We start from the raw sequence: 41,645 nt of genomic DNA, 5'->3' as shown, positions 1-41,645 counted from the left end.
ATTAGTTATTAAGACATTACCGTAGGTATAAGTGCCAGATTCCCAGGTAGTATTAGTAGAAATAGTAATATCTTGGGCAAAGACGGTCCCGAAAGAGGCAACACATAATACTAAAGGAATAAAATAGATAATTAGTTTTTTTATCATAATTTAAATGTATTATGAGAGGATTCTAGAGTGTGATTTCATTTGAAAAGCGTCCAAAGTATAACATATAAAAGCACTTATGTCAAGGTAGCGCTACCTTTTTAGTTGCTTTTCATAACTCCTTACATTGCAATATGATATGTCGCCAGACCCTTGTTTCTGATCTAAAAGTATGACCCCCTTGGTAAAACCCCTTTTAACCTCTTCAATTCTGACAGGCAAAACCTGGTTTATATGCTTAAAATCACCCAAAAAATCAACCTTGATATAATTGCCGCTATAACCTGAGAGCTGGCCATTTTTGAAATCCTCTGCCAAAACATATAGCTTCTTATTTAAGAATGAGTTACGAAACTCATATGAAAGCTCCTCAGCTAATAGATTAAGCTGATTCATCCTTTGGGATAATTCAAACTGGTTAAAACCATCATTTTTCGATCTAGCTGCAGCTGTTCGATCTCTCTTACTATAAATAAAGCCATGAATCCGTAAGGGCCTAACCTGTCTTAATGTCTTGAGTGTATTTGCAAAATTCTCATCTTCCTCACCTGGAAAACCCAACAACACATCAGTAGTCAGACTCACCTGAGGAATCTTTTTCTTAATCTCCTCAGCCAACGATACATAATCCTCTCTCGTATAATTCCTATTCATTAGCTTTAAGATTTTATTATCGCCACTCTGCATTGGTATATGTATATGCGGACAAAGCTTGCCAGATACTGAAAAGATATCAATCAGTTCCTTACTGACAAAATTGGGCTCAATTGAACTAAGCCTTAGACGTCTGAGTTCAGATAACTTAAGAAGTTCCTCAATAAGCATAGCAAGGGTCATTCTGGGTTTTAAATCAAGGCCGTAACTGCCGATACACACACCTGTTAAAACAATCTCCTTAAATCCACAAAGCGCCAGCCTTCTAACTTCCTCTGTTATTTCTTTCAAGGGGCGAGAGCGAGATTTTCCCCTGACAAGAGAAACCTTACAATAACTGCAATGATTATCACAACCGTCTTGAACCTTTACAAACGCCCGCGCATGATGGGAAAAATAAGATATACCTCCTGAGAAAAAAGACTTAGGAATAATATAATCGATATTTCCTATATTAACCAGCATCTGTTTATCGAATTTTACCAAACATCCTGTAACTACAATCTTGGCCTTCTTGTTATTCCTATGAGCCCCTCTTATAGCATTACGAGATTTTCTGTCGGCGCTTGCTGTTACTGTACAGGTATTAACAACACAGATATCAGCTGCACCATTAGCCTCACTTAAACCTTGAGCCTGTAAGCGTTCGCGTATTACCTGGCTTTCATATTGATTAACCTTACAACCCAGTGTTTTTATTGAAAAGGTCTTCATAATTTCCTAAATATCAGTAAGACATAAAGACAGTAAACCTGTGCAGACAATCGCTGCAGTCTCAACTCTTAGTACCTGTCTACCCAAGGTAATCATTAATGCCTTATTTTCTATTGCCTTCTCTAATTCATCCGGGGTAAAATCCCCTTCAGGGCCAATTAAGAGTAGAATTCGTTTCTTCCCTTTAATCATATTTAATGCCTCTGGGAATATCATTCTCTCTTTGCAGGAAAGATTAGGGACAAATATGCAATCAAAATCCGAAAATTTCTTAGCTAATGCGCTAAAATCTAAAGGCGACTCAATAACCGGTAGATTCAAGCTATGACTTTGTTTTGCTGCTTCAATTACAATCCTGCGCCAACGTTGGAGTTTCTTATCTATATCTTTATCCTTAAGCCTAACTATGCTGCGCTTGGTTATCAGCGGAATTATACTATCAACACCTAATTCAGTTGTCTTCTCTACAATATAGTCAAATTTAAATTTTTTAGGAATTGCACAGGCTAAGGTTATATGGACTTTCTTTCCTCCAGGGGTAGCAATATTCATCTTTACTATTTGGGCAATTATCTTATTTTTCTCAATTGACTTTATTCTGCACTCATAGACGTTATTATCTTCATCAAAAACCTCAATCAAATCCTCCATCCTTTTTCGCAAGACATCCTTAATATGATGGACTTGCCTCGCATCATTAATAATAATCTCTTTTTTGGAAATATTTTCTTTAGGAGTGAAAAATCTTTGCATTTTTAGAATTCAAACAAATTTTACGCAGTATAATTTTGGTGGAGCGAAGCGGATTCGAACCGCTGACCTCCTCGTTGCGAACGAGGCGTTCTCCCAACTGAACTACCGCCCCAATTATCTGTAACATCTTTATTTTCAAGATTTGCGTCGGTTGCCTTTCTTGCCCCCCATTTAGAGATTGCCTATAAATTAAATAATCCCAAGCCCATTATCATGCCTTTATGATGGTTAAACATAATGAGGATACAATTGTAGCTCTATTTATTTATTTTGGCAAGAAAATTAGGTAGGATTAAGATTTAACCTTTCTTTTGAATATTCCTGTTCCTAGTAAACCAAGACCTAAGAGGATAAGCGAGGATGATTCAGGAATAACCTCATACTCACTTGTCGGGGGAGTAAAATCTGAAGTCCAACGAGCTATGCCTTTAGAGATACGAAACTCATCTAGCCAACCATTAAGAGCATATTCGGGATAGGTTGCTCCCCAAGAGCCTATTTGCAAATTAGCAGCATAGTTTTCCCAAACAAAAGTATTGTAGGTAGGAGCGATATCTTGCATCCCGTCTATGAATATTTTGTACCAATCGTCGTTTCTAGTCAAAGCAATATGATACCAAGTATCAACAGAATAGGATTCATAGTCGCTATTCACAACAAAATATGATGTGTTATTTTTGACTACATATAATCTAAAACGATGAATACCAGGACCTTCGTGAAAATAAAGTTCCCATTGATGTCCTGGTATACCAGTAAGTTGCGAGCCTATAACATATGAACTCGCTCCTGTTGGTAATGCATTAAATTTCGTCCAAAAGTCTATCGTAAAATCTTCATTAAAATACCAATCATCTGAATCGGAAACAGTAAGATAATCTGCATATCCATCAAATAAACCCGATGCTCCTCCGAATTTACTTTCAGCAGTATCAATCTGAGCATTGCCATGGGCTGTTACTGTATGGTTACTAAAAGAGCTATCCATAAAATCTGTTGAGCCATCATCGCCATCAAAATGAAGCATCAATACTGTATATGCATCAATTCCCACCACTGCAAATGCGTTTGTCCCCATCAAAAACACGCCTATTATCGCCAATAATATTGTCTTTTTCATCTCTCACCTTCCACTACGCATACTACTTCATTATAATAACAGCATAAATCGTGCCAAGTGTGTAATAAAATTACACATATTTATAAGTGTTTCAATGTGTTAGAGTTATAGATTTAGGAAAAAATGGGACTTTTCTATAAATAGGCAAAATGTTGCTTTTCATAGACAAGAGGCAGAAAAAAGGAAGCAGCCACAAACAAAAACCCCAGCTCATCACTGGGGCTAAAGTTAAAATTTAGTCTAATTTTTATTTGTGCGAGATGTGTAAAGCTACTAATCAACTTGGTGGGCTGTCAAAAATATCGCTTTTCCTAAAGCGTTAAAGAAATCTTGGTAAGGCTCTGGATCCTCTATAGCCTTGATGCCGTATTGAGCATTGGCTCTTACTAATAGTTGCTTATCTCCACGAGGCCTTACAGTTATGCTCATCTTCACCACAGCATTACCAGTAAACTTAGATCCAGTCACAGAGCCTAATACCTGGTCTGCTCTATCAATTACAAAATCCAAGTCTTGCAGAGTGCTAATAATAGTACGTAGCATCTTTTTCTTATCTGTCGTATCAAAGGCTCTTGTCTGCATACTTCTCAACTGAACTTGACTTTCGCTAGCTTCAAGTAGTTGACTGGATGTACTAGCACATCCAGAGAATACAACGTTTGTTAATATAAATAAAGAAGTACCAATGAAGCGAGTTAATTTCTTCATATTTTGTGAGCCTCCAAAAATACAGACTTAGATAAGCGTTCAAAAAATCCTTGATATAACTTGGGGTCATTCAAAGTTTCCATTCTTGATATATCCCCCCTTTTATTCCATATAACTCGCTGAAAAGTAACCCTAACAAGTATTTTATTGCCATTTAAAGCTGGCTTAGTTACCACTGAGGCTCTAATTTTTTGAACATCATCAATCATTTCAAATGCGTTCGAAGATCCTCCTCCTAGGGCTGCTAAAAAAGTTGAAAGCGTGGCTAGTGCGACTTGTCCAGCGTCAGTTGCGTCTCTGTCTTTTGATCCAACAACCAATCCGAGTTCTGTCTCGCTATCATCCAATGTAAAACCTAAATCTTGTAATACACCAACACACGCAATAATAATTGCTTCCTCATCATTGGTATCATATTGCCTTGTCTGAAGTTGTCGATATTCTAAACTATGAGAAGACAATTTTAAAAAGTCCATCGGGATAGTAGCGCATCCAACCAAAGATAGAAATAAAAGAATACAAATTGCAACCTTGGAAATGCTATTTCTCATATACATTCTCTAATATTAGAATCGAGAGGTGTGATAAGCAAAATCACGCACTTTACCATCACGATCAAATTTTATTATAATTGTCAGAGTTCTCTGAGAAGTCGACCTAGCACCTGAAGATCCTATTCCACCCACTATCAATATAGATGCCCCTGCTTCGCTGGTAGAATATGAAACATCTGTCGATATTTTATCGTAAATCCAAACCTCTCTCCTTTCCTCATCACTAGAAACAACGTTAGGAGAACCTAACACTTCAGCTACTTCTGCAGAAGACATACCGATTTTAATTTCGCGTTGGACCTTGCCCACTGTTAATCTATCACCCGCTTCATCTCGGGTATGTCGCCTGTGATCGCCAGCGGATGCACAGCCACTTAATAACAATACGCTTAATAATAATAAATGTATTAGTTTCATTTGTCACCCCTTCTATTTATATGTTAAAGGCTAATTACACAATAACATCTTGATTATAGTCCTCTTTTCTTATCCTAGCAAGATAAATCTATAGCCCAAAATTTGGTGCTCGCACTAGAGACAGCCAGTATAGATATATATAAATCTAAAAGCGGTGGCGTACACCCCCTGGTGACCAAATAGTGTCCATCTGGATGAGGAAAATAGGTAAATTTAGAAAAAAGCAAAGACTAAAAATTTTAGAACTGGTTGGAAATGAATATAGTTACTTGAATTTCAATGAGTTATGAAAAATTTACTTTTGGCTTTGGGGCGGATGGAATTATTTTTAAGAATGGTCTCTTCTGCGGTGAAATAACGGCTTATTTCTTTGGCCAGGTTTTCGGCTTCCTCCCTGGCGTTTATCAAAGCGGTAAAATGGTTTTTCTCTTTGCTCAGAGCCTCTGCTTTCTTCATCATGTTGCTTATCAAGGCGATCAGCAGAAAAACCTCTTTCTCTGGAACGATCCCTGTACCTTGCCTTTCCCTGACGCTGAGAACGACCAAAGGAGTGGGAAGGCCTGGAAAAGCTCCTGGTTTCATTAGTCCTTTGCACAGACCTGCTAAGTAAAATATCTACTTTCTTCTCCAAAAAAATAATCTGCTGCTGCAATCTCTTGATTAAAGCTAATACCTGCTGTTCTTCTTGTAGTGGAACTGAAGAATCCTCTTTTTTAAAATCTTCGTTCATCTTTCTCCTTTTTTTCTAACCAATATCATGGGCGATCTTCACAGTTGCCCTCATTATCAACGTTTGCGGAATCTATTATATCTACTTCTAGCATATCTTTTCTTGGGACCGCCATAGAAGCCAGTCTTATGCGAACCCTTGGAAAACTGAACAAATCTTTCTTTGGGCAATTCAGGATGCTCTGATATGGGCAGGGCTGTCTTAATCAGCTTCTCGATATTGCGTACATCTGAGCCCTGTTCAGGTGTCGCAAAAGATATAGCACGGCCTTCGTGTCCGGCGCGGCCTGTGCGGCCAATACGATGCACATAATTCTCAGTGTCATCCGGGAGATCGTAGTTTATAACAAGCTCTATGCCTGTAACATCAATACCCCTAGCAGCAATATCAGTGGCAACAAGTATCTTATACTTTCCTGATTTAAAACCATTCAGGGCCTCTTTTCTCTGTGCAAGTGAACGGTCTGAGTGGATCTCAGCAGCTCTGCGGTTCATTCGCTGTAATTCGCGTGCAATCTTTCTAGCGCCTATTTTTGTCCGGGAGAAGATAAGTACTGGACCGTGATAGGCATCAAGCAGCTTTATTAAAAGCTGATGCTTTGAGCTTTTCTTAACAATAAAAACTTCCTGTGTAATGTGCTCCGCAGTAGTTCCTGAGGGAGCGACTTCAATATGTATAGGCAGCTTCATGTGCGCGGCTGCCATTCTCACGATTTCTCCTGGTATAGTTGCGGAAAAAAGCATGGTCTGTCTGTTTCGTGGAACAAATTTAATAATTCTTTCAATCTGCGGCAGAAATCCCATGTCAAGCATACGATCCGCCTCATCCAAAACCAGGACATTTACATCAGCCAAAAGAACTGTGCGTCGCTCCATGTGATCGACAAGACGTCCGGGAGTAGCAACTATAACACGCGGGTTTCTTCTGAGTGCTTTTAGCTGCAGGCCCATGGATGCACCGCCTATAATAACAGCTGTATTTATGCCAAATGACGTAGCAATCTTCTGAAATACATCATGAACCTGAATAGCAAGTTCCCTAGTGGGTGTAAGAATCAGCGCGCGGCCCTTTCTCTGGGAAAGGCGCTGAATAATAGGAACGGCAAAGGCAAGTGTTTTGCCAGTTCCGGTCTGCGCAACTCCTATAATATCTTTGTCTTCTATGGCAATAGGTATGACTTTATGTTGAATCGGCGTAGGAACTGTAAACTTCATTCGATCCAGTATATCCAGTATTCTCGGGGCAATCCCAAGGCCGTAAAAAGAGCTCTTTGTCTGGCGTGGTGTTTGTGTCATGATAATCCATAATAACACTATTGGATGACATTGTATACAACTATTATTTTCTTATATGGTCCTCAAATAGGCACAAGAAGTGTTTTAAATTTATATATGTTTGTAACTATCTGCAAGATAATCAGTTAGGAAGATTAAAATTATTGTAGACTCAAGGATAGGATAAACTTGGTGATCAAATAATGACTACATTGCGGCAAAAAGTGTTAAAATCTATTAAGCCAATAAATCTTTCTAAGCTGTTAGGAGTTAATATATTTACTTTAATTTCAACGAGTTATGAAAAATTTACTCTTGACTTTGCGAACGAGACATTCTCCCAACTGAACTATCGCCCCATAAATGAGAGCATCGCTTATGCCTGACTTCCAATTAGCATTACTTTTATCATAATAAAGTTGAATTTTAAATAGGTTGCTTACTTTCTGAGATTTTTCAACGGGAGGCTACTGCTTGAATGTGCATTGTTGAAACTAAGGTTACTTCTGGATTTGTTACTGATTGAGCTTGCGTTGGATCCTGACGGCAGGTTATCTCAACTCGGATAACATTATCATTTAAGGCATCTCCGTTATTATCTGTATCAATAGCCTGAAAAATATCATTTATAACTACAACATTTTCTACTAATGTTTCCCAACTGCCAACACCGCCAAAAAGATCATCATGAACTTCAATTGTTCTATTAGCATTATTAAAACGATAGCCTGTCCACTGATCGTTAGCACCTGTGCCTAGTGGCGCTATATCTTTTTTACGTAATTGCAATTCATTACCGCTAATAACACCAGGATCGAGGATTCGAAAGGCAGGATTCGCAGGTAAGGTAGCGGGCGGATTACCAAAAGAAAGCTTAATATCTCTAGCAATGCGTTCTAAGGCTAGGGCTACCTCATTAGTAAGCCTAACCTGGGTATTTTCAGCATTTAAAAATCTATCAGCACTGAGGTTAATAGTTACAGCAGATAAAACAACAAGGCCTAAAAAACTAATAGAAATAATAAGTTCAATAAGCGTAAGCCCAGCCTTATATTTCATTCTTTTATGGCTCATCCCACTCTATCCTCACAGTAACCGCTCGATACCCGGTTGCAGACTCACTCACAACCATATAATCACATCGTGCATTAAACGCTGCTAAAGTAGCAAGGTTTATTTGTAAAGGAGGATTAATGGGGCCAGCAATACAATCAGTCCAACCTTTGATATCCAGCTTATCATTACCCGCACTGGCCCAATACTGGGCATTTACTCCATCTCTTAACTGCTCTAGTACTTCCCGGGCATAATTTGCAGCCTGAAGTCGACGCTGGGATCTGGATATAAAACGCTGCGAGCTGATAAAAGAAGACATTATCCCGCCAACTGCTAACGCCAGAATAACTAAGGCAACTAAGATTTCAACTAAAGTAAACCCCGTTAGCCTCTTATCGGCTAACGGGGGCAATCTCTTAACTCCAATTTTCATTTATTGTATCAAATTTAAAAATGGCCAGGTCCCCACTAAGGGAGGACCATTTTCAGTAATTGTAATTTCTGTACCTGCGTTGGTACCAGATGTACGTGTAGCTGTAGCAAGAAAAGTCGGATTAGGAGGAGCTGTTACAGTAACGTCGTAGAGCCAGTTATTAAATCTTAGATCTAAATTAAGTTCAACGTTACAATCATTTGGAGGATTACAAGGCAAATATGCTCCTGATTGCAACTCAATGATCTTTTCAGCAGCAAGGATTAGCTCTAAATCTACCCTGGCCTCTCTTCCAATTGTCACTTCCATAGTGCGGATAAAGCGTGGATAAGCAATAGCAGCCATAATCGTTAAGATAATTATGACTACTACTGCCTCTACTAATGTAAAACCCTTGGGTCTCTGCATTCTTGCTTAGCTAATTCTACCTAAACCAGACTCTATTTTCATTAAGATAACTTAAATACCAGCAAATAAGCCAGCTCCAGTAACAACTCCGGTCTCGATTATTGTAATGGTATCAGTGCTAGCACAAACTCCTGTAGGAGTAGCAGTAATAGTAAATGTGCCTGCGGCGAGATTTGTAAGGGTATAATCAAAATTCCGAGGAGTAGTAGTCATGGGACAACCTACATCAAGATTATAGCCAGCATCACAAGCACATGAGCCATCATCCAGAACTGCACCAACATAAGTATCGCCTCTTAGGAAATGGCGCTCCATCGAGCCACGCAACACAGACAACATCTGAAGTGCCTCTGCAGCCCTTGCCCGCTGAGTAGTTCTGGTAAACCTAGGTATTGCCAAAGAAGCCAAAATTCCAAGAATAATTATAACGATAATTAATTCTAAAAGCGTAAAACCTTTCTTCATTTTAAACTACCTCCTTTTAAGGTCCATACTAGACCTTGATTGTAAATATCTATAATAAATTACAACGATTATTTTCTCAGAGAATTTAAAACATCACCTCCTTCAATGAGCATATAATCTAGCTTTAAAAACTTCCTCCAGTTGACATCTGAAATATTGGCAGATACATTGCTATTACCATTACTCCGACTATAATCCCCATAAATACAATCATTAATGGCTCTAACATTGCTGTAAATCGCGTAACAAAAGTCTTAATATAGTTCTGATAATAAATGGCGATCTGCTTGCACATCTTGGGTAGTTCTCCGATCTCCTCGCCAATTGCAATCAACTGACTAACCATAGGCGAAAACAATCCTGATTCTTCCATTGGGGTATGAAGTGGTTGACCCGCGCGCACTGAATCCTTTATTTCTCCTACGGCCTCTTCCATAAGTGAATTCTCCATGCTCTGCTGAGTAATCTCTAAACCATAGAGAATAGGAACGCCGCTTTCTAAAAGCATGGATATTTCCGAAGCAAAGCCTTCAACCTGAACAGATTGTATAAATTCGCCAAGAAGCGGCATTTGCAATTTAAACCTATCGTAAATCCTTTTACCGTCTTTGGTTTTAATAAAATTTTTAAAGAGCGCTATTAGTACCGTAACGCCAAGTATCAGAAAAATTATACCATGTCTTAAAAAATTACTCAAGCCAATTAGCACCTTAGTAATCAAGGGAAGTTCTATATCAAAGGTTTGAAATATAGACGTAAATTTAGGAATGATTATAATTGTAAAAACTAAAATTGCCGCGGTTGCAACTACAAGCAGAATTAAAGGATAAATCATAGCAGTGGTAATCTTGGACTTAAACTCAGCGCGTGCCTCGATATAATCTGCCAGACGCTCTAATACAGTGTTTAGATTTCCGCTTGCCTCGCCTGCCTGAATGAGATTAACCCAGAGCTTAGAGAAAACATCAGGATATTCTGCCAGAGAATCAGAAAAATTCCTTCCGGATTCAACGTCTTTTTTTACTTTCGCCATCGTCCTTATTAATTTTTGGCTTTGAAGCTGGACAGATATAACCTCCAAGGATCTAAGCAGCGTTACTCCAGCGCTAAGCATAGTCGCTAATTGACGTGCGAATAAAACTAAATCAGTTAACCTTACTCTTCTATGAGTTTTTACTGGCTTGGCCCTAAACTTTACAGCTTCTGACTTTGCCTCTTCAGGTTTAGTCACCCTGGTCCCTTCTTGATAAGGAACAATGCTTATTACAGTAAGCCCTTGAGACTGGAGTTTCTCCAGCAGGGCCTCTTCGCTTTTAGCCTCAGTTATGGCCTTGTTTTTCTTGCTGGCCTTTGAAATTGTTGTGTAAATAAACTTAGCCATTTGTTTATCCTTCAACTACCACTGCCATTATCTCTTCCAGACTTGTAATGCCTTTTTCAACTTTTTTCAGGCCATTTTCCCATAACGTATTCATGCCGTTAGCTATTGATGCCTCCCTAATCTTTGCAGTTTCTACTCCTTCCAAGGCAAAATGAGAAATCTCTTCGTTAATACTCATAACTTCATAGACGCCAACCCTGCCACGATAGCCAATCTGATTACATTTCTCGCAGCCCTTAGCCCTATAGATAAGATCAGCATTGAGTTTAGTATTTCCCAGCTTCTCCCCGGACGGCTCATATGCCTCTTTGCAGTCAGGGCATAATTTGCGCACTAACCTCTGGGCCACAACTAATAACAAGGCTGGCATTAAAAGATAGGGTTCTACGCCGATATCAACCAATCTCGTAATTGCTGAAGGGGCATCGTTTGTATGCAGGGTGCTTAGGACAAGATGGCCTGTCAATGCCGAACGCACACAGATACGTCCAGTCTCCAAATCCCTTACTTCTCCCACCATCATTATATCAGGATCCTGACGTAAAAATGAACGTAGGGCAGTAGCAAATGTGAGACCGATTTCGGGCTTTATCTGGACTTGACTTATACCGTCAAGACGGTATTCAACCGGATCCTCAACAGTAATAATATTTTTATGAGGGCTATTTATCTCACTTAGGGCAGCATATAAAGTCGTTGTTTTTCCGCTACCTGTAGGACCAGTCAGGAAAATCATTCCATGAGGCGAACTTATAGCCTGGCGAAATATTTCTAATTGTTTTTGCTCAAGGCCCAGCTGTGTCAGCTCCAAGGGAAGCTGACTGCGATCAAGTAGCCTAATAACCACCTTCTCGCCATAAACTGTAGGTATAGTAGAAATCCTTAAATCAATGGCGCGCTTTTCAGAGCGTACCATGAAAGCCCCGTCCTGTGGCAGGCGTTTCTCTGCAATGTCCATCTTAGCCAAAATTTTTATCCTGGAAATAATAGGAAGGTGCAGATGTTTAGCTGGAGGCGGAATGTCATAAAGCGCTCCATCTATTCTATATCTTAAACTTATCCTCTCTTTGTAGGGTTCAATATGAATGTCTGAGGCGCGTTCATCGATTGCCTGACGGATTATCAAATCAACTAACTTTACTACAGGGGCCTCTTCTGCCTTGGCAATCAATGTGTCCAGACTCAACTCATCTTCATTCAAATCAGCATCTGCCTCATCAATCTGACCTGTATCTATATAGGATTCCTTTACTGCCTCTTTAAGTAGATCTACCTTTCCATAAAACTCCTCGATTGCTTTTAGTATATCTGGCTTTGTAGCAATAACTGAATTTATTTCACACCCCGTAATCTTACGCAGGTTATCTAATAAAACTAAATCTAATGGATCGAAAATTGCGCAGGTCAAGGAATTAAGATTTTTAGATAGAGGCAGCACTACATTCTTAATGGCAAAATCCTTGGAAATCAATCTTTCCAGTCCCTGGTTAATTGCCGGCCGCAACAAGCCAGTACCGGAAGTAACATAGGAAATCCCCAGCTGTTTGCCCAGCGTAGCAATCAAGTCCTGCTCACTAACCATGCCCAACTGCACTAAAACCTCGCCAATTCTTGAGCCGCCGTACTTTCGCTGCTCATCCACTGCTTTCATTAACTGCTCTTTAGTAATGATTCCTTCCTTTACAAGCAGTTCACCTAATCTTAATCTGGGCTTGGCCATTTACTCACACCTCAAATTACATCATAGATCATTACGTTCTTCAAACTCTGTAAGAGCCTTATCAACCTCATCAGAGGAAGAACCCAATGGCCCTTGTTCACGCTCATTGTTAATAAACCGTCCGGCAGATTGTATTAATGGAACGCCGCCGCTTTTGACAACGCGTGGCGTAATAAAGATAATCAGCTCGCGATTCTTTGTATCACCTTCTCGATGACGAAAAAGTGCTCCCAGAAAAGGAATATCCCCCAAAAAAGGAACCCTCTTCTTTGTCTGGGAATCAGTAGTACGAATCAATCCGCCGATTACAACAGTCTCTCCATCGTTAACCATTACTATGGACTTAGTGCCACGAACCTCCGGGTCCTTTAATATATTTCCGCCAAGGGTTATTGACCCTGTTTTTGCCTCAATAACCTTTGTCTCTAAAAGCATTATAATTTCGCCACTTGTAATATTTACCTGTGGCGTAACACGCAATGAAATACCGGTTTCTGCTCTTTCGGCAGTCTCGGTTATTGAACCTGTAGTACCACCCGCTGCCGCTGTCTCAGTAGTAACGCCAATAGCCTCATCAGCGGTTATCTTTATCTCAGATGTCTCATTGGAAAGTGTTAACAGGCGAGGCCTAGCCAGAAATTTAGTATCAGTGCGTGTCTTTAATAATTCTAGAGTAAGGATTAAACGCTCTGCGCTCAAGATGCCAAAATGCGTTTCTTGACTAGTTGGGGCATTAGCGCGATTTTTATTAAAGAGAAAGTCAGTCTCCGCAGAAGGTCCTGTAAAGCTCAAAAGATCAGCATTGGCAAATTTAACACCTAATTCATCTAAAACATTCTGATTAATATCCAGCATCTCAACTTCAATCGCTACCTGAGGAATTGAAATGTCAAGTTTTGCAATAGTGTTTTCAATCACTGCAAATCTTGAATGAATATCTGTAACAATCAGACTGTTTGTCCGCGCATCCTCAACAATATTGCCGTGAAGAGAAAGCAGTCTTCTTATTGCCTCAACGATATTGAACTCATTGCTTGCCGATGTTCCTCCTGAGGCATCCTCTGTATCTGAAGCAGCACTTTCAATCTCTCGGCTCAAGCGGGAACTTGGAACTCGAGCATATTTTAAATAAAATACGCGGGTTTCAGTCTCTATTGCAGACTCGCCTTTGTCCCTTACTATAAAAATATCAGAATAGCTATCCCTCTCGTAACCTAAATTATTAGCTCTAAGAAGCTTATCCAATGCCTCATCTACAGGAACATTGTTTAAATATAATGTGATTTTACGATCTTCTATAGCAGAACTTGCAATAAAATTAAGCTCTGCCTGCTGAGAGAATATCTTCAATACATCTTTGAGATTTGCCTCCTTGAAATCCATTGAAATCTTTTGTGTTTCATCTTCAAAGATAATATTCTGCCAGGCAGGCAAATCGTCCGAATAAATCTTCGGAACAAATAAAAACAATGACAAATAAACAACTATGCCAATGGATAGCATCTTTATCCTGTAATTTCCCTTAAGGTTTTTCATTTATTCCCCCTTATTTTTTTACTTAGGCTCAAATCAAGGATTTAAACTAAATATCTTTCCCTTAAATAAGACCACTACCTCTCGTGGTTTAATTTCTAGAACCGTAATCGATTCTGGCTTCCCTAGGACATCTCCTTCTCTTGTTACCTCATCGTTGATAATTGCCTGGGGAAATAATCCCCCCCAGACTATTCCATTTATCTTGACTTTTGGAGAAGAAACAGGTATCTCTCTTTCAGGTGCCTTAATTACTTCTTTTGCTTCTTCTGCCTTTTTTTCCGGTAATAGAGACCTAAATGGACTGCGTAAGCCAGAAGGTTTAAAAGCAACCTTCTTGGAAGAAACAACATCTGCCTGACCTAGGCTGTACAACGACAGAAGAAAAATAGTTATGAATAAGACAATTAAAGAAGTATTTTTCATTTTTAGTACAATCCTAGTATCTTGAAAACGCTTCAGATACATCTAATTCCTTCAGGGCGACTGCATACAAGGAAAGATTGATATTTAACTTTTGCGATTGCATAGATTGCCAAATCCTCCCCCCCTCTGCAGAAACCTTAAGATTTCTAATTTCAATGAAACCTTCGTAATCCTCAATTCTACTTAAGAATAGTCCTAATCCGTAATAATCAGCCTTTGCTACAAGATCAACGGGAACGTAGTAAAATCGTTCATCACCTTTTACGAACTGGGGCGTTAAGGATATTATCTCTACCCCAGAGGCACTCGCCCACTCATTAATAGCATTAACCACCTGACGGCTGTCTTTATCGAATAGTATTTTTTTCTGATAATAATTATAATCTTTAGCGCTATCGTTAATCTCTGTCAGTAGATTACTCATATTCTCCTCTGTTTTAATCTTCTGCTGCAAGAGCTTATAAGCATTCGCATTCTTCTTAATAATATTTACTGAGATAATTAAGCCGATTAAAACTATAGCGATAATAAAAAGATTATCGGTTTTTTTTAGGATATCCTCAATTTTTATCTCTTTTAGATTCATCTTATTTTTGACTAACGGCATTTAATCTGAAATAACCGGATCACAAAATCATCCCTGGCTGATTGCCTCACCGAACTAAGTACAATATCCTTAAAACCTTTGTTGAATTTCGTATCATTGCGTAATTTACTTAAGAATTGATCGATTACGACTAATGCATTTTCACCTGAAGGCAGATATGCAACTCCCTCAAGTACCATTTCTAAGCTGCCTCTGTCCTTACGAAAGTCTAGACCTTCAAGCCAGACGCCATCAGGCAACAAGGCTTGAAGGCGCTCAATCTTTTCAGTTAGATAAACCCTTGATGCAATTGTTGCCTCGACTTGATCCAGCTGGTCTTGAACCAACTTCTTTATTGCAACAAGCTCCTTCTGACTAAAATCAATAGCCTTTGGTAAAAATGCAAGCTGTTCTTTAGGGGCTCGAGTTAGATTTAATTGCTTTTCCAATTTTTTTATTTTAAAATTTCCAAGGACATATATAGCAATTATTAAAGCTATGAATATTCCGCCAGAAATAAGACATTTTTTAAATAGTGGTTTAAAAACAAATAACTTTGAAATCTGAGCAAATTGTGATTCTTTTCTTATCAACTTCTCTTCTTTCTTCTTTAGGAGATTTAACTCAACTGGAAAATTACATAAACCACGAAACGATGCCCCTGCTGCCTTAAGCAAATCGCAGTGGGCTGAATCAATCCCTAAGGTCTCGGCCGCTAAAAATGCAGTGGTTGATATACCTAACTCCTGAGCAATCGCCTGCGCCCAAGAATTTGTTTCAGAGACGTCTGTAAATAATAAAATCTCTGAAATATTATCTTGCAATGCAAGCTGCTGGTGGCGGAAATAATCAATAGAAATTCTTATTTCATTTATTAGTTTATTTAATTTGCTTTCGAGATTGTCCTGCTCTGGGGCCTCGCCTGCGGTAGATAATTTTAAATCGCGAATAAAACAAGGCATATTGGAATCTAAAATCAGGATATCTCCTTCTGAAAGGCGAGAATCAATATTTATAATTAGTACTATTTTTTTTAAATTGATTCTGGTCTTAACAAAGGCTGCACGCAGAAAACTCAAGCTTGCCGGTTCCAATGAAACGATATTAAATCCCACCTGATTAAGTACCTTAACATACCTCTCAACGGCTTTCTTTTTAATTGCAGCAAATATTACATTAAAGCCTTTACTCCTTTTATTGCGTCGCGTGAGAAAATCAAATATTAATTCCTCTATTCGAAACGGTAGATATTTTCTTGCTTCATAATTAATGGTCGAGTCTATTTCCCTTTTTGATACAAGTGGAATTTGAAAAGATCTTACAATAATATCGTGCGCAGGCAAACCAACGTAAACGTCGCGGCCTGTAAATTCATTCTCCCTTAAAATCTTTTGTAAAATTGCAGAAAATTTTATCTCATCCTCGGAAAGTTCCATCAGGTTAACGCTAAATTCTGATAGTTCCTGCCTGCAGTATTTAACAATCTTTCTAGCGCTGGATTCAACAAGTGTAATCGCGTCCGCGCTTAAATTAATGCCTAATTGTGTCTTGTTAAAACCTCTCATCTTTATCCTAATCTGCCTTTTGTTCGTGAGACCTCAGCCATTTATCGACACTTCTTCTATCGAAACGCCAAACGCCTCCCACCTTAATGCCTGAAATCTTCTTCTGATTCAGCCAGTTATAAATAGTCTGCCTTTTAAGTCGTAAGTAATCCGCTAATTCTTGAATATCCATTAATCTGGACATACCTTGCACCTCAATATGTTATCAGCAAAAAGTATAACATAATTATATTCTACATCTTACTTAAACTAATATATTCTTAATTAAAACATATTATACTTACTTTGTCAATAAAAAATTATTATTAATTTACTTAGACTTACCGGGATTTACTTGACGTTTAGGTAATTTCTCTTTGTGACTTAAAGAGCGGGGTCTTTTTAAAGAGGGTCTTTATGGGAAATAGATGATGTTAGTTTCTAATCTTTCTGTGGCGGGATAATAAGCAATATCTACTTTTTGGTTATTTATTGGATCTAAATCTAAAACGTTTAAGGTACGATCTTTAAAAATATCTTCTCTTGCCTGTACAGCGGCTGCCTGAGTAGAATAAAAGGCAGTTATTCTGCGAATTTGCTTCTCTATCTGCCTAGCTTGGTTTGTCATTAAATACACTGAGGTTATTGCAACCATAGAAACTAACAAAACGAAGATCAATACTGTAACTAAAGCTACTCCTTTCTTCTTATTAATCTTGCCTCTGGTATTGCTGGTATTCATAAGAGCTATCCAACTTCCGCTTTTCTCAATATCAATAAATAACTTTCACCATCATTATTCAGCACAACATGACCTTCTCTGGCTAACCAACCGATGCTCATTAATAAGATATCGCGTGGTTTATCAATATTAGATAAGACATCTTCTAATTTTGCTTGGCCATGACTATCCAGAAAATGCCAGACCTCGCCTGCTGCTATGCCTATCCTTGTAATCATAACTGCCTCCTCCAATGAGCAGACAATTTATGTCCGCTTAAACTTAAGCTAAGCTATAACTTTCTTTATTATAATCCACTTAGCTGATTTTTTCCAGAGAAAAATTAGAATTCGAGGTTGAAGACTCTACCCTTCTATTGAAACTACCACAGCGTGGACATTTAGAAATTGCTGTCTTCTTATCAAAAATTAAATAAGTATACGTACAAACGTTACAATGCCAGGCATCCTTTTCAGACTCCAATATATTAAAAAAACGTTGTCTCTTTAAAGGTATCACCCACATGACAAATAAAAATAAAAGCGGGCAGGAAACAAATAGAAAAATCAACCAGCTAAAATTAATTGGTATCATTTTTAAGATCTAACTCGAGTTCGTGCCAGTTAGCCCTACCGAATGCGCAAGTATCAAAAACCAATCTTCTTAGCGCCCTTTGAATAAACATATCTGCATCAAAACTACCAGAAGAAATTGTCTTCTCCGAGAGCCTAACCCTGCCTCTTTCCGAAATATATAATTTAAATTTAACTGGCCGCGGAATCCCTTCTTTAAAATAAATATTCATAGCAGGTAATCTTTTGGAATCAAAAAATTCCAAATCTTTTTTGGGCAGACCAGAATACAAAAGAATCTCACTTGGCAAGGTATCTAGCTGGGATCTATAATAGACCTCTTCTCTCTGGCTCTTTTGAGCAAGGAAATATTTTTCTGGCTTTTCAAGAAATATCTCTAATTTTGGGTAACCCTCCAGATCTTGCCCTAATGCATTCTTTACTGCAGTATCAAAATATATATTTTTGTGAATGTTTTTATCTTCTGAAGGAAAAAAATCATAATCAGCAAGATAAGAGCCCAGGAACATAACTTCTTTATTTACAGCAGGCACTTTTATATCTGGGAAGGTTATGTCTACAACACTAAAAAGGCAGATATGCCAACAGAAAGAAATAACGCAAGAAATTTTTAAGGCGCGCCTATTGCGATTATTCCTTGGAATACCTTCATTCAACCTGTTGGTTAGTAGCGACATTTATTTGTTCCAGTCCAATTTCACGACATAAATCCCAAATTTCAACAACGCGTCCCAAGTAAGCCTTGGAATCAGCTTTAATCAGAACAGAACCCGAAACGCGTTTAACGGCCTTCAATCTCGCTTTTAATTCATCTAGAGTTACTACGGAACCTCCTAGATACAAAACATTTTCAGCGCTAACAGTTATAATAACATTCTTATCTTTGACTACTTCGCTTGTAACTGCCTGGGGTAAATTTACACGTATCCCAGATCGTAATACAAAACTTGAAGTTAACATAAAAAATATCAATAGCTGAAAGATGACATCAATTAAAGGCGCGATGTCGAGTTGACCTAGGCCATGCTCTAACTGCATATGTCTTTTGAATTTCATGATTCAGAAAACGTCCTTTCGGTTAAGAAATTAAGCAACTCTGTAGCTGAGCGTTCCATTTCTAGAATAAAACTATTTACACGATTAACAAGATAGTTGTAAGCTACGTATGTGGGAATGGCTATTGAGAGACCTGCCACCGTAGTAATTAATGCCTCCCATATTCCACCCGCAAGATCTCCCGGACTCACTGGCTGAAATCCTACTGACTTCAATTGTATAACCTGAAAACATCTCACCAGGCCCATTACCGTACCTAATAACCCCAAAAGAGGACAGATATGCGCTAATGTAGCCAGAAGGCCTAAATTCTTCTCCATTCTCGGCACCTCATATAAAGAAGCATCTTCCATTGCTTCTTTTATATCCTCTCGAGAACGATCAGACTTTACAATCCCTGCCTTTAAAATTAATCCGATTGGATGTGGTGACTTATCGCAAGACTCAATAGCCTCTTTAACCCTTTGCCTTTTTAAGGTATCAACTATTTTCTCCAGGAATTTACTGGCGTCTAAGCGCATTCTATGAAGCAACCAAAACCGCTCCATGACAATTGCCAAAGCAAAGATTGAACAGACAATGAGTAAAATCATTACCGGTCCACCCTTATTAATAATGCCGACTTTCAAATAGAGAAGAAAGGCGACTACAATACTTAAAAGCAACAAACCAATCTTTTGAATTATTTCAGACATTAATTCACCTCTCTAGTTAATTATTTCTGTCTTTGATATTAATTGACGCAAAACTATTTTCCTTGAGCCTTATCAATATTTTTCTCAATCCAATTCAAGCGATCATAGGCATATTTAGCCTCATCAAAATCTGTATCTTTCAATTTATTGTATATCTTCTTCGCCTCTTTCCAATTGCGCTGCGTTTCGCAGATCCTGGCAGCCCTAAGAAGTGCTCGCTTGGCGAGATCTTGTTCAAATCCAGGTAGATAACTTATCTTAAGATAATTTTCAAGTGCCAATTTTAGATTACCCCTCTCTTCTTCAACCTCCGCAATCTTAAATAAAATCTCCGGATTATATTCACGCGAAGAGGCCTTAAGTGCATCTCTATAGTTAGAGAGGCTCTCTGAGTAATCTCTTATTGATCTTAAAGAATCCGCCTTTTTGGTTAAGATCAACGTTTTGTAAGCTGAAAATCGTTGTTCTTGCAAAAGTTTATCATAAATTGCTAAGGCGCTTCGATGGTCTTTGTTTGCCAAATAAATTTCCGCCATTGAAATATTAGCATTCAAACTCAACTCAATATTTTTAGAATCCCTAACTTGCGAAAATGCCTTTAATGCCGCCTTGAAACGTTCTGATTCACTATAGCTTACTGCTATATTGAAAAAAGCAGCGTCAGAAAGCTCATGTTCGGGAAAATCGCTTAATAGTCGACGAAAGTATCTACGTGCGATTTCAAAATTGTCGATTGCCATATAATATTCACCCAACCAATAAAAAACATCAGCACATATTTTTGATTCTGGATGCTTTTTTAAAAAGACCTTTAGTCTTTGCAGGGCCTCTTTTTCCTTTCCTAACTGGAAAAGGCAATTTGCAATTTCATACTCGGCAGCCTGGCTGATTTTTTCATCCCGTTTTATATTTTCTTTGAAGATTCTTTCAAAAGCAGAAAGAGATTTTTTATATTCACCTAGGTTGTAAAAGGAAGATGCCAATAGATACATAGCGTCAGACGCCAAATTAGTTTCGCGGAATTCAGTTAAAAATTTATTAAGCTGGTCTATAGCGCCTTTGTAATTTCCCTGCTGAAAATAAACCAATCCCAAATAATATTGCGCCCTATTTTTAAGCTTCGTCTTAGGGAAATTATCGAGCAATGCCCGGAAACTTAATATAGCCGCATCGAGTTGCTCTGATTTGTAAAGACTGGCTGCGACCTGGAACTGGACATAATCGCTATAAAGCGAATCCGGGTAACTTTTTAGAATTTCATCATAAGTTTCTAGGGCCTTATCTAATTGGCCTGTCTCTTGATAAGTATCACCCATTTGGCATAAGGCGCTAATCTTTACAATCTCATCATTGGATGTCTTGGCAATCTTATCGAATTCATTTATTGCCTCCTGGAACTGTCCTATCTTAAGATAAGACCAGGCAAGCCCGTAATAAATCTTACTCTCAAAATCTTTAAACTTTTCAAGATTAGAGAATCTATCGATCATTTCTCTATATAGAACTACGGCAATATCAAATGAGTCACGATTATATAGGGCCTCTGCCTTGCCTAAGAAGGCCTCCAGCAGATAATCACTTTCTGGAAACTGCCTAATCAGTCTATTGTAAATTTCAATTGCTACTCCTAAATCATCCTCCATGAATTCAACTGCCGCCTTTGCCAAAAGAATTGCATCCGTTACTTCAGCAGCGAGGAGCACCTTCTTTGCCTCTTTTATTTTTTTCTCATTTATATAACACCAGGCAATACCGACAATGGCTAAATTCTTCAGCTTATCAGAATCTGCAACCTTTATATTGGTTTTAAGCATTTCCAATGTTCTCTGATAGAAATCTACTGCATTTTTATAATCTGCTTGATAATAAAAGATTTCCGCCAAAAAGAAAAAGGCCTCAGGCAAACGATTGCTTTTTGGAAAATCTTTAATGAATTCATTAAATGTACTTTTGGCCTGTTGGCGCTGCCCAGAGAGATAATGGCTTTGTGCCATCTTAAAGCTTGAAGGCTCTACTAAAGGGTGCTTGGGAAATTTAGATATCAATTGACTAAAAGAATCGACTGCCTTCGCATAATCTTTAAGTTCAAACATACATAAAGCAACAGAATAATAAGCTGGGGTAAGAAATTCCGAATCAGGATAATCTTCAATGACCTTATAGTAAAAGCTGGCGGCCTTCTTGTAATCCTTCCCTTTAAAATGGACTTCAGCAATCCAAAAATTAAGGCCGTCCTGGATTTGGCTCGTTTTAGGATTTTTTAGTAAAGATTCGAATTGTGAAAGGCTCTCAATAAATTGGCCTTTAAAAAATAGGCATCTTCCAATATAAAATTGCGTCTCATAAAGATAAGAACTATCCGGGTAACGCTTAATAAAACGCTTGAAACTTTCTAAGGAGAGATCGTAAAAACCGTCTTGGAATGCCTTGGCTGCCACATAAAAATCCTCCGCCTCATTACTTTCAATGCAGTATACCCGATTAGGGAGTAATAGACTCTGGGCTATCCAAAAAAACAAAAAAACACTAGTTAAAAGAAAGCATTTTTTCTTCATCAAGTACTAACTATAACAGAATTTCAAAGCTTGCTCAATACCTTTTTTTGAACACTTTTAAGAGGTCAAAAATACGTAATTTAGCGCCGCAGTGCCTTCTTAAGGTAAATACCGGTATAACTCTTAAGGCTGGCAATAATTTCCTCTGGTGAACCGCAAGCGACTACTTCACCTCCGGCATCGCCGCCTTCAGGACCCAGATCAATTATATAATCACAGGACTTTAAGACATCTAGATTATGTTCAATAACTAAAACAGTATTACCTGCATCAACCAATCTATGTAAGACATCAAGCAACTTATCAACATCAGCAAAATGAAGTCCTGTTGTAGGCTCATCCAAAAGATAAAGCGTCCTGCCGCTTGAGCGTTTACTCAATTGCTCTGAGAGCTTTATCCTCTGGGCCTCGCCTCCTGAAAGTGTTGTTGCGAACTGCCCTAACTGAATATAGCCTAAACCAACATCACTAAGAGTATCTAATATACGTTTTATCTTGGGAATATTTGCAAAAAGCTCACGCGCCTCACTCACACACAAATTAAGGCAATCACTTATTGAATTACCTTTAAATCTAACCTCTAGAGTCTGTTGATTAAACCGCGTGCCTTTACATACTTCACAGTGGACGTAAACATCAGGCAAAAAATGCATTTCGATTTTTTTAATGCCATCACCCAAACAGGCCTCACACCTGCCTCCTTTTACGTTAAAGCTGAATCTTCCAGGCTTATATCCGCGTGCCCGCGATAATGGAAGTCTGGAAAAAACTTCCCTAATGTGTGCAAAGACGCCTGTATATGTAGCCGGATTGGAACGTGGCGTCCTGCCTATAGGAGCCTGATCAACGATAATTACCTTATCAATAAATTCTAAACCTGAAATCTTGGAGTGTTTACCCGCCTTCTCTTTAGAATTATAAAAGTGAGAGGCTAATGCCTTATAGAGAATATCATAAATCAATGTCGACTTGCCTGATCCGGATAAGCCGCTTACGCAATTAAACACTCCTAAAGGTATATTAACATCAATTTTTTTGAGATTGTGTTCGCAGGCGCCTTCAATTCTTAAGGCCTTGCTAAAATCAGCGATCCTTCTTTCTCCTGGCGCCTGAATCCTAAGTTCCCCATTTAAAAATTTTGCGGTTAGAGATTTTTTGGACTTAAGCAGACCAGGAAGGCCTCCGGAATAAATCAAATAACCACCGCCAGCTCCTGCTTGCGGGCCTAAATCAACTATAAAATCGCTGCTTCTTATTGTGGTCTCATCATGCTCTACTACTATCACTGTATTGCCTAAGTCTCTCAATGACAAGAGGCTCTTAATCAGCTTACGGTTATCGCGCTGGTGCAGGCCAATGCTAGGCTCATCAAGAATATATATAACACCAACTAATCCTGAGCCAATCTGTGTTGCAAGTCGAATCCTCTGAGCCTCTCCACCGGAAAGCGTCGAGCTCTTTCGCTCCAATGTTAAATAATCAAGTCCAACATTAATGCAAAAATTGAGCTTATTTCTTATCTCTTTCAAGGCCTCCATCCCAATCACTGCTTCTTTACTAGACAACTTCAAATTATCAAAGAATTTCTTAGCTTCCTTAATTGAGAATTGACATACATCCCATATAGAAAGACCTGCGATTTTTACTGACAAACTCTCCTTTTTCAATCGTGCGCCAAAACACTCAGGACAAGCTAATACACTCATAAATCTGGATATTTCACCTTTGAGAAAATCACTTTTTGTCTGACTGAATAATCTCGTAAGATGAGGAATAATGCCTTCAAACGGCTTGCCCCAAATATGTATATCAACCCCATAAAGGATTGCCTTACGTATAGATTGTGGCAATTTCCTAAAGGGTACATTTAAGCTGAAGTCTAATTCTCTGGCTAACTCACGCAAAAGGGCGCGATAATACATAAGATAGCTCCTGCCACCTTTTTTCCAAGGAGCAACAGCCCCTTCTGCGATCGACTTACTTTTATCAGGGATAATCAAATCTGGATCAAATTCCAACTTGGTGCCTAAACCGTTACACGCAGGACAAGCGCCATAGGGAGAATTAAAAGAAAAAAACCGCGGTTGGATCTCACCCAGGCTTTCACCGCAGTGTACGCATGCATACTGCTCGCTAAATATGCTCTCATGCCTAGCATTTTCTTTAAGGATAATAACTGTTCCGCCTCCGATCTTAAGGGCCATCTCTATCGAATCCGCAAGGCGATCCTTAGACTTTGCCTGGACTTTTAATCTGTCGATAAAAATCTCTATTGTGTGTATCTTGTATCTATCTAAGGCGACGTCCTCTCCTAAGGCATGTTCTTTCTTGTCGATCCTAACCCTGCTAAATCCGTCTTTACGAATCTGTTCAAGCAGACTTCGATAATGGCCTTTTTTACCTCTTATGACAGGAGCAAAGATACTAATTATTGAATTAGGCATGGAAGTAATAACCTGCTCTATAATCTCTTCTGAGCTCTGACTCTTGATTTCTCGAGCGCATTTATGACAAAAAGGGCGTCCAATACGTGCAAATAAAAGACGCAGATAATCATAGATTTCAGTCTGTGTCGCTACAATAGAACGCGGATTGCTAGATGCGCTGCGCTGTTCTATTGCAATTGTCGCCGAGATTCCTTCGATGGATTCAATGTTCGGCTTTTGAAGTTGCTGCAAGAATTGGCGGGCGTATGCAGAAAGACTTTCGATATAACGGCGCTGGCCTTCAGCATATATAGTATCAAAGGCCAAAGAAGATTTCCCGGAACCACTTAAACCCGTGATTACCGTCAGGCTATTGCGAGGAATCACAACCTTTATATTTTTAAGATTGTGTTCTTTAGCACCGTTAATAACAATAGAATCTTTCACGATATTGCTCTTAATTCCTTTAGACAGCTGCCTATCCATGCTATCGGGGGTATATTTATACGTAGGCTTGATTAGATTAACTTTAGCAAAGGGAAATTTAAAATTTTGGAATAATATTTTTTGCCATTAAAAGCCAATAACTGACAGGATCATAGATTTTCTTATAATAAAATATGTCCATGAAATTAAAATAGTTCAGGAAGAATATTAATACTGAGCTTGCAAAAACTAAATAGAGCTGATAGAGCTTGGTCTTCTGTCTGAATAATTCATATAGCATCACTACCGAAAATAAGTATACGACCATTTCTAAATTTAGAATATGGCGTGCGACTCTAGCATACTTTAAATTAGATACAATTATAAAATAGACTAAAAAATAATTAAAGAAATAAGTAGTCCTCCAGACAAATTTTCTTGATAGTAGCGTATAACAAAAATAGCCGATAAACAGGAGCGTTGTTATCGGACTAAGCAGGAGATAATGAATTATGTGGGTATACCAAGGCCCGTCATTAAAAAGTATTGCGTAGCTGCTAGGTACAGTACCAGTAAGGTAATGACCTGACCATGCTTTTACTAATAACAAAAAATCCTGAAAGTTGCCAAATAATACTAGATAGAAAACAGGTAATAATAGAACTGGTATAAAAATTGTGCCAACAAGACATAGGTTGGATATCTTATTTTTGTAAACATATTTATACAGTAAAAAGGAAAGTATAAAAAATGGCAAAAGGAGTAAACTTGGCAATTTAATAGAAATGGCAAAGCAAAAAAACAAAAGAAATAAACAATAGTTGATCTTGTTCTGTTGCTTTAAAAATACAAAAAAAAGCCAAACAGCTATACAACAAAATAAATTCGCGTTGCTATCTGATAGGGCCCTTCTTGCCATTGCCATAAGTAACGGCGAGGAAGACAGCAATAAAACATAGAAATGAGCTAAATCTCTATCGAAATATTTTTTACAAAAATAAAATGAGACCAGTAAAAACAGGATAAAGCAAAACCAGGAAAATCTTGCAAGAGAGACAAAGCTGATACCAAATAACCTAAACCATAAAGAGGTCGCCAGAATGTGGCCTGCCCTTAAAGGTGATGGAAAAAGATGTTCATTCTTATCCTGGACATATTGCTTTGCTAATTTTCTAAATTCCCCTAAGCCTCCAGTCGCAACTGCACTTGCATATTTAAAATATCGGCCTTCATCTGCAGAGGTGTAGAAATCACTTTCTTTTGGAATTGTAAAATATATATTTGTGATTGAAAATAAAACTAAAATCCAAATAATCACATAAAATAATCTATTCATCGAGACCCTCGGGTATGCTAAGCCCTGAATACGTCCTAAATAACTAAAAATAACATGGCTGAGAGGTTGTGGCCAAAATACCACCTACCCAGAAAGTTTTAAATACTGAAAAAAGTAGAATAAGAATAAATATAATCTCATAAGTTATTCTTACCTTAACGGCATCAATCTTGGTAATCCTATTATATAAATCATGACAAAGTTTTGATGCCAAAATTAGTAAGGGTGGTATGGATAATATAATATAACGACTCTGATAATTGCCCCAGAGAATGTGAAAGGCCAATATAACAACTGCCCAAAGAATTAATAAAAAATCTTCCTCACCCTTCTTAAAATAATAATAGATTATCGCAATATAGGAAAATAAATAGAGGGGTGAAAATTCGATTAATCTTTTTAAATAAAAATAGGGTGGCTCTCCTCTAAATATGCCCTGATACCAGCCCGATTTAGGGATAGTGAATGAGAAGACGATAGGCAAAATATATCGAACTAAAAATAAAACTGCCAAAGAGCAGGAAAAAACAACTATCAATTTTTTTAATCTGCCTAAATTATAAGTCTGGTGCCCCTTATCTTTTAGGCTTAATAATGCCTTTCTCAAGATTAAGGCTATAGCCAGAACAGAGGAAAAGATAATAACTACTAAACTGAATGCCTCAAACGGCCGAGTTATATTGGCAATCACAAAACCTCTTAAAGTCTGAAATTTATCAATCAAGGCATTCCAAATTATCCATGGTAGGAAAAGAAGACCTATGCTCGCTAAGAAAAATAAAAAATCTTTTTGTAATAACAGCTTTCTTTTTCTAAGTAGCATGAATCCGATAATAACAAAGAGGGTCAAAATTGCCTGATACTTACTGAGCAATGCTATACCCAAACTAATACCGGCAAAAACAAAGTATTTCCTGCTCCTTTTAGTGTTAATAAAAAACAATATTGCCAAAGAGGAAAAAAAAGTATAAGCGGTCTCAATCCAAACCTTTTGAGAACAAAGCCAATTAATAGGCTCGATGCTCACAAACAAAGCCGAAAGAATAGCTATATTTTTGTTATAAAGGTTCTTTGCAATAAAGAAGGTAACAATGATTGTCCCTAAACCGAAGAATAACGGCACAAGCATGGCTGATTCAGTAGCCACGCCCCAGAGAAAATACATTAGGGCAATCAGATAACAGAAAACTGGCGGATAAACAAAAAGCGGACGATTAATAAAATCTGGCAGCCTTCGACCTTCAGCTGTAAATTTATCATGAAAATTACGGGAAGAATAATTCAGAGGATTTTCATATACCCCTTGCGCAATCTTCATATACATATAACCATCAGTGGTAAGAGCAGGTAACTTAGAAATTCCGTAAATCCTAAGAACAAAGGCAAAGATTATAATGAAAAAAAGTAATAAAGGCCCTGCTTTTTTATTTAATTTAAGCATTGTAATATTTCTTGTTATTTTTATATAACGAGTCTAATCAAAAAAGACCTCTGTAATACCTGTCTTAAATTTTAATTTATATTAAAAATTTCAACAGGAAAACTATCATTACAGAGGCCTTCTTTTGATTCAAACAAACTATTATCTTTTCTTCCTTTTCTTCCTTCTGCCGCCCCGAACCATCTTGGCCATGGAGACGTCACCTTTCTTATCGATGAAGTAAAGGTATCCCTTCTTTCTCGTGATACCACATTTGGCTACCTTTTTGGGCGAGCCTCCTTTTTTCTTGCCTCTTGCCATCTTGGCCATGGAGACGTCACCTTTCTTATCTACATAATAAAGATAACCTTTCTGTCTCTTTATCCCTACCTTCATTACTTTCTGTGCCATAATTCACCTCCTTTTATAAGACCACAATTTACATAGTGAAAAAAGCGTAAATTGTCAGGTCGAGTTAATCCGCTTAAAAGCAAAACGCCAAAACCTAGGTGGATAAATCAGCCCCCAATCTTTAAGGGACTTAATATATTCTTAATAGTTGCAAATGCAGATAACATCGCTAAATAGCTCGTCTTAGGATTATCGCGCGATGGTCTATTCTCAACTCTAGTAAAAATTCTGCCACAGTCTGCATTCACTTCTATTTCATGAATATTCCTACTTATCCTTGAACTTGCTAATATTTTGACCTTAGTTTTTTTGGGGCCAAGCGAAGATAGTGAAATTATCGCTGCAACATTTATATTTTTTGGAAAATTCGATATAGCAGAAGAAGCGTTTCCGCTAAACAATTCTACCTCTCCTTTCAGCTTAGCCATATCTAATCTTTTCTTTTTTAGATAAGGTACATCGAGTAAGGTTCTGGCCGGCTTTCTTGTTGTAAGCTGGATCTTGTTTATCTTACCAAATCCTGCTGCCCTAATAGCATCTACACCAGCTATGGCGCCACTTGGAATATAAATCCTAGCTCCTTTTCTTTTTGCCAATTTAGCAATATTTTTTTTGAGTAATAAGGCGCCTGCGCTCATGACCAAAATGTCTTTACCAGAAGATATGACATCATCTAACAATAATAGACAACTTTTAACACTTGCGGCCTCTATAACAAGATCTGATTTTTTAATAAGGTGAGAAATATTACAAATAGTGGGTTTCTGACGCAGGCTGTCTCTTAGACGATTTGCAGATAGTGGATTGATATCGCAGATGGCAGTAAGAGCAATCTCCTTGCTTAATTCCCTATCGATTCTTTTGGCTAAATATGTTCCGATTGCCCCGCATCCGACGAGGCCAACCGCTAATTTCTTCATATTTTAATTATTATGTTATCGATTAATCTCACGCCGCCAATTTTTACCGCGAGCAAAATTGCAATCTCACCACGCAGCCGGCTCATGCAACTTGAATCATCTACGTCGACAATTACAATATAATCAATTCTAGCAGATCTTACCGTCGAAATCAAGTTTTTTATCGTCGATATTATAGCCTTGGAAGATCTACAACCACCTCCTATCTTGCGCCTGGCTTCAATAAGAGAACGGTAAAGAACCCTAGCATCTGATCTGCCTCTTGTGGAAAGATATCTATTTCTTGAACTCATGGCCAGGCCGTCCTCATCTCTTATAATTGGCAACATCTTTATTTTAACCGGATGGTTCAAATCCTTAACCATATTTTGGATAATCCGCGCTTGCTGAAAATCCTTCTGACCAAAATATGCCACATCAGCCAAGGTTATATTGAGCAATTTAAGGACTACGGTCGTAACGCCTTTAAAATGACCCGGGCGTGAAATGCCGCATAAAATCTCACCCATCTTCCCTGCATTAACTTCACTTGAAAAATTGTGAGAATACATATCAGCCTGGGAAGGAAAGAATATAAAATCTACGCCAACATCTTTAGCGAGTTTTCTATCTCGATTGAAATCCCGCGGATATCTCTTAAAATCTTCACGCGGACCAAATTGCAAAGGATTAACAAAAATGCTTATAATACAAATGTCATTTTCTGCCTTTGCCTGGCGCATAAGACTAAGATGGCCTTCGTGCAGATACCCCATTGTAGGAACAAAGCCCAATCTCTTGCCTTGCGCTTTAAGGCGTCTGCATATAGCCTGCATCCTATCGGGATACTTGACTACTTTCATTTTTTATTCTTAATTCTTAAGTGGGACAACTTGGTAAGGGAACTCAAGGGTTTTAATACAAAATCACGCTTATGCATGCGCGGATGAGGAATCGTTAGTTCTTTACTTTTTAATTTAAGATTTCCGTAGATAAGAATGTCTAAATCGATAATACGTGGGCCAAATCTAACACTGGATTTTCTACCCATCTCCTTTTCTATTCTTTTTACCTTTCTTAAAAGTTTAATGGGAGAAAGCTCAGTAGACAAACACGCTACAGCATTTAGGAATTTTCGCTGCTGCCTTAAACCAACTGGCTCTGTTTCGATAAGCTTGGATACCTCTCTTATCTTTAGGCCATCCTTATTTAACAAACTTAAGGCCCTCTTGATATTCTCTCGCCTATTGCCGATGTTGCTTCCCAGGCCTAAATAAACTAATGTCATACCTCTTTTCTAAAGGACCTTTTTTATCCTTCTGACTGCTTCCTGCAGGCGCTCCTTACTTACTGTCAAAGCAAACCTTACATAGCCCTCGCCGTATTTTCCAAAGCCAACCCCGGGCGTAGAGACAATATCAGCATCTTCAAGGAGCCTCTTTGCGAATTCAACTGAGATCTCTTTTGTCGGAACATGGGCCCATACATAAAAAGTAGCAAGGGGTTTTTTTGTCTTCCAGCCAATTTCATTTAAACCCTCAACAAAAATATCTCTTCTCTCTTGATAGAGATCTCTCATCTTTTTGCAAAAATCGCTCCTGTCTTTAAGTGCCACTGTTGCTGCAAACTGAATCGCCTGAAATATCCCAGAATCAATATTGCTCTTTACGCGTGCTAAATAACTGATTATCTTTTTATTGCCACATACCCAACCAATCCGCCAGCCCGTCATATTATATGTCTTGCTTAAAGAGTGAAATTCAATTCCAACCTCTTTTGCCCCTTCAACCTGAAGAAAACTCATTGGTGGTACATCGTCATAATAAATTTGAGAATATGCAAGATCGCTGGCTACAACCATATTACACCTTGCAGCTAGCAAGGTTAGCTTCTTATAAAATGATTCCTCAGCAACCGCTGCCGTAGGATTATTAGGATAATTTACATAGGCTAACTTTGCCTTTGGGATTCTGTCTAAATCCGGCAGATAGCCATTTTTCTCAAGAAGAGGCATAGCAATGACATTGGCTCCGGCAAATATCGCTGCTGAACGATAGGCTGGATAGGCTGGTTCAGGAACCAATACCTTATCTTCCGGATTTATCAGACCCAAAGGTAAATGTGCAAGGCCTTCTTTAGAGCCGATTAATGGATAGACCTCGGTTTCAGGGTCTAGTTTTACATTAAACCGCTCTAAATACCATTTTGCTATCTGCTCTCTTAAGCTAAATAGTCCTGCATCCAAGGCATAATGATGGTTTGTGCCATCCTCTGCAGCCTTTTTGAGTGCTTCAATGATAAATTCAGGCGTAGGCTGATCAGGATCTCCAATGCCTAAATCAATGATATCCCTGCCTGCTTCTTGTGCAAGTCTCTTTGCCTTATCAATCTCTACGAATAGATAGGGCGGAAGACTCTCTAGTCTTTTTGATGGATCCAAATTAAAATCTGCCATTTTTCTCTACCTTTGCTGATGAAAATTTTTAATATTTTACTTCTAGTTCAATAAATTCAGTCTCTTGCGGATATGTTACATCTATTGTGAATGTCTTTATCGCGCCGGCTACAATAACATCATTGGTCATCGTCAATAAATCGATTCTGTCCTTTTCTAGAATCTCTCTAGCATCATCAAGATAAATAATATCTAGAAACAGACTGCTCAGAAGCATATCTCCTTGATTACTAACGCTCAAATTGATTTGAGCTGAAGAATCCTCATAATTTCTTAGAATATCGTAATCTTCTAATTTTACAAATTTTTCTATGTAATTTGACTCTGTCAGTTTTAAAGATTGGCGTTTCAAGAAAGGTAAAATAATTACAAGGCATACTATTAATACAAGCGCAACTTTAACAACAGTAATAATTTTATTCTTCATTGGCTGATAGGCAATCGGCCATCGTATAAAGACCACACTCTTTTGAAACTACCCATTTTGCAGCAATTAAAGCACCCTGTGCAAAGATATCACGACTTTTTGCGCTATGTTTTAGAGAAACTCTATCAAATTGCCCATCGAAAATTATCTCATGATCACCGACAATTTCATCTTCTCTAATTGATTGTATATCCTCAGCCGCTTTACCTCTAGCCTCTTTAATAATCTGGGCAATTTTTTTTGCTGTTCCGCTGGGTGCATCTTTTTTATGAATATGGTGCGCTTCAATAATCTTTATCTCATAATCAGATAAGACATTCGCCAATTCTTTTACAACCTTAAATACAAGGTTTACTCCAACTGACATATTGACAGATAATACGATCGGAATAGTCCCTGCCGCTTTATTTATAACTGCTATTGACTCTTGCTTCAGGCCTGTAGTGCCTATTACCATGGGACGTTTATATTTTAGGCAAGTCTCTAAATTTTTAAGAGTTGCCTCTGGCTCAGTAAATTCAATAACGCAATCAACGCCAGATACAAGAGAGTAATCATCAGTTATTGACATACCTTCAATCTGACTAGCCAGTTTCGCATGTCCTTTGCGTTCAAGGCAAACAGCAACAGAAAGCTCCTTATCATTCTTAGCCAAGGCAATAATTCTAGAGCCCATTCTGCCACAGGCACCACTAACTGCTAATTTAAGCATTTTAACTAAACCTCATTTAGTAAGACCGTGTTCCTTTAACGCTTGTTTTAAAACCTCTAAATTTTTAAGGTCCATAGAACACATTGGAAGTCTTAAACTTGGCTCGCACATACCTAAAATTCCCATAGCTGTCTTAACTGGTATGGGATTGGTTTCAATAAATAATGCCTTGATTAAAGGCAGTAGCCTATAATGCAACTTCCGTGCCTCTTCTATATCCCCCTTAGAAAAACTCTCGCAGAGATTCTTGACTTCAGTCGGAACAATATTGGCAGCTACTGATATCACACCAACGCCACCAATGGAGAGAAGCGGCAAGGTCAGACTATCATCGCCGGAAATAAGTAAAAAATCTTTAGGGCAAATCGCCTTAGTGCGCTCCATCTGTTCTAGGGAACCAGAGGCCTCCTTGACTCCAATAATATTTGAACAAGTCTCACAAAGCCTGGCAATTGTCTCTGGTTCAATGTTTCTTGCAGTGCGTCCAACAATATTATAAAGAATAATCGGAATATCAACTGAATCAGCAACTGCCTTAAAATGCTGATACAATCCTTCCTGGGTTGGCTTGTTATAATAAGGCGTTACTTGCAAAGAGGCATTTGCGCCTGCCTTTTGAGCTTTTTGTGTTAGCGTGATTGCCTCTTTTGTCGAGTTTGAGCCAGTCCCTGCAATTACCGGTATCTTTCCTCTAGCAGCAGAGATCACAATCTCAATAACCCTTTCATGTTCTTGAAAGGAAAGCGTAGGAGACTCACCAGTTGTGCCGCAAGGAACAATACCATCTGTTCCTTGTTCAATATGCCAGTTTACAAGCTCAGTTAACTTCTTTTCATCAATAGTATCAGCCTGAGCAGAAAATGGAGTCACCATGGCTACCATAGACCCTTTAATATTAACTGCTTTCATGTCCTCTCCTTCAATGAAACCGTCAAGATTATTGACGGATAAAAGATAAAATTAGGAGACTTCTATTTTCTTTCCCGTTAGTTTCTGCACCCTACCTTCTAACCATATATCGCTAAAATTTCCCTTCTCGTATTCAAATTCAACTGTTAAGAGTTCTTGCGAAGTAGGCTTAACATTAATCTTTCTACTGCGAATAAAAGAAAGACGATAACTTATAAGGACGCTGGCTACAATACCAGTACCGCAAGCAAGCGTTTCAGATTCAACGCCACGTTCATACGTACGTACTGCTAAAGAATCAAAGCTCCTAATCTCAACAAAATCAACATTTGTGCCGCGGGGAGCAAATCTCTCATGATTTCTTATCATTGCCCCGATACAAGCAACATCTATTCTGGAGAGGGCATTGACAAAAACAACTACGTGCGGCACACCTGTATCTATAGAACTAACGTGAATCATGCGGGCATTGACCTCTAACGGCATATTAAGCTTAATATCAGATGGGTCAGTCAGCTTGATTCTTACATGCCCGGAGCTTACTTCTGCCTGAATTATACCAACCATTGTCTCGATTCTTAGATCTTTCCTATCTAGGCGACTCAAATAAAATGCTACACATCTTGCGCCGTTACCGCACATCTCAGCCTCAGAGCCATCTGGATTAAAAATGCGCATTTTAATGTCGCAATTTTTGGAATGCTCTATGATGAGTAAGCCATCTACATCAACCTTTCCTGACTTTAAGCATACGTTCCTAGCAAGTTCTGAAGGCTTATAGTCGAATGAATATTTGGAAGTATCAAGTAAATAAAATGTGTTTCCACTTGCGGAAAATTTTTTCAGCTCAATTTTCATTGAAAGACTCTATTCCAAAAACTTAACGATATGCTCACCCTTAATTAAATCTTTGAAATTCTGCCGTTCTCTTATAAGATAGCTATTCTTACCCTTAACCAATACCTCTGCTGGTTGAAGGCGCGAATTATAATTACTCGCCATAGAGAAGCCATAGGCACCTGTACTCATCACTGCCAATAGCTCACCTTCAGAGACCTTCTGTATTTTTCTATTCTTGGCCAAAAAGTCAGCGCTCTCACAAATAGGACCTACTACATCTACACTAACCTTACCTCTATTATTTCGTCTCGCTAAAGGCAGTATATCGTGGTATGCCCCATACAAGGCTGGCCTCATTAAATCATTCATTCCAGCATCCACTATAACGAATATTTTTTTATGGTTTTTCTTTACGTAGATTACCTTGGTAACCAAAATACCGGCGTTTCCAACAATAAATCTACCTGGCTCCAAAATTATTTTCAAGTTAGCCCTTCTTAAGAGACCACTGATATTCTTTGAAAATTGATGTGCAGTCTGTGGTTTTTCGTTCTTATAAATAATACCCAGACCACCGCCAATATTCAAATATTCTATTTTGATCCCCAATGAAAGCAACTCTAGGACAAAATCAAGGACTCGCCTGATTGCTCCAATAAAAGGACGACTACTAATAATCTGAGACCCAATATGCATATGAACAGCATTAAACTTAATATTAGGAAAGCTACCTCTATTTATGAATATCCTTCGCGCCAGATCAAGGCTGACTCCGAATTTATTAGTTAGTTTACCAGTAGTAATATACTCATGGGTCTGCGGTTCGATATCTGGATTAATACGAATCGCTACCTGTACAATTTTGCCTAGTTGGCCTGCTATGCGATTGATAACCCTTAACTCTGAATCTGATTCGACATTAAAAAATAAGATTCCCACCTGAATTGCCCTAGTAATCTCTTCTTCTGTCTTTCCAACAGATGCATAGACTATTCTACGTGGACTAGCGCCGATCTTTAGGGCCTTATATAGTTCACCACCAGAGACAATGTCAAGCCCTGCCCCCTGTTTAAGGAGCACCCTGGCTATACTAAGATTAGAGTTTGCCTTCAGGGAATAACAGATTAAAGGCTTAAAATCTGAAAATGCACTATATAATTTATGAAAATGTTCAATTATCGTCTTGTAGCTATAAATATACAAAGGTGTCTTGAATTCCTTGGCGATTTTCATTACGGGAACACCTTCACAAAAAAGCCTATCCTTTATAAATTTAAAATCATGCATGACTATTTTCCTAGAGCAATCCTCTTCTCCATATCTTTTAGGGCATTAACTACGTTCTTCTTTGCTGTACCGCCATATGTCTTTTTGCGATTTACAGAAACTTCTGCATTAAGCAAGTTATATACCTTGTTGTCGAAAAGCTTGGAGAATTTCTTTAATTCTTTTAATGTAAGGGAGCTTATCTTTTTATTCTTATCCAGTGTATTCTTAACCAATCTACCCACTGTATCATGGGCATCTCGATAAGAGAGTCCTTTGCTGATGAGATATTCCATGATGTCTACACAGTAGAGCGACTCATCAAGCAATTTCTCTCTTAATTTATGTGTATTAACCTTCATCGCCTTAAATATCTCTTTGAAGATTTCCAATATCACATCGATTCTTTCTACAGCATCAAAGAGAGGTTCTTTGTCTAGCTGCATATCTCTGTTATAGGAAAGCGGCAGGCCTTTTAGCATAATCAATACTGCGCTTAAGTCTGACTGGATTTTACCAGCGCTACCGCGAACAAGCTCTAAGCAATCCGGATTCTTCTTATGCGGCATAATACTAGAGCCTGTACAAAGTGACCAGTCAATATCAACAAACGAGAATTCTTTAGTCGACCAAATAATCAAATCCTCCGAGATTCTAGAGAAATGTATAGAAAGTATTACCACAGCAGAAAGTAGATCAAGGATAAAATCTCTATCGCTTACAGTGTCAATGCTATTTTTGGTAACCTTGCTAAAACCTAGCTCTTTAGCGACAAAAAAACGATCGATAGCCAAACCTGTCCCAGCTAAGGCACAGCTCCCCAGAGGCATAATATCACATGATTCTTTTGCAGATTCCAATCTTGCCTTATCTCTTTCAAACATCTCAAGATATGCCGCAAGATAATGTGCTAAAAGTACAGGCTGGGCAGGCTGCAGATGCGTATAGAAAGGCAAGATGCAATCAATATTTTCCTTGGCAAACTTCAAAATCTGCTTCTCCAGGAGGACCAATTCATACACCAAATCATCGATTATATCCTTACAATACATCTTAATATCCAACACTACCTGATCGTTTCGAGAACGCGCAGTATGCAACTTATCAGCGACTTTACCTATTTTTTTCTTTAGGGCATTTTGGATATTGCTATGAATATCCTCGCATGCAAAATCAAATTTGAACTTACCCAGCTGTAATTGTGATAATAGGCTCCTGAGCCCGCTTACAATCTTTTTGGTTTCTGCCTTTGTTAGAATCTTACAAGCCGCCAGCATTTTCACATGGGCAATGCTTCCTTCAATGTCATAAACGGCTAATCTTTTGTCAAAGGCTATGCTGGATGTGAATTTATCCGCAATTTTACTTGTAGATTTCTTGAATCTTGAACCCCATAATTTCTTAGCCATGTTTACTTCATCCTTTTTTCTTGCCTTTATAGGGAAGGCTCCAGATTTTAATAAATCCTTCTGCTGCTGTATGGTCAAACTTATCATCCTTAGAATATGTTGCCATTTCCTTACTGTAAAGGGCGTGTGGCGATTTTCTCCCAACGCAGACACAATTTCCTTTTGTAAGCTTTAATTTGATAACACCGCTTACATTTTTTTGAGTATGAGTCATAAAGGCATCTAGCGATTCCTTTAAAGACGAAAACCATAAACCATCATAGACTAATTGCGCATATTTAGCAGCCAAGAGCATTTTTAGATTTATGGTGTCCTTATCAAGGGTTAGACTCTCAAGTTCTTTGTGTGCAGTATATAGAATCCAACCCGCCGGCGCCTCATAAATCTCGCGAGATTTTATGCCTACAAGCCGATCTTCAATCAAATCCGTTCTTCCGATTCCAAAACTTGCACCAATCTCATTTAATTCCTGAATGATCTTAATAAGAGGCATCTGCTTTGCGTTCAATTTAGTAGGCACACCCTTCTTAAATTCAATAAGCAAATATTTTTTATTGCCGCTCTTGGACTTAGATGTTTTGGTCCACTGATAGCAACCCTCAGGTGGTTCAGTATTTATATTTTCTAATTTAGAGCCTTCAATACTTACACCCCAAAGATTCTTGTCAATACTGTAAAGCTTTTTCTTGCTAACTGAAAGCGGGATATTTTTTTGCTTGGCGTATTTAATTTCCTCTTCTCTTGATTTTAATTCCCAAAGTCTCAAAGGAGCGATGACTTCGAGCTTTGGAGCCAGGACAGAAACTGCCACTTCAAAGCGCACCTGGTCATTGCCTTTGCCGGTACAGCCATGAGCAAGGCTAGAAGCGCCGACTTTATGGGCTACATCGACAAGATGCTTCCCAATCAATGGCCGCGATAATGCCGTTGCCAATAAGTACTTCTCTTCATAAATTGCGCCGGCTTTTAAAGTCGGTAAAATGTAGTCGTTGACAAATTCCTGCTTTAAATTGCGGATAATAACATCCTCAGCGCCGATATTTAAGGCCCTTTGCTTTATCTTTGCCAAATCCTCATCCTGGCCAACATCGGCAATAAAACAAAAAACTTTGTAGCCCTGCTCTTTAAGCCAACTGATACAACAGGACGTATCCAATCCTCCGGAATAAGCTAAAACGATATTTTTTGACATTTCAAATTCTCCATTTCAAAACAGCCTAGTTTTTTAGAAGCTCCAGAAGTATTGCCTTTTGCACATGCAATCTATTCTCCGCCTGGTCAAATACAATTGAGTTTTGACCATCAATAACCTCATCCGTTATTTCCTCGCCCCGATGTGCAGGCAGGCAATGCATTATAAGGACATCCTTACCACTATCATCAATCAGATCTTTATTTATCTGGAATGCCTTAAACGCCTTTATTCTTTTCTTTGCCTCGCTTTCCTTGCCCATGCTTGTCCAGACATCAGTATAAATTACATCAGCGCCTTTGACTGCGCTGACTGCATCGTTAAACAAGTTTATTCCTGCATCATTCTTAGCAGATTCCTTTGCCTCTTTGATTATCTGCGGTTTAGGAGCAAATTTCTTTGGCGTTGCAATATTTAAATTAATCCCCAACTTAGAACAGATAATTATCAGGCTATGACAGACATTATTTCCATCACCCACAAAGGCAATTGTCTTGTTGTCAAGATTTGAAAATTTCTCAGTCAAGGTATAGACATCAGATAATGCCTGACAGGGGTGCAATAAATCCGTCAAGGCATTTACCACCGGGATACTGGCATAATGAGCTAAATCCTCTAATAACTTATGAGAAAATGTACGTAAAACGATTGCATCCACATAGCGACTTAAGGTGTGTGCCATATCTTTTATTGATTCACGCACACCTAAACGCGCATTCTGCTGGCCTAAATATATACATTTGGCTCCTAATTGCCAGATACCCACCTCAAAAGAGACGCGCGTTCTACTGGATGGCTTCTCAAATACTAAAATTATTGACTTATCAGCCAAAGAATTTTTAAAAGCCTGAGGCCCCTTTTTCAATTCACGCGTTAATTCAAATATGTGATTAATATCCTCATAGCTTAAATCCTTTATTGAAATAAAATCCTTTTTCATAATTTCACTCTCTATTGTTTTTCTAAGGCGCATTTCAGAATCCTAAGCGCCTTATCTATTTTCTTTTTATCTATGTTTAATGCGGGCATCAGCCGCAAGACCTTGCCTTGTGTACAATTTATTATCAGCCCTTGAGTTAGGCAAAAATCAACTATTGGCTTACCTTCTATTTCAAGTTCAACACCACACATCAGACCTAAACCTCGAATATCTTTTATAATCTTAAACTTGCTCTTTAACTCATTGAGTCTCTCGAATAAATATTCACCCATTTTTTTGGCATTGCTTAACATCTTCTCCTTTTGGATTGCACTAAAGACAGCAAGGGCTGCTTTTGACACCAAAGGAGAGCCACCGAATGTTGAAGCATGCATACCAGGTTTTAGGATATCAGCAATCGGTCTTGCTACTAACATTGCTCCAATCGGAAGTCCACCGCCCAAAGACTTAGCCAAGGTCATTATATCTGGCGTGACTGCGTAATGCTTAAAGCAAAACATCTCTCCGGTTCTACCCATGCCCGTCTGAACCTCATCAATTATTAACAGTAACTTTTTTTCATCACAGAGTCTTCTCAAATCCTTAATGAATTCTTTCCCAGCTACATTAATGCCGCCCTCACCTTGAATCAATTCCAACATAATAGCAACAGTATCTTCTGTCAGGGCATTTTTAACTGCCTCTAGATTGTTAAACTCTACAAACTTAAAACCAGCCAATAAAGGCTGGAAGCCTTTTTTGTATTTTTCCTGGCCGGTTGCTGAAAGGGCACCAAATGTACGGCCATGAAAAGAATTATAAAAACTAATTATCTGGCTACGCTTACCCTTTCCATAAACCCTTGAAAATTTTATGGCTGCCTCGTTTGCCTCTGCACCTGAATTACAAAAGAACACCTTAGAATCAAAGCTCCAGAAATTAATCTCTTGTGCTAATTTCGCCTGATTAATATGATAAAAATTATTAGGAATAAATGTCAATTTCTTTATCTGATCCTTGACAGCTGCAATCACTTTGGGATGACAATGGCCTAGATTATTTACACCCCAGCCTGGGAAAAAATCAAGATACTCCTTTCCATTAATATCAATGAGCTTACTACCTTTACCTTTGGTAAAAATTAATGGTGTGCGGGTATACGTACCCATTATGTATTGTTTGTAGCTTTGGAAAATCTCTTCTTGTTTCATCTTCTCATCAACTATAGAAATTAAACCCTACTTAACAATTTCAGTGCCTATACCCTGTTCTGTAAAGATCTCAAGCAACAGGGCGCGATTTAATCTAGCATCAACTATATGCGCTTTGCCCACTCCTTTACTGATGGCCTCAATAGCTGCTGATACCTTAGGAATCATACCCTCCTGAATTACCTTCTCTTTCACCAAGTGCCTGGCCTCTTCAATGTTAAGTGTAGCAATAAATGAATGGTTATCTTCGGGGTTGCGCATTATACCTTTTACATTAGTCAGCAAAACAAGTTTTTCAGCGCCTAGACTAACAGCTAAATGAGCCGCAACCTCATCAGCATTTATATTGTATTGCTTTCCGTCTTCTCCTGTGCCTATAGGAGAAAGTACGAGAATCGAATCTTGTTCAAGTATTTTCTTCAAAGGTCTTGCGTTAACTTCCGATATCTTACCCACAAAGCCTAAGCTTTTACGCTGCTTAGATAGTTTTCTTTTCACCTTAATTATATTTTTTTGGCCTGCAGTAATTCCTTTAGCATCTGCCCCCAATTCCTTGAACTCTGCTACAATTTTTTTGTTTATTATTTCCAATTCCTCTATGACGATTTTTAATGTTTGCTTATCTGTGATACGGATTCCATCAATGAATCTTACCTTCTTGCCCTCTTTTTTCATACGCTCGCTGATATGAGGTCCGCCTCCATGAACAAGCATAGGTCTTAATCCCATAAAATTTAAGAATACTATATCTTCTAAAACACCCTTGCGAATCTTATCATCACCTAAGATGCTGCCGCCATATTTTATAACCAGTATCTTCTTATGAAATGCCTTAATGTATGGCAGCGCTTCGATTAAGATATCAGCTTTTCTTACTATCTCTTGCATGGTTTTAATTCCTTGTACCTAATTATAGCCGGCATTAATTTTCACATAGGCTGGGGTTAAATCCGAAGTATAAACCACGCTATCGAATTTTCCCTGACCTAAATCAACTCCGACTATGATATTTTTACTTCTTAGGTTACTCAGGCTAATTTTTGTCTTTCGCTCCTCAAGTTTTATGCCTATAGCACCCACTGATTGAACAATTCTGCCAATATTTTTATTTTCACCAAAACAAGCACTTTTAAACAAGGCTGAA

45 protein-coding genes and 1 tRNA gene (1 of these 46 only partly in view) are annotated in these 41,645 nt (G+C 38.3%); all 46 read right to left on the bottom strand.

From position 1 onward, the window contains the following. Positions 1-240: 240 nt before the first annotated feature. On the bottom strand, positions 241-1,515 hold the full coding sequence (locus KJ593_04480; protein ID MBU2541137.1) for a MiaB/RimO family radical SAM methylthiotransferase: 1,275 nt from the start codon (positions 1,513-1,515) through the stop codon (positions 241-243). A 6-nt stretch (positions 1,516-1,521) separates the two neighbouring features. Beyond that, positions 1,522-2,268, bottom strand: a complete 747-nt coding sequence (locus KJ593_04475; GenBank protein ID MBU2541136.1) for a 16S rRNA (uracil(1498)-N(3))-methyltransferase — start codon at positions 2,266-2,268, stop codon at positions 1,522-1,524. A gap of 36 nt (positions 2,269-2,304) precedes the next feature. Continuing rightward, positions 2,305-2,380: transfer RNA gene (locus KJ593_04470), tRNA-Ala, on the bottom strand. Positions 2,381-2,560: 180 nt separating this feature from the next. Beyond that, on the bottom strand, positions 2,561-3,388 hold the full coding sequence (locus KJ593_04465; GenBank protein MBU2541135.1) for a LamG domain-containing protein: 828 nt from the start codon (positions 3,386-3,388) through the stop codon (positions 2,561-2,563). Positions 3,389-3,661: 273 nt separating this feature from the next. Continuing rightward, on the bottom strand, positions 3,662-4,096 hold the full coding sequence (locus KJ593_04460; GenBank protein ID MBU2541134.1) for a hypothetical protein: 435 nt from the start codon (positions 4,094-4,096) through the stop codon (positions 3,662-3,664). After that, positions 4,093-4,647, bottom strand: coding sequence for a hypothetical protein (locus KJ593_04455; GenBank protein ID MBU2541133.1), 555 nt, complete (start codon positions 4,645-4,647; stop codon positions 4,093-4,095). Before KJ593_04455 ends, KJ593_04460 begins: the two co-directional genes overlap by 4 nt. A gap of 15 nt (positions 4,648-4,662) precedes the next feature. Continuing rightward, positions 4,663-5,067, bottom strand: coding sequence for an outer membrane protein assembly factor BamE (locus tag KJ593_04450; GenBank protein ID MBU2541132.1), 405 nt, complete (start codon positions 5,065-5,067; stop codon positions 4,663-4,665). A gap of 328 nt (positions 5,068-5,395) precedes the next feature. Next, positions 5,396-5,797: a hypothetical protein gene (locus tag KJ593_04445; GenBank protein MBU2541131.1), complete on the bottom strand. Its 402-nt coding sequence runs from the start codon at positions 5,795-5,797 to the stop codon at positions 5,396-5,398. A gap of 56 nt (positions 5,798-5,853) precedes the next feature. Next, on the bottom strand, positions 5,854-7,011 hold the full coding sequence (locus KJ593_04440) for a DEAD/DEAH box helicase (GenBank protein MBU2541130.1): 1,158 nt from the start codon (positions 7,009-7,011) through the stop codon (positions 5,854-5,856). Between the two features lie 516 nt (positions 7,012-7,527). Beyond that, positions 7,528-8,145 carry a hypothetical protein gene (locus KJ593_04435; GenBank protein MBU2541129.1) on the bottom strand — a complete coding sequence of 206 codons (618 nt, stop codon included), beginning with the start codon at positions 8,143-8,145 and terminating at the stop codon, positions 7,528-7,530. Next, on the bottom strand, positions 8,135-8,560 hold the full coding sequence (locus KJ593_04430) for a type II secretion system GspH family protein (protein ID MBU2541128.1): 426 nt from the start codon (positions 8,558-8,560) through the stop codon (positions 8,135-8,137). The genes KJ593_04435 and KJ593_04430 overlap by 11 nt, the downstream gene beginning before the upstream one ends. After that, the gene (locus KJ593_04425) at positions 8,561-8,968 is read right to left on the bottom strand and encodes a type II secretion system GspH family protein (GenBank protein MBU2541127.1); all 408 of its coding nucleotides are present in this window, start codon (positions 8,966-8,968) and stop codon (positions 8,561-8,563) included. It lies immediately after the preceding gene. A 51-nt stretch (positions 8,969-9,019) separates the two neighbouring features. After that, complete coding sequence (locus tag KJ593_04420) at positions 9,020-9,433, bottom strand: type IV pilin protein (GenBank protein ID MBU2541126.1); 414 nt, start codon at positions 9,431-9,433, stop codon at positions 9,020-9,022. A 124-nt stretch (positions 9,434-9,557) separates the two neighbouring features. Continuing rightward, complete coding sequence (locus KJ593_04415; protein MBU2541125.1) at positions 9,558-10,814, bottom strand: type II secretion system F family protein; 1,257 nt, start codon at positions 10,812-10,814, stop codon at positions 9,558-9,560. Between the two features lie 4 nt (positions 10,815-10,818). Beyond that, a complete protein-coding gene (tadA, locus tag KJ593_04410) occupies positions 10,819-12,534 on the bottom strand; it encodes a Flp pilus assembly complex ATPase component TadA (GenBank protein ID MBU2541124.1) in 1,716 nt (571 codons plus the stop codon). Positions 12,535-12,555: 21 nt separating this feature from the next. Next, on the bottom strand, positions 12,556-14,070 hold the full coding sequence (locus KJ593_04405) for a secretin and TonB N-terminal domain-containing protein (GenBank protein MBU2541123.1): 1,515 nt from the start codon (positions 14,068-14,070) through the stop codon (positions 12,556-12,558). Positions 14,071-14,103: 33 nt separating this feature from the next. Further along, complete coding sequence (locus KJ593_04400) at positions 14,104-14,493, bottom strand: general secretion pathway protein GspB (GenBank protein MBU2541122.1); 390 nt, start codon at positions 14,491-14,493, stop codon at positions 14,104-14,106. Between the two features lie 13 nt (positions 14,494-14,506). Then, complete coding sequence (gene pilO, locus KJ593_04395; protein ID MBU2541121.1) at positions 14,507-15,100, bottom strand: type 4a pilus biogenesis protein PilO; 594 nt, start codon at positions 15,098-15,100, stop codon at positions 14,507-14,509. Then, on the bottom strand, positions 15,091-16,644 hold the full coding sequence (gene pilM / locus KJ593_04390; protein MBU2541120.1) for a pilus assembly protein PilM: 1,554 nt from the start codon (positions 16,642-16,644) through the stop codon (positions 15,091-15,093). The genes pilO and pilM overlap by 10 nt, the downstream gene beginning before the upstream one ends. A gap of 7 nt (positions 16,645-16,651) precedes the next feature. Further along, positions 16,652-16,828: a helix-turn-helix domain-containing protein gene (locus KJ593_04385; protein MBU2541119.1), complete on the bottom strand. Its 177-nt coding sequence runs from the start codon at positions 16,826-16,828 to the stop codon at positions 16,652-16,654. A gap of 210 nt (positions 16,829-17,038) precedes the next feature. Continuing rightward, positions 17,039-17,365 carry a pilus assembly PilX N-terminal domain-containing protein gene (locus tag KJ593_04380; GenBank protein ID MBU2541118.1) on the bottom strand — a complete coding sequence of 109 codons (327 nt, stop codon included), beginning with the start codon at positions 17,363-17,365 and terminating at the stop codon, positions 17,039-17,041. Between the two features lie 5 nt (positions 17,366-17,370). After that, positions 17,371-17,583, bottom strand: coding sequence for a winged helix-turn-helix domain-containing protein (locus KJ593_04375; GenBank protein ID MBU2541117.1), 213 nt, complete (start codon positions 17,581-17,583; stop codon positions 17,371-17,373). A 79-nt stretch (positions 17,584-17,662) separates the two neighbouring features. Continuing rightward, on the bottom strand, positions 17,663-17,938 hold the full coding sequence (locus KJ593_04370; GenBank protein ID MBU2541116.1) for a hydrogenase maturation nickel metallochaperone HypA: 276 nt from the start codon (positions 17,936-17,938) through the stop codon (positions 17,663-17,665). Continuing rightward, a complete protein-coding gene (locus KJ593_04365) occupies positions 17,925-18,614 on the bottom strand; it encodes a hypothetical protein (GenBank protein MBU2541115.1) in 690 nt (229 codons plus the stop codon). The genes KJ593_04370 and KJ593_04365 overlap by 14 nt, the downstream gene beginning before the upstream one ends. Further along, positions 18,586-18,993, bottom strand: coding sequence for a biopolymer transporter ExbD (locus tag KJ593_04360; GenBank protein ID MBU2541114.1), 408 nt, complete (start codon positions 18,991-18,993; stop codon positions 18,586-18,588). Before KJ593_04360 ends, KJ593_04365 begins: the two co-directional genes overlap by 29 nt. Then, positions 18,990-19,688: a MotA/TolQ/ExbB proton channel family protein gene (locus KJ593_04355; protein MBU2541113.1), complete on the bottom strand. Its 699-nt coding sequence runs from the start codon at positions 19,686-19,688 to the stop codon at positions 18,990-18,992. The genes KJ593_04360 and KJ593_04355 overlap by 4 nt, the downstream gene beginning before the upstream one ends. Before the next feature lie 53 nt (positions 19,689-19,741). After that, a complete protein-coding gene (locus tag KJ593_04350; GenBank protein MBU2541112.1) occupies positions 19,742-22,243 on the bottom strand; it encodes a tetratricopeptide repeat protein in 2,502 nt (833 codons plus the stop codon). Positions 22,244-22,323: 80 nt separating this feature from the next. Further along, on the bottom strand, positions 22,324-25,119 hold the full coding sequence (gene uvrA, locus KJ593_04345; protein ID MBU2541111.1) for an excinuclease ABC subunit UvrA: 2,796 nt from the start codon (positions 25,117-25,119) through the stop codon (positions 22,324-22,326). A gap of 94 nt (positions 25,120-25,213) precedes the next feature. Beyond that, positions 25,214-26,431: a glycosyltransferase family 39 protein gene (locus KJ593_04340; protein MBU2541110.1), complete on the bottom strand. Its 1,218-nt coding sequence runs from the start codon at positions 26,429-26,431 to the stop codon at positions 25,214-25,216. Between the two features lie 43 nt (positions 26,432-26,474). Further along, positions 26,475-27,872, bottom strand: a complete 1,398-nt coding sequence (locus KJ593_04335) for a glycosyltransferase family 39 protein (GenBank protein ID MBU2541109.1) — start codon at positions 27,870-27,872, stop codon at positions 26,475-26,477. Between the two features lie 141 nt (positions 27,873-28,013). Next, a complete protein-coding gene (locus KJ593_04330) occupies positions 28,014-28,262 on the bottom strand; it encodes a hypothetical protein (protein MBU2541108.1) in 249 nt (82 codons plus the stop codon). Positions 28,263-28,369: 107 nt separating this feature from the next. Continuing rightward, on the bottom strand, positions 28,370-29,182 hold the full coding sequence (locus KJ593_04325) for a DUF108 domain-containing protein (protein ID MBU2541107.1): 813 nt from the start codon (positions 29,180-29,182) through the stop codon (positions 28,370-28,372). After that, the gene (panC, locus tag KJ593_04320) at positions 29,179-30,024 is read right to left on the bottom strand and encodes a pantoate--beta-alanine ligase (GenBank protein MBU2541106.1); all 846 of its coding nucleotides are present in this window, start codon (positions 30,022-30,024) and stop codon (positions 29,179-29,181) included. Before panC ends, KJ593_04325 begins: the two co-directional genes overlap by 4 nt. Next, positions 30,021-30,449, bottom strand: coding sequence for a 2-amino-4-hydroxy-6-hydroxymethyldihydropteridine diphosphokinase (gene folK, locus KJ593_04315; protein ID MBU2541105.1), 429 nt, complete (start codon positions 30,447-30,449; stop codon positions 30,021-30,023). The genes panC and folK overlap by 4 nt, the downstream gene beginning before the upstream one ends. 9 nt (positions 30,450-30,458) lie before the next feature. Then, on the bottom strand, positions 30,459-31,616 hold the full coding sequence (locus KJ593_04310) for an LL-diaminopimelate aminotransferase (protein MBU2541104.1): 1,158 nt from the start codon (positions 31,614-31,616) through the stop codon (positions 30,459-30,461). A gap of 28 nt (positions 31,617-31,644) precedes the next feature. Further along, complete coding sequence (locus KJ593_04305) at positions 31,645-32,043, bottom strand: hypothetical protein (protein MBU2541103.1); 399 nt, start codon at positions 32,041-32,043, stop codon at positions 31,645-31,647. After that, the gene (gene dapB / locus KJ593_04300; protein MBU2541102.1) at positions 32,033-32,755 is read right to left on the bottom strand and encodes a 4-hydroxy-tetrahydrodipicolinate reductase; all 723 of its coding nucleotides are present in this window, start codon (positions 32,753-32,755) and stop codon (positions 32,033-32,035) included. The genes KJ593_04305 and dapB overlap by 11 nt, the downstream gene beginning before the upstream one ends. 12 nt (positions 32,756-32,767) lie before the next feature. Next, positions 32,768-33,664, bottom strand: coding sequence for a 4-hydroxy-tetrahydrodipicolinate synthase (gene dapA, locus KJ593_04295; protein MBU2541101.1), 897 nt, complete (start codon positions 33,662-33,664; stop codon positions 32,768-32,770). 51 nt (positions 33,665-33,715) lie between these two features. Further along, positions 33,716-34,522, bottom strand: a complete 807-nt coding sequence (gene dapF / locus KJ593_04290) for a diaminopimelate epimerase (GenBank protein MBU2541100.1) — start codon at positions 34,520-34,522, stop codon at positions 33,716-33,718. Positions 34,523-34,531: 9 nt separating this feature from the next. After that, on the bottom strand, positions 34,532-35,791 hold the full coding sequence (gene lysA / locus KJ593_04285; GenBank protein ID MBU2541099.1) for a diaminopimelate decarboxylase: 1,260 nt from the start codon (positions 35,789-35,791) through the stop codon (positions 34,532-34,534). 2 nt (positions 35,792-35,793) lie between these two features. After that, the gene (argH, locus tag KJ593_04280) at positions 35,794-37,179 is read right to left on the bottom strand and encodes an argininosuccinate lyase (GenBank protein ID MBU2541098.1); all 1,386 of its coding nucleotides are present in this window, start codon (positions 37,177-37,179) and stop codon (positions 35,794-35,796) included. Positions 37,180-37,186: 7 nt separating this feature from the next. Then, a complete protein-coding gene (locus KJ593_04275; protein ID MBU2541097.1) occupies positions 37,187-38,371 on the bottom strand; it encodes an argininosuccinate synthase in 1,185 nt (394 codons plus the stop codon). A gap of 25 nt (positions 38,372-38,396) precedes the next feature. Further along, positions 38,397-39,311, bottom strand: a complete 915-nt coding sequence (argF, locus tag KJ593_04270; protein MBU2541096.1) for an ornithine carbamoyltransferase — start codon at positions 39,309-39,311, stop codon at positions 38,397-38,399. Positions 39,312-39,322: 11 nt separating this feature from the next. After that, a complete protein-coding gene (locus KJ593_04265) occupies positions 39,323-40,501 on the bottom strand; it encodes an aspartate aminotransferase family protein (protein ID MBU2541095.1) in 1,179 nt (392 codons plus the stop codon). A 27-nt stretch (positions 40,502-40,528) separates the two neighbouring features. After that, complete coding sequence (gene argB / locus KJ593_04260) at positions 40,529-41,389, bottom strand: acetylglutamate kinase (GenBank protein MBU2541094.1); 861 nt, start codon at positions 41,387-41,389, stop codon at positions 40,529-40,531. Between the two features lie 18 nt (positions 41,390-41,407). Then, on the bottom strand, positions 41,408-41,645 hold the 3' portion of the coding sequence (gene argJ, locus KJ593_04255; GenBank protein ID MBU2541093.1) for a bifunctional glutamate N-acetyltransferase/amino-acid acetyltransferase ArgJ. It continues 911 nt past the right edge of the window; the window shows 238 of its 1,149 coding nt (coding positions 912-1,149); its start codon lies beyond the right edge, outside the window; its stop codon occupies positions 41,408-41,410.

It is taken from the genome of Candidatus Omnitrophota bacterium, from assembly GCA_018830005.1.
Classification (GTDB): Bacteria; Omnitrophota; Gorgyraeia; order JAHJTE01; family JAHJTE01; genus JAHJTE01.
This window is presented reverse-complemented; position numbering and strand designations above follow the sequence as displayed.

Coding starts and splice junctions, on each gene's coding strand:
- KJ593_04480 (MBU2541137.1), bottom strand. CDS start 1,515: ATGAAGACCTTTTCAATAAAAACACTGGGTTGTAAGGTTAATCAATAT.
- KJ593_04475 (MBU2541136.1), bottom strand. CDS start 2,268: ATGCAAAGATTTTTCACTCCTAAAGAAAATATTTCCAAAAAAGAGATT.
- KJ593_04465 (MBU2541135.1), bottom strand. CDS start 3,388: ATGAAAAAGACAATATTATTGGCGATAATAGGCGTGTTTTTGATGGGG.
- KJ593_04460 (MBU2541134.1), bottom strand. CDS start 4,096: ATGAAGAAATTAACTCGCTTCATTGGTACTTCTTTATTTATATTAACA.
- KJ593_04455 (MBU2541133.1), bottom strand. CDS start 4,647: ATGAGAAATAGCATTTCCAAGGTTGCAATTTGTATTCTTTTATTTCTA.
- KJ593_04450 (MBU2541132.1), bottom strand. CDS start 5,067: ATGAAACTAATACATTTATTATTATTAAGCGTATTGTTATTAAGTGGC.
- KJ593_04445 (MBU2541131.1), bottom strand. CDS start 5,797: ATGAACGAAGATTTTAAAAAAGAGGATTCTTCAGTTCCACTACAAGAA.
- KJ593_04440 (MBU2541130.1), bottom strand. CDS start 7,011: ATGAAGTTTACAGTTCCTACGCCGATTCAACATAAAGTCATACCTATT.
- KJ593_04435 (MBU2541129.1), bottom strand. CDS start 8,145: ATGAGCCATAAAAGAATGAAATATAAGGCTGGGCTTACGCTTATTGAA.
- KJ593_04430 (MBU2541128.1), bottom strand. CDS start 8,560: ATGAAAATTGGAGTTAAGAGATTGCCCCCGTTAGCCGATAAGAGGCTA.
- KJ593_04425 (MBU2541127.1), bottom strand. CDS start 8,968: ATGCAGAGACCCAAGGGTTTTACATTAGTAGAGGCAGTAGTAGTCATA.
- KJ593_04420 (MBU2541126.1), bottom strand. CDS start 9,433: ATGAAGAAAGGTTTTACGCTTTTAGAATTAATTATCGTTATAATTATT.
- KJ593_04415 (MBU2541125.1), bottom strand. CDS start 10,814: ATGGCTAAGTTTATTTACACAACAATTTCAAAGGCCAGCAAGAAAAAC.
- tadA (MBU2541124.1), bottom strand. CDS start 12,534: ATGGCCAAGCCCAGATTAAGATTAGGTGAACTGCTTGTAAAGGAAGGA.
- KJ593_04405 (MBU2541123.1), bottom strand. CDS start 14,070: ATGAAAAACCTTAAGGGAAATTACAGGATAAAGATGCTATCCATTGGC.
- KJ593_04400 (MBU2541122.1), bottom strand. CDS start 14,493: ATGAAAAATACTTCTTTAATTGTCTTATTCATAACTATTTTTCTTCTG.
- pilO (MBU2541121.1), bottom strand. CDS start 15,100: ATGCCGTTAGTCAAAAATAAGATGAATCTAAAAGAGATAAAAATTGAG.
- pilM (MBU2541120.1), bottom strand. CDS start 16,644: ATGAGAGGTTTTAACAAGACACAATTAGGCATTAATTTAAGCGCGGAC.
- KJ593_04385 (MBU2541119.1), bottom strand. CDS start 16,828: ATGTCCAGATTAATGGATATTCAAGAATTAGCGGATTACTTACGACTT.
- KJ593_04380 (MBU2541118.1), bottom strand. CDS start 17,365: ATGAATACCAGCAATACCAGAGGCAAGATTAATAAGAAGAAAGGAGTA.
- KJ593_04375 (MBU2541117.1), bottom strand. CDS start 17,583: ATGATTACAAGGATAGGCATAGCAGCAGGCGAGGTCTGGCATTTTCTG.
- KJ593_04370 (MBU2541116.1), bottom strand. CDS start 17,938: ATGATACCAATTAATTTTAGCTGGTTGATTTTTCTATTTGTTTCCTGC.
- KJ593_04365 (MBU2541115.1), bottom strand. CDS start 18,614: ATGTCGCTACTAACCAACAGGTTGAATGAAGGTATTCCAAGGAATAAT.
- KJ593_04360 (MBU2541114.1), bottom strand. CDS start 18,993: ATGAAATTCAAAAGACATATGCAGTTAGAGCATGGCCTAGGTCAACTC.
- KJ593_04355 (MBU2541113.1), bottom strand. CDS start 19,688: ATGTCTGAAATAATTCAAAAGATTGGTTTGTTGCTTTTAAGTATTGTA.
- KJ593_04350 (MBU2541112.1), bottom strand. CDS start 22,243: ATGAAGAAAAAATGCTTTCTTTTAACTAGTGTTTTTTTGTTTTTTTGG.
- KJ593_04340 (MBU2541110.1), bottom strand. CDS start 26,431: ATGAATAGATTATTTTATGTGATTATTTGGATTTTAGTTTTATTTTCA.
- KJ593_04335 (MBU2541109.1), bottom strand. CDS start 27,872: ATGCTTAAATTAAATAAAAAAGCAGGGCCTTTATTACTTTTTTTCATT.
- KJ593_04330 (MBU2541108.1), bottom strand. CDS start 28,262: ATGGCACAGAAAGTAATGAAGGTAGGGATAAAGAGACAGAAAGGTTAT.
- KJ593_04325 (MBU2541107.1), bottom strand. CDS start 29,182: ATGAAGAAATTAGCGGTTGGCCTCGTCGGATGCGGGGCAATCGGAACA.
- panC (MBU2541106.1), bottom strand. CDS start 30,024: ATGAAAGTAGTCAAGTATCCCGATAGGATGCAGGCTATATGCAGACGC.
- folK (MBU2541105.1), bottom strand. CDS start 30,449: ATGACATTAGTTTATTTAGGCCTGGGAAGCAACATCGGCAATAGGCGA.
- KJ593_04310 (MBU2541104.1), bottom strand. CDS start 31,616: ATGGCAGATTTTAATTTGGATCCATCAAAAAGACTAGAGAGTCTTCCG.
- KJ593_04305 (MBU2541103.1), bottom strand. CDS start 32,043: ATGAAGAATAAAATTATTACTGTTGTTAAAGTTGCGCTTGTATTAATA.
- dapB (MBU2541102.1), bottom strand. CDS start 32,755: ATGCTTAAATTAGCAGTTAGTGGTGCCTGTGGCAGAATGGGCTCTAGA.
- dapA (MBU2541101.1), bottom strand. CDS start 33,664: ATGAAAGCAGTTAATATTAAAGGGTCTATGGTAGCCATGGTGACTCCA.
- dapF (MBU2541100.1), bottom strand. CDS start 34,522: ATGAAAATTGAGCTGAAAAAATTTTCCGCAAGTGGAAACACATTTTAT.
- lysA (MBU2541099.1), bottom strand. CDS start 35,791: ATGCATGATTTTAAATTTATAAAGGATAGGCTTTTTTGTGAAGGTGTT.
- argH (MBU2541098.1), bottom strand. CDS start 37,179: ATGGCTAAGAAATTATGGGGTTCAAGATTCAAGAAATCTACAAGTAAA.
- KJ593_04275 (MBU2541097.1), bottom strand. CDS start 38,371: ATGTCAAAAAATATCGTTTTAGCTTATTCCGGAGGATTGGATACGTCC.
- argF (MBU2541096.1), bottom strand. CDS start 39,311: ATGAAAAAGGATTTTATTTCAATAAAGGATTTAAGCTATGAGGATATT.
- KJ593_04265 (MBU2541095.1), bottom strand. CDS start 40,501: ATGAAACAAGAAGAGATTTTCCAAAGCTACAAACAATACATAATGGGT.
- argB (MBU2541094.1), bottom strand. CDS start 41,389: ATGCAAGAGATAGTAAGAAAAGCTGATATCTTAATCGAAGCGCTGCCA.